Genomic DNA, 57,671 nt, shown 5'->3' on the forward strand with positions numbered 1-57,671 from the left:
AGGCTTTCCTTTAAGAAAATGATCGAAGAATTGTGCTTCACGGATTTGAATATCCTTTCTGTTCTGTCTTTGCATTAAATTATGGTCATCGCCATTATAATTTAACAGCCAAACCGGTTTATTCAATCTTCGAAGGGCAGTGAAGAATTCAATACCTTGGTACCACGGCACGGCACCATCTTGATCGTTGTGCATAATGGCAACAGGTGTATTTACCTTATCCATGAAAAAGAGTGGTGAATTTTCAATGTAGAGATCCCGTGCTTCCCACAAACTCTTACCGATACGACTTTGGGTATTCTCGTATTGAAATTGACGTGACATACCCGTTCCCCACCGGATACCGCCATAGGCGGAGGTCATATTGACCACTGGGGCACCTGACCAAGCCGCAGCATACATATCAGTACGCGTTATTAAATGTGCTACTTGATAACCTCCCCAGCTTTGACCCTGGATGCCCATTTTTGTAGAATCAACCCACGCATTGCTCCGGGCAAGGTGCAGCATCCCTGAATTGATATACTCTTCAGCAGAACGACCAGGGTAACCATCTTCGTAACGGATATCAGGTGTGAACACCAAATAACCATTGCTGACGAAATACGGGATATTTAAGCGTGATGGTGTTGGTGCCGGTGCTTGGTAAGTATACAGACCATCGCTTAATGTCTCATAGAAATAGGCGATGATCGGATATTTCTTGTTGGGGTCAAAATCTTCCGGTTTGTATAAAATTCCCTCAGCTTTGAAACCGCGAGGGGTAGTCCAGTTGATCAATTCAGCGGTTCCCCAATTGTAATTGTCTTGCTGCGGATTGATGTCCGTCAAACGTGTCTCTGTTTTAAAATCTTCCAAGACATAAAGATCCGGTGAATGCACGTAATCTTCTTTGGTATAGATTAAAGTATTCAACTTCTCATCCGCGGACAACATTCTGTAGGTAAATGGGCCGGACCAGAGGGGGCTAATATCGTTCTTACCTAATTTGTAAAGACCATTTTCCTTGGTGATCTTATTGAACCCCGTCAGATAGATACTTTTGCTCTCATCGATTTCATTGAAACCTATCCGTGGATCATCCTGTCTATATAAATTTTGGATGCGATAGACAATTTGATTCTTTCTACCCAATCCTTGGCTTAAGTTTATTTTATGTTTTCCATCGAGGCTTAATTTCCAGACATCATAACGGTCATTGATGAATACATGTTTGCCGTCGGTGGTCCAACCTGCTATACCATACGGGCCTGGTGCTGCTGGGACGTCATTCTCTTCATCAACAAAACTCACCGCTAGGCCATCATTCAATTGAACTGTTTTTTCAGATGGAATGTGGAAACTATTCCAACTGCCGTTATCACGGTTGAAGTAGATGATGTACTCACCTTTTGGGGATAACATCGCATAACCAGCATTGGATTTTGTGACCAATTTATTTTTTCCCGTTAAGGTCGATACCGCATAAATATCTGATCTGCTGCCCCCGGACCATTGCGTTTCGATTCTGTAATCTTTGTCCGAAGTGGCCAGCGCCCACTCATTGTCCGCTTCGGGCGTGAGGTTTATCCGATTAAACGTGTCATCAGATAGGGGTAGCACTTGCCTATTGCCCTGTGTATGCAGAACTGCTGTGTAGCTGCGGCTTTGATCACGCTTCAAATTAACCAATTGCATCGGCTGTAAATAATCATCTTGCCAGTGCCATATATCTACCTTGGCGTGTTCAAACTCCACCAAAGTCGTGTCCTTTACTCGGGGAATAGGTGCAAGTCCAAAATAAAGCCGCTTGCCCGATTTGCTGTAGGTTATTGAGCCATCACCGGAAACCGACCAATTTTTAGGGATTCCAGAACTTTGTTGATCAGCAAGAACAATGGCTGAATCCTGTTTGTTGGTGTAATAGTAAAGCTTGTAATCTTTCAATAGCGATTTTTCCGGTGTTTTATCAGCAAGAAAGGAGAGTTGTTGCTCCTGATCATCAAAGGTTAGCTGTTTATATGTTCCTTTTCCCGCACTTATCTTTTTTGGTTTCTTATCCTTCATGTCCATAATAAAAAGCCCAGATTCATTTAAGCTATCCTTTTCTGGACCTTTTATCGAGTAAACCAGATACTTGCCATTTTCACTCCAGGAATAGGTGTCCACTTTCGGGATATTGGTGGTATCCTTTGATGCTAGGTTTAGGATACTTAGCGTCTGCACCGGTTTTTCTTTTTTACTGTTTTTCGATTTGCTGCTATCCTGTTTGGCCATAGGTGTTATTTCCGAAAGGAAGGCTAAATAATCATTTCCTTTTTTCGGAAGCTTGTATGATTTTACCTGTGGATATTTAATGGATACTTCATTGGTCAGGTCAAAGATAAGTAGCGAATCCTTTGGCATTTCTTCGGGTTTCTTCTTTTTTATCTTTGCCTGCCTAGTTTCTTGGAAAAGCGGTTTTATGAGTGTGGCTAGGAATTTTTCATTTTCTGATAGTTGAAGGTCGCTGGCTCGAGGGACGCTCAGGATTTGATTTTTTTTGGCATCATTTAATATAGAAAGTGCATCACCTTCTTGCGGCATGATGGAGTAGTAAATATATTTCCCCGATTTGCTTATTTCTGGGCGACTAATGGATTTCCAGTTGTCATAGACGGAATGGTCTATTGGTTTCTTTTGCGCATGGGAAAGGGATATGCTTCCCAAGGCCAAAAGTAAAAGGCCTAATTTACGATTCATATATGTTGGTGTTTGGAATTCAATTATAGGTAAAATTTACTAACTTAGGTCTTACAAGAAGATAACAATCTTATTATAAATGCTTAATATATGAAAAATGCAGGTATAATTATAGCCATAATCGCCGGATTGGCGGTCATTATCTTTGCCCTAATTTTTGGCAATGCCTATAAATATAAATATCAGGTTTCCAATACGATTAATGTGACGGGGAATGCGAAGACTAATTTTGAAGCGGACATCGTCAAATGGTCTGCGTCTTTCAGTCGAAAATCCATGGATTTAAGTGAAGCATCTGAACAATTGAAACGTGATCGGGATTTGGTTCGCGATTTCTTGGTGCGTCAAGGTATCAATGAGAAGGAAATCCTGTTCAATGCGGTTAATATCACCAGAGATTTCGCTTACCATACGGATCAGAATGGGAATAGTACCAATACATTCACTGGTTATAGTCTTTCCCAGAACGTTTCTGTAGAATCCAAAGAATTGGGCAAAGTCGATAACGCTTCGCGTGAGATTTCCACGCTGATTTCACAAGGGGTGGAGCTGAGCTCCAATTCTCCGAACTATTATTTCTCGGGATTGGAGGATCTGAAGCTGAAATTGATTTCCGAGGCTTCCCAGAACGCGCGGGCAAGAGCTGAAAATATTGCCAAGGAAGCAGGAGGCGCATTAGGTGATTTGGTTAAAGCCGATTTGGGAATCTTTCAGATTACCGGGCAAAATGAGAATGAAGAGTATTCGTATGGAGGTGCCTTTAATACCACTTCCAGAAAGAAAACTGCAAATATCACGGTCAAGACAAGTTATAGAAGTAATTAATTTCGTCCAGAAAGAAAATAAAACAGCCCGTAGGTATTCCCACGGGCTGTTTTATTTTAAGCTATGAATTCATGCTCCTTATTATGTCAAGGAGTGCAAGAGTTCATTATGGATTGATACGGATGAATTTACCATCTTTATCGAATTCAAGATCCAATCCGTTTGTCAATTCAACATCGAATCCGTGTCTTTCCTTCTCTAAGCTGTTGATGCCTGCATTTTTGTAATTAGCTTTCACGTAGTCCAAGATTGCTTTTGGAACAACGTTGTCTGGTATAGCATTAGCATTATTCTGTGCTTCAATATCCAACCAATCACCATTTTTGTCGAATTTCACTTCAATACCGTTGTCTAATAATACATCGTATTCCTTGCCAGTTAGTCCTTCTTTTTCTTCAACTACCGAAAGGATTTTAACGCCGTTAAAATTCGCATTCAGGAAGGTTTTCGCTGTTTGAGGTAGTTCGCCCTCGGCAACTACTGTTTCTTTGTCGTCACAGGATACGAATAATGCTGTTACGGAAAATAATACAACTAGGGATAATAGTAATTTTTTCATGTTCTTATGTGTGTAAATTGTTTAAGTAATTTGTTATTAGTCTTCGATTTTAATGAATTCACCTTTCTTGTTGAATTTCAAGTCGATACCGCTGGTCAGTTCAACTTCGATTTCGCGAGATGATTTGGAAATCTGCTTGATTTCATTGTTCGGGAAACTCTTGTTTACGTAGTTTTTGATAGATGTAGGGACGATTGCTTGGGGTACAGATTTACCTTTGGCATCCACTTCTTTCCATTCTCCATTCTTGTCAAATTCGATTTCTGTACCGTCTGCAAAAACGACTTTGTATTCGATTGGGGAGAAGGTTTCTTTCTCCGATTTTACCAACGAAACTGATTCGTTACCGTAGTACGTTTTTACAAATTGTTGCGCTGTGTTTGGAAGGTTATTTAATTGAATGACCTTTTCCTGTCCGATAGCTTGAAATGATGATCCTGCGATCAAAACAACAAGTCCTGTTTTTATTAGATTGTTCATGTGTTTAAATTTTATATAACAAAGATGAACAGCAAATCTGGAAAGATTTGGGAATCACATTCCCAATTGTATTTTTTTTTATTTCTTTAACGTGAAATGTTGCATGCCAGCAGTATAGGCATAACTGATTTGTAAGTTTTTATGGTGTTCCAAAATGGACTGAACAATGGATAGCCCCAATCCATTGGATTGGTTATCTTGCATACCTTTATGAAAACGAGCAAAAATAAAGTCGGGATTTAGTGCAGTGCTTTTGCTATCGTTCGCGATATCTATTGCCGATTCATCCAAGGCTATTTCTATCTTTCCCCCATCCAGATTGTATTTAATTGCATTCCTCAACAGATTAGATAACAAGATTCTCGCCAATTCAGGATTAATATCTGTCTTAAACTTACCCATTTCCTGTACGTTAAGCTGAATGTTTCGAAATTCGATCAGATCATGGAAATCATCCAAAAGCTCGAGCGTTAATGCATTGAAATCTACTTCCTGGGTAACCGAATATTGGTTGTTCTCTATTCTTGACAGCATCAAAAGTGATTTATTCAACGCCACCATTCTGTGAAGGGATTGTTTCGCTTCGGCGATTTTGACCAGCTGTCCTTCTTCAAGATTTCCTTCCTGGAGAAGCAAATCAAGCTTTCCAATGGTGATGGCCAATGGGGTTTGCAATTCATGCGATGCATTTTCCAGAAATCGCTTCTGTTCGACAAATACATCTTCATTCCGTTTGATCATCTTTTCTATTTGTCCATTGAGTTCCTGAAATTCCTTTATTCCCGTTTGCACAGGGGAAAAGGAGGTTTTATTGCCAAAACGATAGTTGCTTAGGCTTCTGAGGATATGATGGAAGGGGCGCCAAGCTCTGCCCATGATAAAGTGATTGATCAGTAGAATGCTCAAGACAATAACAAGGTAAAGGACGGAAAGTGCAATGGCAAGATTGATCAGATAGTCATCTTCCTCAACGGTGGACGTCCGTATTTCCAGACTGTAGGCTTTACCATCTTTCGTATAGAAACCCGTTTTTAAAATTCGGTAGGGTTCATCTTCATCATCGTAAGGCATATACATCAGTTCTCTGGAGAAATGATTCTTGTCCAGGTTGTCGCTCGGTTGGGCAGGGAGGATACGAAACTGATTGATCCCATATTGTTGGTTATTCATAACGATACTGGGATCGTCGTATGCTTCGCGAATAATCTCAATTTTTTGATTCTTCAGCCCATCATCCACATTGTCATAAACCTCATCCATTAGGAATGCATAGAATAGGAGGGCCCAGATCGCCATGATGATCAAAATGGTAATCGCAACATACTTATTGGTGTAATATTTTACAGAAATCGCCATTATACTAATTTATAACCCACACCGTAAACCGCTTGGATGTCCATTTGTGCATCCGCTTCTTTCAGTTTTTTGCGGACATTTTTGATCTGTGAATAGAGGAAATCCAAGTTATCCGCTTGATCACTGTGATCGCCCCAAACGGATTCCACTAAGGTCGTTTTTTCCATGAGTTTATTGGGGCGGATCATGAAATAATAAAATAAATCAAATTCCTTCCGGTTAAGGACAATCTCCTGTCCATTGACATACACTTGCCGGCTATCGGGATTCAACGACACATTTTTGTAGGTAATGAGTTGCTCCCCATCTCTGGAATTGCGCCTAATGATGGACTTTATGCGCGCCAATAATTCGGAGAGGTGATAGGGTTTCGCCAGATAATCATCGGCGCCAATCTCCAGCCCCAATACCTTATCCTCGACAGAATCCTTTGCCGATAAGATCAATACCGGTTGTTTTTTATGTGCTTCCTTTAAGCTCCGCAAAAGGTCAAGTCCGTTCCCTCCAGGAAGCATGATGTCCAAGAGTATACAATCGTAGTCGTAGTTCATGACTTTATCCAATGCAGCGTCATAATCCGGAGCTGACTCAACAACAAATTGCTCTGCGGTCAGAAATTCCTCCAGATTTTGGCGTAAGGCTTCTTCGTCTTCAATAATCAATATCTTCATAAGGAAACGACAATGTAATTAAAACATTCTGGAAAAATTCTGGAATCTGCTGATTTTCAGTATGCATATGCGGAAATTCCTAAAACCCTAAACTTTACAGCATAAATTTAACCCCGGTATAGAAATTTCTTCCCGGAGCAACGTTAAAATACCGGTTGCCCATCGCATTAATATCATTCCCCAAGCTATATTTACTATCCAGTATATTGTCCACCCCGAAAAATAGTTGAAGGGCATGTCGATTGCTGATTTTTCCGGTCCAGGAGGCTTTAGCCTGCAATAGATGATATTTATCCGCGTATACGGTATTGACATCGTTTAAGGGAATGCTGGAGGTGAAATTGTGCAGCACATTTAGTTCAAACTGTTTGGCAAAGGCCAAGCTCAGCGTATTCACCCATATCCATTCCGGTACCGAGGTGATGCTATTGCCGGAAAGATCCACCTCATTCAGGACATAATCTTGAAATACATAATCCTGATAGGTGAGGTTGGTCGAGAAGATGAGCCCTTTGAGGATTTGCGCTTCCGGGTTACTGATGATTTGGCTCAATAGACTGGCTTCGATCCCTTTTTGATCCATCTCGCCAGCATTGACAAAATATTCGTTGCCTGCTTCATTTAAATGTCTGACAATACCGTTTTTCATCTGATAACTGTATCCGGAAAGGTCTGCGATAAAGCGTCGGTCATTGGTTTCAAAGCGCATTCCCATTTCATAATTTGTCCCGGATTCAGCCTGTAAGTCGCTATTGATCTCATTGTTGGAGGAACGTACCTCTGCAATCGTCGGTGTTGAAAAACCTTTCGAAACCGAACCGCGGACAGCCAAGTTTTTTGTGGCCATATAAGATAGCCCTAGGCGAGGGAGCCAACTTTTAGCAAAGTCGATGTGTCCGTCGCTAGCTGTTTCACCAGGTGTATTCCTTTCAAACTCAATACCGTTGAAATTCAGGCCGATGGATGCTTCAGCCGTAAGTTTATCGTATAGTCGCGCTTTGGCTCGGTAAAAATAGAAATGTTGACCATTCTCTAATTTGTCATCATCGGTTAAGGTGCCACGCTCCCCCAAGTTGTTTTCATGGTTTTTGATGTGGTACCATCCTTTCTGTCCCTCCACACCCAATTGCATCTCCCATTGCAACATGGAATTTTGTTGATCCTGGAAGGAGAGGTAAGTCCGGAAGCCTACATTCTTTTCATTGCGCAATTCATAATTGGTGATAAATGGATTTTCTAGATCGGTATGGGTACCAAATACGGTTATTACATGCTCCAATTGATCGGAAAACTTGTAGGCATGCGTAATACCTCCTAAGATGGTTTTATTATAGATGGCAGCCTTCTGATCCTGTGCACTTGGGAATGGCCCTCCCGCAGGTCTGGACTGCCGTGGATCTTCATCATATTGTTGCTGCGTCAAACCTCCGGGAGTTTCATAACCCAAGTCGCTATAAAGTGCAAGGAATTTTAAGGTCCCTTTTGGATTGTAATCCCATTGATGGGTGGTCTGCAAAAACAACTTATCCATTCCTGTATGTTGCCTATAGCCATCAGAACGCAAATACGCTTGGTCAAAGGAAAATTTATAGGCATCATTGACTTGATGTTGGAATTTAATCTGTTCATGGAACAGGCCATATGAACCTCCGGAAAGCATAATCGATTTCTCATTTTCGTTATTGCTAAATCCCGATGGCATGAAACGGATTATGCCTCCAGAATTTGGTCCGTATAGGGAGCCGTCCGGTCCTTTGATGATATGGATGCTATTTATCCCGACAGGGTCAAGCAAATTGAGGTACGTATTGCCGCTGGCGTCCGTCAAGGGGATTTCATCCAGGTATACTTTCGTATTGCGTACCCCGAAAGGTGAGCGGATCATGCTCCCCCGTAAGGCCAACCGATAGCTTCCCGGCGATCGTTCTTCCATGCGTAGACCAGGGGTACTATTGAAACTGCTTAAAAAGCTGCTAGGGGCTTGGGAGTTCATGAATTTATTGCTGATGACCTTTCCAGAGGTGGTCAGGTCCAACATAGCCTGTGCATTGAAATAGGCCTTGATTTCAACAGGTGCAATCGCATTGATACTGCTGTCTGCTGGTGTTGTTTGCGCTGATGTCGTAGAAATGGTTAGGGATAGTGCTAAGCCTACTAGGCATACGTTCTTTAAGTACATAGATAATAAAGGGTTAAAAGGCTTCGTTAAGACCAAGGAATAAGCCACGTTGGCCAAATCTTCCGAAGGCATAATCAATACATAAATTTGTGCGTGTTGCTTTATTGAACAGTAAGCGCAGACCAGCTCCTGCTGCTGGCTGCCAAATCTGAAAGAGTTTTGTTCCCATCTGATCGTTTGCCGTCTGCACGTTGGCAAATACTACGCCGCTCAGGAATTGATTCCTCAGGATAGGGTAGCGGTATTCCACTTCTGAATAGAAGAAGGATTTGCCTTTGAAATACCCCATGGTGTATCCTCGGCCACTGCGCGCATAGGTGTCTTTAGCGGTTCCTGGAAGGTCTGTATAGGGCAGGTGGCCCCCCAAATTATAGGAGCCAAAATTCCAGAAAGCCAACACATGGTTTGGACGGTCTGTCGATAATTGCCAATATTTGCGGAAATCGGTCTGCAATTGATAGGCATTGTGCGAGCTTCCCATCCACGTTTGGTTCATGCGCAGGACCATATCGAAATAGTAACCTTTATAGGCACTATTGGGGTTGTCACGTGTAAGGTATTGCATATTCAACATCAAACCATTGTTGTTGACGCGGGTCGGGTCGAAGTCGTTCCAGCGGCTATAGATTTCAATAGGTGCCATATTTTCCTCGCTTCCAACCGTGGAGAATTTCCGCTTTAATTCAAAATAGAAGCCGGCACCTACAAAGGCACCTGGGAAGAGTTGCTTATAAACACGCTCGTTGAAAGTGTAGGTCATGAACCTGTTGACAAATCGCTGCCGATCGGGGTTGTTCATGATGAGTTCCTCCGATGTAGGATTGTCCAATGCGCCACCGATGCCCATTCCATAATCCAAACCTACTGCTTTGGCAACCATAAATCCACCCTTAATGTTCCATCTGTTACCCGGCGTGTAGATGTCATGGAGTAGATATCCCACAATAATACCTCGGGTTGTTGCGCTCAAAGCTGTAGCGGCAATAGACATCGTGGTATTTGGCTCATTCCCCAAAACTTTACCGCCTACGGCTTTTATGCCTATTTGCGCACCAATGGAGGGATTGTAGTTCAAATTTGGAAGATAGGAGATCGCTGATCTTTTTCTTTCCGTTTTAACGGAATCCTTTTTCTTAAAAGGGTTGATATCCTGGAAGGCATCGACAATATCGTAAAGATGGGCTGTAGGTAGGATGCTGTCCCGCTGTTCCTTGGTACTTACGGTATCTTGAATCTGGATCTGTGCAAACCCTGACATAACCGTCAGAAAACCTATTAGAAAGAATATGAGCCGAATGTGCATCGCGATGGCAGTAATAGTTTAAGTGAAGAATCAAAAAGCGCAGGCGCTAATTTGTTGTAAAAGTAGGCAAATTTATTAAAATCGGTTAAATGGTTGCCAAGCGGTTAAATTGTTCAAGATAACCCAGGTAACCTGTTAATCCGCCTGTATGAATAACCAAGATTTTGCTGTTCGGTTTGAAGTAGTCTTTCATAATTAAGTCATAAACTCCAAAGACAAGTTTTCCGGTATAGGTCGGCTCAAGCATTATTCCTGTTTTACTCACAAATTCCTTGATGAATAGCAACAGGTCTGGTTTTGTTTTTGCATATCCACCAAAATGATAATCCAGATGTAATTTAATGTGAGCTGGATCAACGCCGAAAGACGTAAATTCATCCAATAAGAAGTCCGCAGATTTCAGTACGGGTATCGTTTCTACCTGCGTTTTGAGTCCGTACTGTGTGATTCCCGCAGCAATTCCGGCAACGGTTGTTCCCGTTCCTGAGGCAACGAAAATATGGTCATAGTCCTGCTCCAGCTCATCTAAGAGCTCCATGCAACCTTGCATGCCCAGCTTGGATTTACCGCCTTCGTCCAGGAATAAACTCTCACGATCATTGAAATGGGTTAAGAACAGATTACGTTTCTCCTTATAGGATTGCCGATCTACAAATTGAAGATCCATACCGAACAACCGGCACATGGATAATACAGCATTGTCGATGTCTTCTCCGCGAACAAAACCAGTTGATGTGAACCCAAAACTTGCTGCTGCCGCTGCGGTTGCTAGCAAGTGATTCGACCAAGCACCACCGAATGTAACCAAATGGTTTATGTTCCGTTGTTGTGCATCGATTAAGTTGTATTTAAGCTTACGCCATTTATTGCCTGATATGAAGGGATGTATCTTGTCATCCCGTTTGAAATAAACGCGCACATTTTTTTTGGAAAATAGTGGATCCTTGATTTCTTCTTCGGGACTATAGATCGGAAATGAAATTAGCATATGCGAATTTATGGAATTTTGGTTCAGGAAGCTGAATTTGTGTAAAAATGCTACTTTTGTGGGATGGTAGATCATTTGGAAAACGAACAGGAGGAGCAGGAGCTTTATGAGCACCTGCGAATTGTTGCAGATAAAGGGCAGGCGCTACTTCGTGTGGATAAATTCCTCATGAATAGGGTAGAGAACACCTCCAGGAACCGGATTCAAAATGCCATTGATGCTGGTACGGTTAAAGTTAATGATAAGGTTGTCAAGGCAAGTTACAAGGTGAAGCCCTTGGATGTCATTACCGTTGTGCTTCCCGACCCACCACGGGATACCGAAGTATATCCAGAAGACATTCCCTTGGATATTATTTATGAAGATGACGATGTATTATTGGTTAATAAAGAGGCTGGTATGGTCGTCCATCCCGGTTTCAACAATTATACAGGGACCTTGGTGAATGCATTGACATTCCATTTAAATCAGCTGCCGACCATGCCGGGCAATACGGGAAGACCGGGATTGGTACATCGGATCGACAAGGATACTTCAGGATTACTGATCATCGCGAAAAATGAATGGGCAATGACTTTTCTTGCCAAACAGTTTTTCGAACATAGCATTTCCCGGAAATATATCGCGTTGGTTTGGGGAGATATTGCGGAAGATGGCACCGTTACGGGATATATTGGCCGAAACCTCAAAGATCGTCGCATTATGGATATGTATGATGACGAGGAGAAAGGAAAATGGTCCGTTACGCACTATAAAGTATTGGAACGCTTAGGCTATGTCACCCTGATTGAATGCCAGTTGGAAACCGGCCGTACACACCAGATTCGTGCCCACATGAAATCCATTGGACATCCCTTATTTAACGATGAGTCTTATGGGGGAAGTAAGATCCTCAAGGGTACAAGTTTCACCAAATACAAACAATTTGTGGAAAATGCTTTCGCCCTATTGCCACGTCAAGCACTGCATGCCAGGAGTTTAGGATTTATCCATCCAAAAAGTAAAGAATATTTGCATTTTGAAGTACCATTACCCGAAGATTTCCGTTTAGGATTAGAGAAATGGAAAGATTATAGTACACACACCCAACACTAATTTCTAGAATATTTTATGCCACATTATATAAATTTTAATGGCACTTTGGTGCCAGAAGATGCTGCGATATTAACTGCTGACAGCCGAGCTTTCCGTTATGGAGATGGTCTTTTTGAAACCATGTTATGGCGCGATGGCGATGTTCGCTTCTTGGACCTGCATGTAGAGCGTCTTAAGGAGAGCATGGAGATGTTGCATTTCGATGATTTCGATAAATTCGATGCCTATTTTATCCGGACAAAAATTGAGGAATTGCTGCGTAAGAACAATATGGTTGGCCAGCAGGCGCGAATCCGACTGATTGTTTACCGCGATGGAGGAGGACTCTATGGTCCGGATAGCAATAAACCTGGCTATGTGCTGCAGGCAGACCGGAAACCGGAAACCCTAAGGGATAAGAAAACCGGACTTATCGTGGATGTCTACGAAGAATATAGAAAGCCTTTTAGTGCCTTGGCGAAGATCAAGTCCAACAATGCTTTAATTTATGTGATGGCAGGACTTTACCGGAAGAAGCATGCTTTTGATGAAGTCATGGTGCTGAATCAAGCAGGTAATTTATGTGAAGGCTTAACTTCCAATATTTTCGTCTTTTATGATAAGGTGCTCTATACGCCGGCATTATCGGAAGGGTGTGTAGCGGGGGTTATGCGCCGCGTCGTGATGGATATGGCTCAGGAACAGGGTATTGAGGTTGTCGAAGCGGAAATAAAGCCAGAAATCATGAAGGTTGCAGATGAAATCTTTTGTACAAATGCCGTGGAGGGGATCCAATGGGTCATGGGCTATAAGCACAAACGCTATTTTAATAAAATCTCGCGGATATTTCAGGAAAGACTGCAGTCATGGACCTATGAGATAGAAGAATAAACGATATACTTGGTTATCATTACCAGCTAGAAAACTCCATTATGGCTGGTAATGATCTTTTTTAACAGAACGATTTGGCCCAAATGGTAATAGGCATGTTCGATCTGACCATCAATATTCCTTTCAAAATCACCATACTCCTTCTTCACAAATGTACTCGTTAGGATATCCTGGTCCAATTGTTCTATACGGAGTGCGAATACCTCAATGGCAGCCAAAAAATTATGCTTTAGTTGTTCCCATTCGTCTTCGGAAGGTGTCAGGTTGGTCGGAAAACTGAATGTATCCGAAATCGTGAGCTCCCCATCTTTGAGGAAATGGTTAAGTCCCTGGATATAAATGTTAGATAATAAATTTTGATCATAATTGAAGTTAATTATCTACTTTATTGAAAAATAGAATGAAAAGAGACGGATATTTATCATGTTTTTGTAATAAAAAAATTCGAAATTCGTATAAAGTGTAAAAAAACATTTACGGAATTATTAATATGAATGGTTCTGTGAATTATTTTTAATTAAAACAGTTTAAGAATGCCGACAAAAGTATTGCATGTTGTTACTCGTATAGACACCGGTGGAATTAGTACCTTTCTGTCAAATTATTATAAATTTATTGATAAGAGTAAGGTTTTATTTGATATAGTTGCAATAGATACTGGTAATGAACAAGAGTATCATTCAATTTTTCAAAAGCAAGGTGTGGGAATTTTTTATATGCCGAATCCAATAAACCAGCGTGCGGTTTATTTGTATAATTTGATAAGGAAAAATAAATATGATGTTGTTCATTCCCATATTGAGTTACAATCAGCTATTTATCTAACGATAGCCAAGGTGGCAGGTGTGAAAAAACGAATTTCTCACGCTCATTTATCAAGAGCAAATTTAGGGATGAAAAATATGTTTTTCCGCAAATTATTGAATAACGTTTCTACTCATAAATTCGGAGCAAGTGATTTATCCATACGTGCTGTTTATGGGGATAAGGAAATAAAAAACAGCTTAGTTATTAATAATGCTGTAGATACAGATTATTTTACCTTCAATGAAGAAAAAAGAAATTCTTTAAGAAAAGATTTAGGATTGAAATCTGACGAGATCGTACTTGGATTCGTTGGAAGAATTAGTGCCCTTAAAAATATTTTCTACCTTAATAAAATCATTCATGAAGCATATACAGCAAACCTAAATATAAAATTACTTGTGATTGGAGTTGGAGAACTTCATGCAGAAATGGAGCAAGATTTGAAAGATAAAAATCTATTGCATCTTGTACATTTTCTAGGAAATAGAAAAGATGTAAATGAGCTTATGATGGCATTAGATATTTTACTTTTGCCATCTTTTTCTGAAGGTCTTCCCTTAGTTTTAGTCGAATCTCAGAGTACCTGTTTAAAAAGTTTAGTTTCAAATAAAGTGACTAGAATGATTAAAATAACTGATTATATCGAATATTTAGGTATTGATGATGATAATCTAAGAGATTGGACTGAACGCATTGCGGTATTAAATAACTCCTATTTTAGGGGAGAACCTGTTAAAAAACTTATTACTGAAAAAAAATTCAATATAGCTGTAGAAGTAAAAAAACTTGAAAATATTTATTTAGGTTAATGGATGAGCCTTATTTACAATATCTTACCTTTAGTTTGTAATTAACCTGATGACTTTTGGCATTTAATTTTTTGTAACATATCATGTAATTCTGTTTCAAAAATTGGGTTTCCGTTTGATGATTTAGTATCATTAAAATAGAATAAGGATTCAACATAATTGAATCCTTTATTTTCTATTTCTAGTTTTAACCTGAATGATTGAAAAACATGTGTTTCTTTAGTTTTTCACTAATTCCACATTCACTGTAATCGCAACTTCTGGGGCTACTGCATCAATACCGGCAGGTGTTTTGTCTGCATATTTGATATTGTAATCAAAGCGATTGATCGTAGTTTTAGCAGTGAAACCTGCACGTGTTTTACCCCAAGGATCAATGATAGTTCCATTGTTCTGTACCACATCAAAAGTAACATTCTTGGTTACATCTTTGATTGTTAGGTCACCTGTTAATTTAAATTTTCCTTTTCCAGCTTTTGTCAATGTTGCATTGCTCAGGGTCATTTTTGGGAATTTCTCAGCGCTGAAGAAATCATCACTTTTCAAGTGATTGTCACGCGCTTCAATTCGTGTATCGATGCTGTTCACATCAATGGAGAAACTAACGGTTCCTTTGTCAAAATTTACGGAATCCTTAGACTCAGCCTGACCTTCCAATTTGGTGAATTCACCATCAACAAAAGCGATACCCAAATGTTTGATTTCAAAACGAGCGTTTGTGTGGGCTGGATCTACTGACCATTTCACCTGTGAAAAGGCCATGTTGCTCATGAATAAGATACCTGCTAATAAACTAAATACTGCTTTCATAATGTATATATTTTAAATGTTTTCAATGATTTGGTACAAAGGTGAAGATTACTTTTTGCCACGGCATTGATCTATGTTAATAAATGAAATAAAATATAAAATTGTTTTAGGAAAGCCGGTTTGATTTTGAAAATAGAAGGTAAAGCCGTCTGTAAAATGCATTCTATTTATATATTGCTGTGCACCGAAAATGGATAGGTGATGCGTATCGAAGAGATAATTTTATAAAATAGTACTTTGATAGAAAAATTGAATTAATATCCTTAATAAGATAAGAACCTTTTATTGGGCATTGTTATATTTAGATGATTAGGTATTTATGATTGACGTAAGTATGAACTCAAAATAATTTCCACATATGAATTTCAAGGATATATTGCGTGAAATACGGTAAAAATTGGATATATTTACCTTATTGAAAAACATGGAAAGGGGTTTTCTGTTTTGAGTTTAGTGAGGCTATTTATTTTAAATTATTGGAGTTGGAAGGAGCTGCTCTGGAGATCGGTTTTATTGATCTTGGGGATCTTCTTTTTTGTAAGTTGTAAAGCACAAAGTAACAAACAAATGATAATGGATTCAGAAGTAGAAAATGCCGTTAAGCGAGGCGATACCGTTTATTTGGATAAGCACGTGAATGCCTCCAATATTGAAGCCGTAAATGCGCAATCCCAGAGTATGTTAATGATGGCAACCTATCAGGACAATTATGATTTAGCTTCATTTTTGGTGAAAAAGGGCGCCGATCCGAATCAACAGGATGAGCAATTGAACAGCCCTTTTCTCTATGCAGGAGCATCGGGTTATTTGGATATGGTGAAACTATATTTGGCATATGGAGCACGTTTCGATGTTTTTAACCGCTACCATGGTACGGCTTTAATTCCAGCAGCAGAGAAAGGACACATTGAGGTGGTTCGTTTATTGGCAAAGACGAAAAATTTCCCCATCAATCACGTTAATAAATTGGGGTGGACCGCACTAATGGAAGCTATCGTATTGGGGAATGGAGGGAAGGATCATGTCGAGATTGTCAGTATCCTCTTGAAGGCAGGTGCTGATCCGAATATTCCGGATAAAGATGGCGTTTTGCCCATCGAACATGCAAAACAAAAGGGATTTTCCGAAATCGTCGAAATCCTGCAATTACACTAATTAAAATTGGCTTCAAGCGATAATCAACAATCAACCTAGTTTTTTGATTACCCTTTCTAGCCTCTTTCTTTTACTTTCTTTATCAAATTCATCCAATCGCTGCACCAAAAGGGATCGTAGGGAAGGAGCTTCGTTTTTATCAATCTTTGGTAGGACTGCTTCTGCGTACATGGGAAGCTGGTTGGATGGACAGTGCTGAAGCTGTTCCAGAAGTAGAGGGAAGATAATGTCACGATGTTCCGGAAAGGTGAAAAGATTATTCAGTATACCGATGAAATTATCCCTTGTAATGACAGAGCCATCTGCTACAGCATGGGATAGTTCCGGTATGTAACAGAAAATTTCCTGGCCATATACCGCAGAAATCGTTCGCAAAGCAGTCATGGAGCCCCATTGCAGGCGGTTGTTTTTGCTCTTTAATCCCAATAGGAATTCAGCAATATACGGTTGTAATAATGCGGGTTGCAATTCGCCGATTTCATAGAGCACCTTAATACTGTCGTTCTGCAATTCTTTGTGTTTGCTCTGAATAAGCTGGATAAGGTCTGTTATAGATTGCTGATCGTTCGACTGAACAATTTCTCTTGCTAAAATAATATTAGGTTCTTCATCGCGCCTTCCTAAAGTAGACGCCAATCGGGTTTTTATCATTATATTAGATCAGTAGGTATAGCTCAAATGTACAAGATTTTCTCTAATTATTTGTTGAAAATCAGGAGAATCTAATGGAAGTGGCGAATTTAAATTCCATTTGAAAAATAATTTGCGAAAAATGAATTCCGGCTTGCTTTACTCCAAAGGATTATGCCTTGCTTGTAACAGATCTAAACCTAACATCTTAACGTAAAATTAGCAGTTGACTGCCTGACTCCGTTAAAATTATTGGTAGCTTTCGGAATGTCCTGCCCTTGGCGGCCAATAAAATGCAGCTGGAAAACATTGTGGTACAGTTTTCGTTTTTATAATGTTGGACTGAAATTCAGAATATAGATAAATATTAATAGTATATGTTGCACATCAATGGTTTTGAGAAAATAAAGCGTGTAGGTCAGATTCTTAAGATTCTATCCAAACATGGGTTTGATGAGATCGTTTCGCGCTCCAATCTTGATCGGATCTTACCGGATAGCTTTCTTTTCTGGAACAACCATGCCCGCCGTGTTTTTGAGGACAACTTCAATATCCGTGTCCGTATGGCAATCGAAGAACTCGGCCCGACCTTTATCAAACTGGGGCAGTTGTTGAGCAATCGACCGGATATTATTCCGCAGGATCTGCAGGAAGAGCTCGTAAAGTTACAGGACGATGTCGCGCAAGAGGATATTGATATTCGAAAAAGGTTGGCTTCGGAGTTGGACATCGATGTGGATGCTCATTTTATGCGCATTGACCCCAAACCCATCGCATCAGCATCGATTGCCCAGGTCTATCGTGGGCAATTAAAAGATGGAAAGGAAGTAGTTTTCAAGGTCAAACGGAGGGATATTGACGAGATGATCCGTGCAGATCTCGATTTTATCAAGGATTTGGTGAAGTTGCTGCAGCGGAAGTATGAAGTGGTCTATAAAATGAACCTGTACCAGATTGTGCTCTCCTTTGAAAGCTCCCTCTTAAATGAATTGTCCTTTACGAATGAAATAAATAATATCCAAAGGTTCCGTCGGAACTTTGCCGAAAATAAAGAGGTTTATGTTCCTACGGTGTACAGAAAGTACAGTACGGATACATTGATCTGTATGGAATTTATCGATGGGGTGAAGGTGAATGATATGGAAGGTTTCCAAGCGCTTGGTCTGTATCCGAAATCCATTCTCCAAAATGTGCTGGATCTCTATTTAGAACAGGTGTTGATGCATGGGTTCTTCCATGCGGACCCTCATCCGGGCAATGTCATGGTGAACAGAAGGGGGCAAATCGTCTTTATCGACTTTGGGGCGATGGGTTTTATGATTCCGGAAGATCGCAAGATCATTGAAGCTATGGTCATCGATTTCTTAGCAAATGATGCCAAGAGTTTGATCAAGAATATCAAACGGTTGGCGGTTGTACATCACATTGAGGATGAACGCCGGTTGGAAAGGGATGCCTATGAAATCTTCGAGATGATCAAGCAGAATGCATTGGATGATATCGATATCTCGGTAATGCTACAAAAATTGAATACCGTTCTTCAGAGCAATCATATCCTGCTGCCGGACTTTGTGTACATCCTGCTTCGTGGGGTGTCCATCCTTGAAGGGACCGGTCGTCAGTTGGATGCTGACCTGAATGTGCCTGAGAGTATTTCTCCCTTTGCCAAGAAGATCGCCGCCCAGAAACTATCCGCCGATCACCTGATTGCGGAATTGAAGGACAAGGCGAAGTTTGCGAAGGATGTCCTAACCGAGGTCCCTTCGGATCTGCTGACCATCCTGGAAAAAGTGAAGGATGATAAGGTGACCCTAAACCATAAAATGGAGGACTTTGACAACCTGCAGCTTATTCTTCACCGGATGGGAAATAAATTCTTATTATCGATATTAGCTATGACCTTTGGCGTCGGTGCCAGTATCTTGGCGCATGGTCGCGTGGGCTATCTGTTGTGGGGCATTCCAGTGCTATCTTGGTTTGGCTTCGCGATGAGTTTCTTTCTTTGTTTCGCGTTATTGAGCCATCTCTATAAGAGCAAATAATGCTGCAATTAATTTCCTGTAGACATACTGTCATATGAACAGGAATCTACCATACAACTAAGGCATCCCAATTTGGGATGCCTTTGTCATTTTAATTTTCTGCGCTATAAATGGGTATACACTGATCTTTTTAAATCAATTCTTTCAGATGTTTGTAGTTGGATTTTATGGTATCAAATACCTCATCCATTTTACCTCCCAAAATTAACTTTGCCATACTTTCCGTCATGCCCATGACCTGCTTTGCCGTGATATGGGAAGGCATCGCCAATGCACTTGGGTTGGTGAAGATGTTCAGTAGGAAAGGACCATCCACCTTTAAGGTTTCGGCTATGGCTGCATCGACTTCTTCAGGTTTGCGGATGTTCATTGCAGGGATGCCGAATGCTTCAGCTACTTTAGCAAAATCGGGATTTTCCATATCGGTTTGGTTGTCCATCAGTCCGGCAACCTGCATCTCCAATTTAACCATGCCGAGGGCCCTGTTATTAAAGATAATCAGCTTAATGGGTAAGTTGTATTGTCGGATCGTTGCCAGGTCACCCATGAGCATCGATATGCCGCCATCGCCGCACATGGCAATGACCTGTCTTTCTGGGTGAGCCAGGGAGGCCCCGATTGCCATAGGCATCGCATTGGCCATGCTACCATGATTGAAGGACCCCAGGAGTTTTCGGTCGCCGATTTGGTGAATATAGCGTGCGCCCCATACACAGGACATGCCGGTATCGACCGTAAATATGGCATTGCTTGTAGCATGTGTATTCAATACATCCGCAACATATTCCGGTTGTATGGCATTTTCCTTGCCTGAATCTTCGACATATTCGTGCAAACTTTCGGCTACTTTGGTGGCAAACTTGCCAAATGAATCCAAGAATGCGGGGTCAGTTTTTTCATGGAGAAGCGGAAGCAGCGCTAAGATGGTTTCTTTAATGTCGCCGACCAATCCCATAGCTAATTTGGCGCGCCTGCCCAATCGTTCTTCTGCCGTATCTATTTGAATGATTTTATTGTCGAGCGGCATAAATTCATCGTAGGGCATGTCTGTTCCCAGCAGGAGCAGTACATCGGCTTCTTTCATGGCCTGGTAACAACTAGGGATCCCCAACAGCCCGGTCATACCGACATCGTACGGTGCTTCCAGTTGGGCATTCATTTTTCCACGGAAGCTATAGCCGACTGGCGCTTTCAGGTATTGTGCTAAGGCACGGATTTCCTCCCGAGCACCATTGGCTCCAATACCGGCATATATGGTCACTGTTTTTCCGTTGTTGATTAGATCGGCCAATTGCTGAAGTTCCATATTGGAAGGCCTGATGACGGGGTTACAGCGGAATACCTGTGTACTGGTATGGGTTTCATGCGCTTTTAATTCGGAAATGTCTCCAGGTAGCCCAATCACACTGACTCCCTTTTTGGATATAGCGTGCTGAATAGCCGCCTGTATCATCCGAGGCGCCTGTTCAACGGTTGTGATCAATTGATTGTAACTGCTGCAATCGTCGAAAAGTTTATAGGTATTGGTTTCCTGGAAATAATCCATGCCCATCTGATGGGTCGGAATGGTCGAAGCAATCACGATCATAGGAACATGCGCACGATGTGCCTCATAAACGCCATTGATGAGGTGGACATGTCCCGGCCCGCAGCTCCCGGCACAACAGGCAATTCCGTCGAGCTCTGCTTCCGCAGCCGCCGCATAAGCACCGACCTCCTCATGTCGCACATGGATCCATTCAAGCCTTCCATCTTTCCGGACCGCTTCATTAAAATAATTTAAACTATCTCCGGTAACTGCATATATCCGTTTCACACCAGCTTCTACTAACATTTCTACCAATTGCTCTGCAACTATTTTTGCCATGTCTATTTGTTTTGGGGTTAATTTTCAATTCTTATACTTAAGAAACAGCGTGTTGTTAGATTGGTTTCAAAAAATAGTAAATAGGTAGAAATCCGGACAGAGGGAAGAAATGGGGTGATTTGACAACTTTTAAAAATTTTAGTCCTCTTCCCTAAATCGTATCCAAGGTTGCCCATATAAGCGTTTAATACCCCAAAAGCATTTGATTTTATTTGTATATAACTTGTTGTAATTCAGGTTTTTAAAATTTATTTTAAGTTTATTCCGAGTTATTCGCACCTGGACCTTGTTCGAGGTGAGAGCGTACTGAGAGCGTGGTGAGAGCGTGGTGAGAACGTGTCTATAGACACGCTCTCACCACGTCTTCAACTCGGACGCACCACGGACGCACCTCAGGCAAGGTCTGTCTTGTCCTTATATAGCTATACAAATTATTGGATTAATTCTGAATTGATTATACAGGCAAATTTGGTAATACTATATGTACTATACAAACTCTTTCTGCACTATTGGATATTTTTTCGGTCTCCATCTCTTTCTCAGCGCACCTGACCTCATATGTGCCTGTTCAGGTGTGAGGTAATCACAGCTCGCGTGGGGCCTTAGGTTGTTGTATACCCTGATGTTCTCCCTGATCTTTCTTGTGGTCTCCCTCAGGCCACTCTGTGATGCGTAGAGGTCAAACTCCGCCTTCAGTATGCCGTTCACCCGTTCGGCTATCGCATTCTCATAGGGATCCCCGTTCTCGGTCATGCTGACCCCGATCCCGTTGGTGCGTAGGATATCCACATAGCCTTTGCTACAGTACTGCGAACCCCGATCGGAGTGGTGTATGAGTCCCTTTCCCGGATACTGCCTCTGCTGCAGTGCCATCTGCAGGGCATCGATACATCCCTGTGCCGAGAGGTCGCCCCTGAACGCCCAGCCCACTATCTTTCTGGAATAGGCATCGGTGACCAGGCTCAGATATCCCCAGCGCCGGTTGAGCTGTACATAGGTGATGTCGCTTACCCAGACCTGCTCGGGGCGCTCGACCGCAAGTTCCTTTATCAGGTTTCTGTACTTCTTCATCCAGTGCCGCGAATCGGTGGTGACCGCCTTCCTCTTCCTGACCCTGATCTGTAGGGAATGCTCCCTCATCAGGGCGAAGAGATAGTCGCGGCCGATCCTGATCCCATGTTCCTGCAGGGGGCCGGCGAGCATATGGAGCAGCTTCCGGGTACCGATCCTCTTCTGTTCGCTGCGTATCCGCAGCACGTGCTGCAGGATGATCTCGTCCTTCAGTCCGACATCCTGCACCCGCCACTGGCGGTCATAGTACGCATGCCTTGTTCTGCCAAACAGTCCGCAGATCAAACGGATCCCCATTGCTGGGGATTCCTGTTTGATCTTTACGACCGCTTGGCACCAGACTTTTTTCTGATGTCGATCTTGAGCTGTTCCTCGGCAATATCGATCATGGTATCCAATGCCCTGATCTTCAGGTTTGCATATTCCAGGGCCTTCTTCAGGGCCAGGATCTCTGCCTCTTTGGGGTCTACGGGTTTCTTGTTGGCCATATCATCGGGTTCTGGGGAACTAAGTTCGGTATTTTTCCCCTTATATTCCCTGACCCATCTGGAGACCGTACCGCAGGAGATATCAAAGGTGTTCCCCGCCCGGTAGGCGCTCATCCCGTCCTGGACCGCCCTGATCACTGAACGCTTCAGCTCGGTGGTATACCGCTTTGCCCCAATGGGCTGTCGCCCGAACTTCTTCATCCAGCGGATCAGGCTCACTTCGGAGACACCGTACTGTTCCATCAGGTCCCGGCGGGGGACCCCAAGTTCGATCTGATCCAGCATGTGGAGGATCAAACGCTTGTCGAATGGCTGCTTCTTACTGGTCCGCTCAGCGAACTCAAACTCTCTTTCTATTGTTTCCATACACTTTGTTTTTGTGTATAGCTTTTTTAGGATTGGACAGTCCAATAGTGTTCAGACACAGTTATAAACAAGGGACTGCACCACGAGATTTTAAATAAAATCGGCCAAATGGTATAAAAATGAAAAGAGGAGAGCGTGGTAGGTCTAATGCTTTTTCAAAATAGAGCATTGTTATTTAGGGAATTGGTAAAACGAAATGATCTTTGAATGATTGGAGTTGATTTGCTTAAATATAACAATTACGGTTTCAAATCGCCTGCTAATAAACGATTAATTTTTCGATATCGCTTGTGTTCTCATGGCGCCCAGAAAATATCAAAGGCATGGAAAATGAAAACCGCCAGCACGGAGATTCCATGCTGACGGTTTTATGTTTTCCTCGAACCTAGTGGTTCTGCAATATTTTAGAATTTATAGGTAAATCCAGCGCCAAGTACTTGTCTTACCTGAAGACCTGGTCCTGTAGTTCCATTTTTCTTTGGAACGTTAACATTATCATCGTAAATCAACTGTACTGCTGCGTTTACGGAAATGTATTTGTTGACTTGCATTGCCAAATTTGCCAAATAATCCACATCTACATTTTGTGGATCTTGCAGGTAATTGGAGTACAATTTCAGGATATTCTCTAAAGAGATGTTCTCCATCAGGTTTACTTTATAATAGGCATCTAGGGAAGCACCAAATTCATTTCTTGAGAATTTATCAGGATCTACACCATAGGATTCACGGAGGCTTTCTGCGCCGACCATAATGAAGCGAGCAGCAGCAGGAGATAGGTTGATTTTAAAGTTATCGGATTCCTTGTAAGCGATACCGGGACCGAAACTTAAATATGCTGGTGCAAATGGAGCGGAGATTTTCTGGTCTCTGTATTTTCCATCGTAAGTATACCCGTTTGCGAACTGGGTGTTGAAGTTCATAAAGAAGGTATATAGCCATTTTTCAGCGGCTTGATAGCCCAATAAACTGTTAACCGCAAAACGGTCATCGTTTTTACGCCAGTTTGTTTCTTTCTGGAAGGTCTGGCCATACGCCGCGATAACCTTATTGTCCCAGTTCCATTTGTCCTTTTTGTAATTGAAGTCGTAGTTGAAGATCAGGTTTCCGGCCATGGAGTTCACACCACCTGCCGCCCAATTGCTAAACGAGCTTTGGTTGATTAGGAATGTGTTCTCACCTTTGATGGTCCAGGTTTTTGTGGTGTCAACTGCGGCAGCGTCAGTGGTTTCTTGAGCAACAGCTTGAAAAGTTAGAAGTGATAAAGCAGATAAAACTCCAATTTTTAATACATTCATCTTTTAAAATGTTTAATTATTTGAATAGTTTTTGAATTTTAAGGTGGCTAATTTATCAATTTCCATGTTTTTTTTAATTGCAAAATTTTATTCTGTGGAGGATTGCCGATGAAGGAGTTGAAGAAAATCGGAATTATCGACGTTTTATTTAAAATGGCCAAGATTTTTGCGGTAATTCAGCGAACTTGATTTAATGGGTGCCAAATTTTCTTTTGTAACTTTTTAAAAAAGAAAATCGGATTTTGACAGATATTGTTAATGATTTATTCACATTGGAGATATATTGTAAATATAGGTTGGTCAAATATTCAAATTGTTAAACTTTTTTGAGGTGAACAATTTAACAAGAAACCAAATAGTTTTGAAATGTTCGATTCCGTGAAGATATTTTCTGGGGTAATATTTAATAATTTTTTCTAGAGATTTTAAATTTCTACCCCAATAGTGGACTATGTATTTTGAAAACCTTCTGAAAAGTTCCTTTTCAACGTATTTATCTTTAGGGTGATCAAATTTCCATGTTATACTTTCATGGACCTGAATTGTTGAGTTAAACCATTCTAAGGTTCTATTGCCTATTGAAATATGGTGTACGTTAATAGAGTTAATAACATAATTTGTATATTTCTTAGCAGTTCTTAGTGAAATTGATAAATCATATGCATGATATCCGCTTATATTTTGATCGAATCCTATTTCTAAGAATATGCTTTTTTTTCCAAATATAAATACTCCGTCCAAACCCAACACCTGATGAAAATTCTCTTCAAAATTTCTCAAGTTTTCTTCAGAATCCCCAAGGCCATGAATTAAATTTATATAATTATACTCATTCGTTATAAACCAATCATTAGGAACATCAGGAAAATAATTACCACCTGCCAATCCTATCAAACCAACATTAGGTAGCTCTAAAAATTTAAGTAAATATTTTCCCCAACCATTATTTAAAAAAATTAAATCTTCATGGATAAATAATATGTATTCATATTTTGCCTGATTTAGTCCTTTTTCGTAGGCCTCGTTGATACTAAAAATTCCTGGGTTCCATATTTGAATCAATTCATATTCTATCCCTATGGTCTGATGAATATTGTTTTGTATGTTTTGGAAGTATGAGGAATTATAGGAGGATATAACTATTGAAATCATTGGGTTATTAGAATTAGCATATTGAGGAAACGTTGAGAAATTAAAATATATTTTAATATAAAGCTGTTTTTTGTGAGGTTACGAAATTACGAAATTACAAATTGATGTAAGATTTTTTGTAAATCTATTCCGAATTGTAGCCATTAATTTACCTACTTGTTAGCTTACGATATGATTCATTAGGCAAAATGAAATTTACTTATATTATAGTTCTTCGTCAAAAATTATTATATTTTTGGAAATACTATAAAATATGATTATTGCAGTTGATTTTGATGGAACCATCGTTGAGCATAAGTATCCAGAGATTGGAAAACCTATTCCTTTTGCTATTGATACCCTAAAAATGCTAGCAAATGAACGTCATACCTTATTGCTTTGGACAGTCCGGGAAGGTCGGTTATTACAGGAGGCGATTGATTATTGTGCAGCCCAGGGGTTGACCTTCTACGCGCATAATGCGAATTTCCCAGAAGAGAATCGGAACTCGGGAGCTCGAAAATTAACTGCCGATCTATTTATAGATGATCGAAATTTCGGTGGGCTCCCGGATTGGGGGATCATCTACCAGGCCATTAAAAAAAGAAGGATGTTAAACCTGCGCTTCAATGAAGAGAATCTTATGGGGGAAGGGCAGCAAACTCCTAAAAAAGCTTCTTGGAAAAACCTTTTCAGGTAAGAGTTAACAACATAGATCTCATCCTTTCCTCCATTTCCTTTTGGATTGCTAAATAGCAATTTCATTTTTTCACCTGTTATTAATTTTCCTTATATTTAAATAGTTTTCTGTATTTGATATGTTTTGAGCCTGTTTTACAAGGTTAATGGAAGTGCTTTCTGATGCTTTTCACATGAAATAGTTTTATTTTTTAGACTTTAACTATGGAGATTTTGGTTCAGAATTTACCTATATTGATATAAGGTAATTTGGCTATAAAAAGTGTGTAAAAAGTAGTTTTAACGCATAAAATCAATTGTCATTGTTGCGCTACAAATAAAGAAATACACCTCCAAACCATGTGTTAACCTTCGATTAACCTTTGATTATATCTTACTTTTGTGGAGTATTAAAAGTATTCGAAACAACATCATAATTTATTTGTTAGTGCAATGATGTCGTTCTGCATCTTGACTATTAATTATTTAGGATTATCATTATGGAGTTTGTTATTCTGCTCGTACCGTTCTTACTTGCGATTTTCTTGGGAAAGATCATCATACCCTATATTATGTTGATTACCTACAAGAAACGCCTGTTTGATCCTGTTGATGCCAGAAAATTACATCAAAGTATAATCCCTAGACTTGGCGGTGTTGCTTTCGTGCCTATACAGTGTTGTCTTTTGGCCATAACCATGGTCATCGTTTATAAAACAAACTTCGTCAACTTAGGAATTGTTACATGGGAGATTTTTCCCATGTTCATTATGTTGGTCTGCGGGATGGTGATCCTGTATATCATTGGTATTGCAGATGATTTGATAGGTGTCAGTTACAAATGGAAATTTGTCGCTCAAATTTTGGTGGCTAGTTTATTTCCGCTATCTGGCTTATGGATCAATGACTTATATGGTTTGTTGTTCATCACTTATTTACCTGCATGGGTAGGAATTCCTTTCACCATTTTTGTCGTTGTCCTGATCATCAATGCGATAAACCTCATCGATGGTCTGGATGGTTTATGTTCCGGATTGGTAGGGGTAGGGTGCTTGGTACTCGGGTCTTTATTTGCGTATTACCAAGCGTGGATTCATGCCTTATTGGCCTTTATTACCACCGGGATCTTAATTTCCTTTTTCTATTACAACGTTTTTGGTGCTTCCAAGCGCAGACGCCGGATTTTTATGGGCGATACGGGAAGTATGACATTGGGGTATACGATGGCTTTCTTGGCGATCAGCTTTGCCATGAATAACTTTGCCATTAAGCCTTTTTCCGAAGGTGCGATTGTCGTAGCATTCTCGATACTTATTGTACCGGTATTTGATGTTGCCCGCGTGATCTTTATCCGTTGGTATAAAGGCTTGCCCCTGTTCAAGGCGGATCGCAGTCACCTCCACCATAAGTTGTTGCGTTCCGGCATGTCTCATAAAAATGCGATGATGTCCATCCTCGCACTTTCACTTTTCTTTTGTATTTTTAATATTGTCACGGTACAATATATCAGCAATAATATTGTCGTTTTGTTGGATTTGATCCTATGGGGTTCTTTTACATTGATATTTAATTATATCGTGAATAAAAAAAAAGGACAATTGGAATTGAATGACAAAAAGGAGGACAATGTGAATGTGTCTGTTATAAATTAACTTAACCCTAATCGAAAGATGAAAATAGCAATCATTGGTGGTTCTGGATTCGTTGGTACACAATTGATCCAGAAGCTTTCAGAATCACCAAACCTAAGCCTTCTAAATATCGATAAACAACAGAGTGCAAAATTTCCTGAACTTACGCAAATCGGCAATGTGCTCGATAAGGATGGGCTGACTTCCTCCCTGAAGGGAGCAGATGTGGTTGTGCTGCTGGCAGCGGAACACCGCGATGATGTCACGCCGACGACTCTATATTATGACGTTAATGTCCAAGGTATGCGCAATACGTTGGAAGCGATGGAAGCAAACGGAATTCATCGCATTATATTTACAAGCTCTGTTGCTATATACGGTCTGGATAAGGATAATCCTGATGAATCATTTCCTGCTGACCCATTTAACCATTATGGCAAAAGTAAATGGGAAGCTGAACAGGTATTGCAAACCTGGTATACAACCCATGGCGATTGGAATATCAATGTGGTCCGACCGACCGTTATTTTTGGTGAAGGAAATCGTGGGAATGTATTTAATCTTTTGGCACAGATCGCGTCGGGAAAATTCATGATGATCGGCAACGGAAAGAATGAAAAATCAATGTCCTACGTAGGAAATATTGTGGCTTTCTTAAAATATATGATTATGGATAAGACCACAGGATACAATGTTTACAATTATGTGGATAAACCTGACTTCACAACAAATGATTTGGTGTACCACACTGGCAAAATATTGGGCAAAAACATTCCAACGACGCATATTCCTTATTTTTTGGGAATGTTAGGCGGTTATGGATTTGATCTGCTTTCCTTTATTACCCGGAAGAAGATGACCATCAGTTCCGTACGTGTGAAGAAATTCTGTGCGGTGACGAAATATGATTCTACGAAGGCGATGTCCTCTGGTTTTTTTCCCCCATTTGCGATGGAAGAAGGTTTGCGACGCATGTTAAAGGCTGAATTTGGCAAATAGGTGCTAGTTAAAGAATATACATGGAGTTAAAGAAACAAGCCGTTCATGGTGCCATTTGGGTATTTGCGGAGCAATTTGGCTCCCAATTGATCGGTTTTGTATTGAATCTGATCCTAGCACGCATCCTATTGCCTTCGGATTTTGGTACCATTGCGCTATTTAGTATTGTGATGAGTATTGGTAATGTCCTGGTGCAAGGCGGAATGAGCAGCAGCTTGATCCGAAATGCACAGAATGATGAGCGGGATTACTCGACTGTGTTCTGGTTTAATATCGCTTCAGCCGTACTCATATATCTGGTGGTCTACTTTATTGCACCACTTTTTGCACAATTTTTCGAGGTGGAGATTCTAACATCATTAATCCGTGTTTTCAGCCTTATTCTGATCATTGATTCCTTTGCGATGGTGCAGGGGGTAAAATTCGTCAAGGAACTGGATTTCAAGAAGAATTTCAAGATACAGTTGCCTTCTTTGCTCATTGGTGGAGGTTGTGGGGTCTACTTTGCGATGAATGGGTATGGTGTCTGGTCCTTGGTCTATTATTCTTTAATCCAAAATTCCATATTTATGATCCAGCACTGGTTGTACAGCAGCTGGAGACCTTCATTTTCATTCGATATGCAGAAGTTCAAGTACCATTTTGGCTTTGGTGTCAACATGACGCTATCTGCATTATTAAATGTTGTTGTTGCAAATATTTACACGATAATCCTTGGGAAGAAATTTTCACCTTCGATTTTAGGATATTACAATAGAGCGGATGGTTTAAAACAGCTTCCAATTAACAATATATCGAATACTCTGAATAAAGTTACTTTTCCATTATTTGCTGAAATTGGTGATGACAACATCAGGTTTCGTAATTCCTTTCGGGAATTACAAATGTTGGTCATGTTTATTGTTTCTCCTTTAGTAGGTATATTAATTGTAAGTGCTGAACCAATAATTCGTGTTTTGTATACCGAAAAATGGTTGCCAGCTGTTCCCTATTTACAAATACTAAGTTTAGCGGGGGTTTTTCAGCCCGTACAATCCTATAATCTAAATGTTCTTCAAATTAAAGGTCGTTCAGACTTGTTTTTAAAGCTTGAAGTTGTTAAAAAAATTATTATCGTTTTGGTGGTTGTTGTTAGTCTGCCATTTGGTCTATTTGCACTCGTTTGGGGACAGGTTTTAATTTCGATTTTAAGCTTATTTGTCAATTCTTTTTACACTGGTAAGTTTATAAAGTATTCAATATTCGATCAAATAGTAGATTTATTGTTTAGTCTATTTCTTTCTTCTATAATCGGATTAATAATTTGGATTATTGATTTATACTATTTTCAATATTTATTAGATCTTGTAAGAATTGGCCTAATATCCTTAACCTTTTTAATTGTTTATTTTATTGTTTCTGTACTTCTTAAAAGGAATGAAATAAAATTGATTTATTCTCTAATAAAAAGAAAATGATTCCAATCACCAAACCATTTTTACCTCCAATTAGTGAGTTTGAAGAATATCTTTCTGGAATTTGGACCAGAGGATGGCTTACGAATATAGGTCCATTGGCAAGTAAATTAGAAATGGATTTGAAAAATTATTTAGGAGTAAAGCATCTTTTATATGTTACAAATGGCACTGTTGCCTTACAGATGGCTATTAAAGCACTGGATTTATCCGGAGAAATTATTACCACTCCATTTTCATTTGTAGCCACTACATCTTCAATTGTTTGGGAGGGATGTAAACCTGTTTTTGTAGATATTGATAAAGAAACTTTAAATATTGATCCGACTAAAATTGAGTGTGCAATTACACCACAAACTTCAGCAATCTTAGCAACCCATGTTTATGGCAACCCGTGTAACATTGAAGCTATTGAGGTAATTGCAAAGAAACATAATTTAAAGGTTATCTATGACGGAGCACATGCATTTGGAGTTTCTCTCAATGGCAAATCAATATTTGAGTATGGAGATATTACTACGTGTAGTCTGCATGCCACCAAGTTGTATCACACTGTGGAGGGTGGATTAATAATCACACAGAATCAGGATTTGTATAACAAAATGGCATCCATTCGTAATTTTGGTATTTCAGGTTTCGACTCCTTTCAAGAATTGGGAATTAATGGTAAAAATTCGGAGTTTCATGCTGCAATGGGTCTTGCTAATTTAAAATGGATAAACCGAATTATTGATAAAAGAAAAACAATTATCGAGTTATATGAAAAAAATTTGGTTGGATTAGACGCTAAGAGTCAATTGTGGATGGAGGGAGTTATTAGTAATGGTGCTTATTTTCCGATTATTTTAGATTCTGAAAATCAGTTGCTGAAAATAAAAAAAGCGCTTGAAGATAGAGAAATATTTACAAGAAGATATTTTTATCCAAGTTTAGCAAAAAGCTTGCCCTACTTGGATTCTGTTAAAATGCCTGTTACCGAGGATATTGCTCAAAGGATATTATGTTTACCTATATTTTTTGAATTGACAGAGGAAGATATCGATATGGTATGTAGAATTATTTTACAAACCTAAAATACTTAAGTACCAATTTTAATTTAAAAACAATACTGGACGAGCGACTTTTAATTTTTTGTTAAAATGAATGTTTTTTATGAAAAGTACATTTATTGGCATAATGCAGCCTTATTTTTTTCCTTATTTAGGTTATTTTAGTTTAATAAAGCATACAGACATATTTATTTTGTTGGATGAGGTTCAGTTTATTAGGCATGGATGGATTGAAAGAAATAGAATACTTAAAGAGAAAGAAGGTTGGGTTTATATCAAAGCACCTTTAAAGAAGGAGGGTCGATCTACATTGATTAAGGATTGCGTGTTGGATAATACAATTCCATGGCGCGAAAAGATATTAAGCCAATGTCGTTTCTATAAAAAGATTGCTCCGAATTATAAAGAAGTTATGGATCTGATGAATGGCATTTTTTCACAGGACTTTAATTGCATTACTAGTTTGAACAAGCATGTCTTGACTGAAATTTGCCGTTATATTGGGATAGAATGTGAGTTTCACGTTTTTTCGGAGATGAACTTGAACATTCAGCAACCCGCGGCTGCAGATGAATGGGCATTGAATATTTGCCAGGTCATGGGAAGCAACATCACTTATGTCAATCCAATTGGAGGTATGGCATTTATGGATAGAAAGAAATATGCAGAACAAGGTGTGGATCTCTATTTTCATCAGGTGCACTTAGAAAGTTATAAACAAGGATATCGAGATTTTGAACCTGGGTTGTCAATTTTGGATGTACTGATGTTCAATTCGACAGATTCCATACATTCGATGTTAGATCATTATGAATTAGTTTAAAACATGACGCAAAGAGTAATTAATCTGCTTAATCAGTACAATTCACCTTTAAAGGGGATTTATATTTCACAAAGAGTCATTCCTTATGTGCAAAAATTAGAATCCTTCGCGAGTTTTATCTATAAGATGCAGGGGCAGGATTTGTTAGGATTCATTGCCTATTATCATAATGATCCTTCGAAAAATCTTGCTTTTTTATCGATGTTATTGGTTGATGAGCACTATCAATCCAATGGTATTGGCTCATGGTTAATGAGTCGCTGTATTACGCATTTGGATGAGGATGGTTTTCAAAGGATTCAACTGGAGGTGTTAAAAGATAACGATAGAGCCTTACATCTCTATCAAAAATTTGGATTTAAGATATTAGAAGATAGGGAGCGCTTATTTTTAATGGAGAGATGCAGAAATTAAAGAACAGGCCGGATGTCTCCGTAGTGATGATTACTTGGGGACATGAAAAATTTATAGAGCAAGCTATCGAAGGTGTGCTCAATCAATCTTTCGATGGACGTATTGAGCTATTGATTTCCAATGATTGTTCGCCTGATAATACCAATCAGGTGATTACTTCTTATTTAGCGAATCGTCCTGTTCCACCCCATATTGAAATCAGGTATTTCAATCATAATAAAAACAGAGGCTCCATGAAAAATTTTATTTGGACAATTTGTAAGTCAGAAGGAAGTTACATTGCTATGTGTGAAGGTGATGACTATTGGACCGACCCTGAAAAAATTCAAAAACAGGTGAATTTTTTGAGAGAAAATCAAGATTGTAATTTGGTGTACCACCGCGTGATGCTTTGTCATGAGGATGGTAGTCTGAAGGAAGAAGATTTAAATACGGCAAATGAAAGTTACAAGCGTTCGGTTGAGGAACTCGCTGAGAAGGGCAATTTCATGCATACCGCATCTGTCATGTTTCGAAATAATATTGAATTTCCTGAAAATCTTGAATTCAGTCATATAGGCGATTATCCTATATGGTTTTTAAATGGTGAAGTTGGTAAATTTGGTTATCTTCCTGAATTTATGGGAGTTTATCGTCTGTGGGGTGGGTCTATATGGGGAACTAAGGGGCTATCCTATAAAGGATTAAATTGGTTAGGTGTATTGAGTGGCCTTGTGAAGTATACTCGAGATAAAAATCTCAAAAAACTATTGAAGTTACAGGCTACCAATGTGTTTACCTGGATTAGTTTCCGGGAATTAGACCGGAAGCAGAAGTTCCGTTTGCTTCGCTATATCTTTCAATTAAAACCTTCTTTACTCGCACAAATGGTAGGAAAAGCAATGGGTAAATATAATAAGTAAATAATGACCATGGAGAATACAGATCCTTTTGTTTCATTCGTATTACCTGCGTATAAGCAACAATTCTTGGCAGCGGCCATTCAGAGCATATTGGATCAGCGGTATGCAAATTTTGAATTGATTATCGTTGATGATGCCTCTCCAGAAAATCTTGCTGCTGTGGTTGCAGAATTTACAGATCCAAGGATTCGTTTTTACAGCAATGAGCAAAATATTGGAGGCAAGGATTTGGTGCGCAATTGGAATCAATGTCTAACGCATGCAACAGGTGAATGGGTCGTATTGGCTTCTGATGATGATATCTATTCGCCATTTTTCTTAGAAAAGCTTCTGGCTTTAAACAAACGGTTTCCCAACTTAGATCTCTTTTATTGTCGATTTCATACAATAGATAGTTTTGGTGAAACTGTTTCCTATTCGGAACCATGCTTAACGTATGAAACAGCAGAGGAATTTATTTTCTTTAATTTGATTCAGCGGAGGCAACAGGTGGCCCCCAATTTTATGTTTCGTCGAACTGCGATTGAACAAATTGGAGGTTTTGTAAATTTACCATTGGCATGGGGGGCTGATGATGCCACATGGTGCACATTAACCTTAGGTAAGGGAGCTGCTTATTGTGAAGATGTCCTCTTTCAATGGCGCTTTTCAGGGGCAAATATCAGCTCTCAGAAAAGTAATCTGATCGAAAAATCAAGATCCAGGCTGTTGTTCCTGGATTACTGCAGGGATAAAATTATACCATCATTAAGAGAGGATAATGCGGTGTCTGCGTATTACGCTAAGTTGATCCGCTTTCATTACGAAAATTCGTTCAAAGGCGAAATTATACATGCCCTTTCGCATGCAAAAAGCTTCAAAATTGCCTATAAATCCTTTCAGTCTAAACCTATCCGGTCTTTTATCGGGTTAATTGGCTATGTAAAGATGATGGTCAACATTGTATACTTTAAACTTAGTGGCAAATAAATGCCGAGAAAGGAATAGGGTTATGGGAAATAAAAATCAGTATATAAAAGGCGACCGAATCGCATATTATCCAATTCTATCGAAAAAAAATCTATTGGATTGGCTGTTCAGTACGGAACAATATTGGATTCGGAAATTTTTAATTGCCCTTCGCTCCGAGGAATATTATACATTCAAGGAGCCAAATAAATTATTGAAGTTTTATTATTTCCGACGGAAGAATATCATCGGTCGTAAATTGGGTTTTTTTATTCCCGCAGGATGTTTTGATTTGGGATTACATATTTCGCATTATGGATCGATTATTATCAATCCGAAGGCTCGCATCGGTAAGAATTGCACTATCCATGGCAATTGCTGTATCGGGAATCGGGGGGATGACGCTTCTACCTCGCCTATTTTAGGTGAAAATATTGATTTAGGCCAGGGAGCACAAGTTCTGGGTGCAATACGTATCGCCAATGGAGCTAAAATTGGAGCCGGGTCTATTGTATTGCATAGCATTGAAAAGGAAAATGCTGTAGTTGTTGGGATCCCCGGAAAAATTATGGGGTTATAATTTTTGCTACCTATGTTAATATCTTTCATATTACCCGCTTATAAAATGCAATTTTTAGCATCAGCGATCCAAAGTATTTTGGATCAGGAATATGGGGATTTTGAATTGATTGTCATTGATGATCATTCGCCTGAAGACCTGAGGAGTGTGGTGGAAGCATTTGATGATTCTCGCATTCAATATCGAAATGAAAGGAATTTTGGAGGAACGGACTTGGTGGGACAATGGAGTAAGTGCATTCAATTTGCAAAAGGAAAATATTTGATTCTAGCTGATGATGATGATCTATATACACCAACTTTTCTTACAGAAATTATTCGCCTGATCAAAAAATATCCAGGAGTAGATCTATTGCGATCTAGAGTCGAATTAATCAATGATCGGGGTGACATGATTGGTATCGATAATGTGATGTCTGAATACATAAGCCAAGTTGAATTTACGTATAATTGGCTTCGGGGCATTCCCTTCATATGTATCGGTAATTATGTGTTCAGGACGAAAGTTATTCAGGAAAAGCTCTTTGATCAATTGCCATTTGCATTTGGTTCTGATATTACCTCAGTATTGAAAATGGCAGCAAAAGGAATGGTGAATACTTGCGAAATGCTTTTTAAATTTCGTATTTCATCCTTTCAGTTATCAAGCGATACGAGCAAATATTCGCACAAGATCGACGCAATTTCTAAGCTTTATAAAATGGTGGATCAAATCGATTACCCTAATCCCCAAAATGCTGTTCAGGAATATTGTTATCATGAAATTCAGTGGGAGCATTTGTATCGAAAATGTATTTATGACTATTATAATGTTGCCGTTAAGTATTTGCCTTTTAAGAAGATGGGCTTAATCAATTCATGTGTTTTATTAAAACCTAAAGATAAGTACTTGATGTACGCACGATTTATTATTGATAAAGTGTTCAAGCGATAAATATTTACCGAATTATGAAAGAAAGAATACACTTAGTCGTCGCTTTTACAGAGAACTATTTTGTTCCAGCAGCCACCTGTATTACATCGATCTTAAGAAATGCAGAAAATAGCCATCTCTTTGAGGTAATCTGTTTGTTGACAAAAGATTTGCCTGTTCATATGAAACAATTGCTTGAGCAAATTGACCCGACAAGGCTTTCTTTCCGTTATATCAATCTCGATGGACAGTTGGCTGGGGTATACGTAGATGAGCGCTACACGATAGCAGCTTCTTTTCGTCTATTGTTGCCGGAACTGCTTAAAGAATACGACAAGGTGATTTATTTGGACTGTGATATTATTGTCCGTCAGGATTTGGGCCAATTATACCAGCAAGTTGATCTTGGGGATAATTATTTGGCAGCTGTATTTGAAGCAGCCTTGCCGCATCAAATTGAATACCTTGAACGGATCGGTTGTCAACCGGGTTACTATTTCAATTCCGGGTTTTTGCTCATGAATTTGGCCTTGATGCGGAAAGATGGTCTGACGCAGAAATTGATCGATGCCCTAAAGGTTCCTTATTTACAGTTTCCAGATCAAGATGTATTGAATATCCTCTGTCAGGGGCGTGTACATGGACTGTCGCCGGTATACAACAGCATTCGAACTTTCTTTTTGCCACAATTTAAAAAGGAATTCGTAAATCGATACAGCGAAAAAGAATGGGATCTGGTGCAATATAGTGGTACCATTCATTATACCGGAGGAAAACCTTGGAACGAATTTACCATCAAATTTGGCGAATGGTGGGCCTGTTATTTCAAACTTCCAAAAGCTTTAAGAGCACAATGGACACCATCACCTACCGTTTTAAGAATGGGAAGGATACATTCGATTCCTATCCTTAATTCATTCTTCTTGAGTGTTATTAATACCTATAGATCAATTAAAAACTTTATAGCTACACGAAATGAATAAAAAGATTGATTCACTACAATTTATACGGGCATTTGCAGCTATTATTGTTGCCAATAGTCATATTTGGAATGATGGTTTGCTTTGGGGGATTTTTAATGAATTTGGCGGATTTGGGGTAGATTTGTTTTTTGTATTAAGCGGCTTTATAATGTGTTTAACTGTTAAGTTAGACCTTGGGTCAAATTTCAAAAATTCTGCTTATTTTTTAAATCGAAGGATTACTAGAATATTTCCAATCTATTTAATTTGTGCTATTCCTCTTTTGATTTTTGTAACTAAAGCTGAGGGTGTCCAAAGTGTTTATTATTATTTAGGAAATATTTTGCTTTTGCCCAGCTTTACTAATGATCCAGATTACAGGCTGGTTTTACCTCCAGGTTGGACTTTAATTTATGAAATGTTCTTTTATTATATTTTTAGTCTAATCTTACTTTTTAGCCATAATAGATTCCAGATCTTAAATATCATCGGTGGAATTTTGGTTAGTATGGTAATTATTGTCCAAGCTTTGGGTATTCAAGGACCTCAATTATCTTGGGCAAATTTTTCATATATAATTGGTGATAGTTTGTTAGTAAATTTCGCTTTAGGCATTATAGTGTATTATATTTATGAAAGGTACAATGGAAAAATTAATATAAATATATTCTGGGCCTTATTGTTTTTTACAATTATTTGTGGGGTGAGTATAACAATGATTTATTTTAAAATCCCAAGATTTTTGGCTAATGGTATACCTGCATTTCTGGCAATAATCGTATTTGTTTTTGTTAAAAATTCCTGGTTTCAAGGGCGCTTGGGTAGGAAATTGGTTTTTATTGGTGACGCTTCTTATAGCATCTATTTAACGCATTTTTACTTTTCATTTTTTAAGCCAGATTTCCTTTCCTTGGGAAAAATTTATATTAAAAATGAATCGTTCTTAATTAATTTCGTGGGTATTTCGTGTATGATTGGAGCCATTTTGGGAGGATGTTTGTTTTTTACTTTTGTCGAAAAGCCATTGATTAAGGTTTTTTCGCCTAAAAAAATGGGTGCACTAGAAAAAAGGACACAATAATCAGATTTTGGATGAAACACGCGTATTTGATCATAGCTCACCATGAATTTGCCATTCTTCAGGAATTGGTTTCCGCATTGGATGATAATAGAAATGCTATTTTTATCCATATCGACCGGAAGGTTCGCGTGATTCCTGAGCTAAAGACAGAAAAAGCCGAACTACACTTTGTCCCTGATGCGGACAGGATCGATATCCGATGGGGTCATTTTTCGCAGATTGAGACAGAATTTGTTTTATTTACTTTGGCGCATAAGTATGGACCTTACAGCTATTACCATGTGATATCTGGAGTTACCCTGCCTTTGAAAGGTCAGGATGAGATCCATGGTTTATTTGCTGTCGGTTCCGATATTCAATATTTTGTGCCTATCGGGCACGCGGATTCGGAATTGGAGGAGAAAGGAAATATGATCAATTTAGGCATGCGGAATTTTTCCAAAAGTCGAAGCGCTCAAATTTGGAGACAGCAGCTAATCCGTATTCAGCGTATGCTCGGTATACGTGTTAATTCCGATCGGAGATTTGTTAAAGCTGCAAATTGGGTGAGCATTACCCAAGAAGCGGTTGACTATTTACTAGAGGCGAAGCAGAAAATTTTCAAAAAATATAGATTTACGATGTGTGGTGATGAATTGTTTATCCCGACCGAATTGAACCATTCCAATCGGAATTGGACGTGCATGTATTCGGATGAACTTTTGTATCAAGAAATGAATGGATCAAATGCTCGAGAGCTGACCTTGCAAGATTTTGAAGCGATGGTGGCTAGTCAGGCGATCTTTGCACGGAAATTCAGTGTAAAGGAAGATGAATTGGTTAAAATGGTGTTGAAAAAGATAAAAGGAAGTACATGAAACATGCCTATTTAATAATCGCTCATAATGAATTTCCTGTTCTCGAGCGGCTTTTACAAGCTTTAGACGACCAAAGGAATGATATCTATATTCATTTTGACGCTAAAGTGAAAGAACTTCCTGCATTATCGGTCCAACATGCGAATTTATTTATCCTGCAGGACCAGGAAAGAGTAGATGTTGCATGGGGGGATGTATCTGTTGTAGAAGCTGAATATGCGCTTTTTGAAGCAGCAAACAGCCGTGGACCGTACGCTTACTACCATTTACTTTCAGGAGTTGATATGCCGTTAAAAAGCCAGAACGAGATCCATGACTTCTTTAATCAACACCAAGGCAAAGAATTTATTGGCTATTTTACTGGTAACATGGATTATGAACTGGACCGAAAGGTGAATCGATACCACCTATTTCCTAAAGATTTTCGAGCCAACGGGACGCTGGGCAACAAGATAAGGCGATTAATCCGCTATGCATACATGAAGTTGCAGTATGTTTTTAATATTCGCCGAAATACGGATATTGAATTTAAAAAAGGAACACAATGGGTCAGCATCACTCAACGATTCGTTGATGATGTGCTTAAAAAGAAAGAGGAAGTGTTCAAGATATATGGTCATACTTTCTGTTCGGATGAGATTTTCCTGCAGACCATTTGTTGGCATTCCCCATATAAAGATCAAGTCTTTGATTTTGATAATGAAGGACGAAGCAGCATGCGATCTATAGGCTGGAAAGATGGTGTACTGTATGATTATGAAAATCAGGATTATGGACACTTAATCCAGTCTGGGTCATTATTCGCACGTAAGTTTAACTCCAGAAATCTGGAAGTTGTCGATAAGATTCTGGCCAATATAACACAGAAAAATGAAGGATAATCCGATAGTTTCTATAATTGTTCCCGTTTATAATGCGGAGTCAACTTTACATATATGCCTGGAATCTCTTGATAAACAGGTGTATAAATATATGGATGTAATCTTTATTAATGACTGCAGTACGGATGGAAGTTTAGCCAAAATAGAAGAATTTGCTGCTGCAATGGGAGCTTATCCTTCGATGCAGGTGACGGTGCTTTCTCATGAAATTAATCGTGGGGTTGCCGCGGCAAGAAATTCAGGGTTAGCCGTTGCTCAGGGCAAATATATATACTTTATAGATGCAGATGATTCATTGGAACCACAGGCATTGGAGGTACTTGTTGCAAGAGCTGAAGAAAAGGATTTGGAACTTTTGGGTTTTAACTGGTTCCTGACGTTCGCCAATGGGGAGCGCAAGATGACCCAACCTATGTATGCCACTACGATGGAGGCCATGATCAAGATGTTTGAAGGGACAATGAAATGGAACCTGTGGATTTTCTTAATAAAACGAAGCCTTATTGAAAATCATTGCATTCGTTTTATTGAAGGCAAAAATATGGGAGAAGACCTCCTTTTTATGGTCAAGTTATTGGCACAAGTGCAGCGTATTGATCGCATAGATGATTACTTTTACCATTACGGACAGCTGAATGAAGGGTCGCTGACCAAGCAATATTCAGATAGGCACATTGAAGAAGTTACATATAATGTCTCGGAAGTAGCGAAGTTTCTACAGGAAAACAATGTCCTTCCTAATGTTAATGTTTATCTTAATTTTTTGAAATTGAATATTAAACTACCGATGCTTATCAGTAAAGATGTAAAACAGTATAAGAAATGGTTTGTTTGGTTCGAAGAAGCGAATGCATTTGTGGACACGGACCGGAATGTTTCGAAACGAATTCAACTGTTAGAACGTATGGCGGTGAAGAAGCAATACTGGTTTATCAAACTGCATTACTTTCTGATCGTAAAATTATATTATGGAGTTTTTTATAAATAAGAAGTAGACCAATGGGGAACTTATTAAAATTTTTATTCTTAGGGACAGTGGTTAGTTTTTTCCTATTTCCCATTAGTTTCGTTGGTTTACCAGTGGGGCTGAACACGAAGGTGATGCTTGCCGGATTCGGGGGGATTATGACGGTCTATCGCTTTTTTGAATTATGGAAAGTGCGGATGACGTATGGTCTATTAGCCTCTACACTTATCGCATTGGTATTTTCTTTTATCTGTTTTATTTCCACCGATATAAATCATACAGATGATTATTCGTATGCTACCTATATTGGTAGTTTTGCCATTTGGCTCTTAGCTGCTTATGCAGTTACCGAATTTATCCGGTTCTTTTACGGTGAGGTCTCCTTTAAAATATTGACTTTTTATATCGCCGGGGTATGTTTTGCGCAATGTGTGCTGGCCATGATTATCGATAATGTTCCTGCATTTAGGTCGTTAGTGGATGCTGTAGTTTTCCAAGGTCAAGATTTTTTGAAACGCGTAGATCGCTTATATGGTATTGGTGCATTTTTAGATCCTGCAGGAGTTCGATTTTCCATCTGCTTGATTATGATTGCCGGGTTATTGAGTGAAAATGAGGAAGTGCGAAAAAGCAATAAAAATATCACCTTCTTATTGATTGCCTATTTTACGATTGTGGTTATCGGAAACTCCATTTCTCGGACAACCATTATTGGTTTTGGCGGCTCGTTAATACTCTTCTTTTTAAGTTCTGGTTTGTTTTCATTCATTATCAAATTGGATTCCATTAAATTGGGCGTGCTTTCCTTTGTCATCATTGCCATAGGGGTTGTGGCTACAGTTTATTTTTATCAAACAAGTGATAGCTTTTATGATCAAATGCGCTTTGCATTTGAAGGGTTTTTCAGTTGGGTGGAAACTGGAGAATGGCGTACGGACTCTACCGATAAATTGAACAACGAAATGTGGATCTGGCCTACCGATACGAAAACCTGGATAATTGGTAGTGGTGTTTTCGATAATTATATCTATAGTACGGATATTGGCTATTGTCGGTTCATCTTATACTGTGGCCTAACTGGTTTTTCTGTATTTGCCGTCCTATTTGTATTTAATGCACTTTATTTTATGTCGAAGCACAAGGGATATAGATTGATGTTCTTCGTGTTTTTAGCCATCACCTTTGTGATTTGGCTTAAGGTTGCTACGGATATCTTTTTCATCTATGCGCTGTTTTATTGCGTAGATTATTTTACTGCAGAAGAAGAGGTTAAGGATACAGAATTAATTGAGAAAAATGAAGGTAACCTATTGTATCCTAGGTACGTTTAATTCCGGCGGAATGGAACGTGTGTTGACCAATAAGGCTAATTATTTGGTGAACAAGGGCTATGAGGTCAATGTGGTTACCACAGATCAAAAAGGACGGAAACCGTTTTATGCATTGGATCCGAGAATTAAAACCTATGATCTCGGCATCAACTATACGGATGACCTCGATCGAGGTATTTTGAAGCGTGGTGCGATTTACCTGAAAAAGCAACACTTACATCAGAAAAAATTAGCTGAACTTTTGCATACGCTGAAATCGGATATAACTATTTCTATGTTCGATAACGATGCTTCCTTTATAACCAAGATTAATGATGGCAGCAAAAAGGTCCTGGAGATTCATTTTTCCAGGTTTAAGCGTTTACAATATGGCCGAAGTGGACTGCTTGGTTTTATTGACAAATTTAGAAATAAACAGGATTTACGGACAGTTGCTCGTTTTGCAAAATTTGTTGTTTTGACCCATGAAGATAAGGGGTATTGGGGCGATTTGCCGAATATTCAGGTGATACCGAATGCAAATTCCTTTAAGCGAATGGGGCGTGCACCCTTGGAAAATAAACGCGTGATTGCCATCGGCCGATTGGATTACCAGAAGCGATTTGAGGATCTTATCGAGGCGTGGGTAAAGGTAAAGGAAACGGCACCAGAATGGGTGTTGGATATCTTTGGAAAGGGACCCCTGAAAACGACCCTTGAGGAGCAGATTGCACAACTAAATCTAACTGATGTGGTTCGGATCAATGAACCCGTTAATAACATTCAAGAGGAATATTTAGGCAGTGCCATGCTTGCCTTGACTTCACGATATGAAGGATTGCCTATGGCATTATTGGAAGCACAAAGTTGTGGCCTGCCTATGGTGACATATGCTTGTAAATGTGGGCCAAAAGATATTATCAAAAACGGTGAAAATGGTTTTTTGGTTCCTGAAGGTGATATTGGCCGAATTGCTGATAATCTATTGACATTGATTGCGGATCCAGAATTACGGTCAGAAATGGGCGGCAATGCGTATTTATCCTCTGCAAGGTATGATGAAGAAGCAATCATGGAGCAATGGGAATCCATGTTTTCCGATATAACAAAGATATAATATGAAGACAATTGTCATATCCGCTGTAAACTTAGTGGAAGCAGGGACCTTAGAAATTTTAAGGGCATGCTTAGGCTATTTATCTTCCGTTGCGGCCACCAAGCAATATCGAGTAGTTGCTTTGGTCTATGATCGTAATTTAATCAACCTTCCAAATATAGAATACGTTGAGACAAAGTGGCCTAAAAAACGTTGGACCAATCGCTTATGGTATGAATATGTGGAGATGAACAAGATTTCTAAAACTTTAGCACCTGTAGACCTTTGGTTCTCATTGCATGACACGACGCCAACTGTTGAAGCAAAAATACGGGCAGTCTATTGCCACAATTCTTTTTCATTTTATAAATGGAAAATGCATGATTTGTTATTTGCGCCTAAAATTGCCATGTTCGCTATTTTCACCAAATCGATCTACCGCACAAATATACAAGCGAATAATTACCTGGTCGTGCAACAGAACTGGTTTAGGGAAGCTATGGCAAAAATGTTTGATTTTCCGAAAAACAAGATTATAGTTGCACCTCCAAAACATGATAAAATAGAGATCATGCACCTAAGCCATGAAAGGAAAGACGATAATTTATCATTCGTGTTTGCTGGATCGCCAAATTCGCATAAGAATTTTGAGGTCATTGCTAAAGCATGTGCCATTTTGGAAGAGGAGCAAGACATTTCTAACTTTAAAGTATCCATTACCGTCAAAGGAACTGAAAATAAATATGCAGCATGGCTGTATAAAAATTGGGGTCATTTAAAGACGCTTCAATTCGCAGGCTTCCAACCAAAAAAGGATATGGGTAAATTCTATGCCGAAGCGGATTGCTTAATATTTCCGTCCAAGGTGGAATCTTGGGGCTTACCTATTTCTGAGTTTTCCAATTATGGCAAACCAATGATTTTAGCAGATTTGCCTTATGCTCATGAAACAGCAAGTGGAAGTGCACAGGTGGCCTATTTCAATCCGGATAATTCCAGAGAATTGGCTTCTTTAATGCATAAATTAATTCAAGGAAATGTACAATCATTTCAGCGAGAGCCTGATCTGAAAATCGCTGAACCCTTAGCCCATAGCTGGGAGGATGTGTTTACAGAACTGCTTAAATCATCTGCATAAAATGTTTAGTGTTTTTGTTTTAAGTGTTTAGTATATAGTTTATTATTTTTTATTTTTAAATATGAGGATTTTACAGGTTGGTAAGTTTTATCCAATTCGTGGAGGCGTTGAGAAAGTAATGTACGACTTGATGGAGGGGTTGTCTTCGAAAGGGATAGCATGTGATATGCTATGTGCATCTACAGAGGATTATCCCGCTGGAATCTATCCTTTAAATCCTTACGCCAACCTCATTGTTGTAGCGACCAAGATCAAGGCTGCTGCGACAATGCTTGCTCCAGATATGATTGGGAAATTGAGGAAAATAGCAAAAGATTACGATATCATCCACATTCATCATCCCGATCCAATGGCAACCTTAGCTTTGTTCCTTTCAGGCTATAAAGGAAAACTGGTACTCCATTGGCATAGTGATATTCTCAAGCAGAAAACATTATTAAAGCTGTACAAACCTTTGCAGAATTGGTTAATCAAACGAGCTGATATTATCGTAGGTACTACACCTATATATGTGGCGCAATCTAAGTTCCTGCAGAAATTCCAGGATAAAGTGGATTATATCCCGATTGGTATAAACCCAATTTCAGCCGATAAGCTGCCCATTGAATCCCTTAGAAATAAATACAAGGATAAAACCATTGTTTTTTCTTTGGGCAGATTGGTAGAATACAAGGGTTATGAGTATTTAATTAAGGCCATGGAGTTCTTAGATGATTCGTATCATTTAATTATCGGTGGGACAGGTCCTTTGGATAGTGAACTTAAAGAATTGATTGCTAATAAAAATCTCGGTCATAAGGTCGAATTGCTAGGATTTGTACAGGACGAGGACGTACCGACTTATTTTGCTGCATGCGATATCTTTTGTTTAAGTTCTATACTGAAAACAGAAGCTTTTGCCATCGTGCAGATTGAGGCTATGTCCTGTGGCAAACCTGTGGTTTCCACTAACATTCCTGAATCAGGCGTAGCTTGGGTGAACAAGAATAATGTTTCGGGTTTGGTGGTTGATATTGAAAATGGAGCGGAAATAGCGCAAGCTGTTCAAGCCATTATGTTGGATAGGGAGACCTACGATAGGTTTTCCGAAGGAAGTTATCAACGTTTTCAGGAAAATTTTACCCTTGAAAAGATGGTAGATAAATCCCTACAAATATATAATAAGATTTTAGGCATCTAAGCCCATTATTTACTTTTGTAAGCTGGTTAAAAGGATATTTTTGGCGTTTGTTGGTTGGAAAAGACGGTTCATTTATGATCTGTTTACTAGCATCTCATACATTATCCGGAATAATGAATAAAACGAATGGTTGATAAACCAGAAAATAGGATTAAAACAATGAATAATACGCATTTTTTTGATGCATTATTCATTAGTTTAAATGAAGGTAAAACTGTTAAGTTCCGTGTAGTTGGAAAGAGTATGGTTCCCTTTCTCCTTGAAGGTGATATTGTCGTTGTAAAAGCCAGTACAGCTGATGATGTGTCCATAGGTAGAATTGTGTTGGCACGCTATAAAGGGAATTATATTTTACATCGTGTGGTAGGAACAAGTCGGGAAGGAGTGCGTTTAGCGGGCGATGGGAATCTCTCATTGGTTGAAGAGCTGGATTGGGAGGATGTTGGGGCTGTCGTTATTCAGGCGTTCCGAGGAAATAATGAAATACCATGTGACACCACCTGGATTCGGGCAAAGGGAATGATGTGGTACTATGCTAGGCCATTTCGAGCACTGCTAGCCAAAATTAAAAAATTAAGTAAATGAAAATTAGAAGCGAATTACAAATAAGAAAAGTGGGTGAGGATTTTATCATTGTGGATCCCGGTCAAGATATGGTGGATATGTCAAAGGTTTTCACATTAAATGACACTGCTGCTTTTGTTTGGAATGAGTTGAAGGATATAGATTTCACAGAGCAGACAATTATTGAACTTCTCTTGGCAAATTATGATGTGGATTCGGAAACTGCCGCTGGGGATGCAAAAAGATTGATCGATGAGCTCCGTTCAGGAGGATTGCTAATTGAATAGATATTGATGCTAAAAACAAGGATTTCAGAGATATTTTTTGAGTTGTTAAAATCTGGGTTATGGGGAAAGCCAATTTTGAAGGAATCCCTTTTTCCGCTCTCAAAAGAAGAATGGAATCATATGTATAAAATCAGCATCAATCAAACCGTCGAATGTGTCATTTATGATGCCATTCAGCTGTTGCCAAGCATATTCCAACCCGATAAGAGTCTATTCATTCAATGGATGGTGCGCGTGGAAAAACATGCGCAGCGTAATGAACAGATGAATATCAATATCCTTAGGGTAGTGGGGAAGATGAAAGCTAATGGGATTGATCCCATGCTTTTAAAGGGGCAAGGCATCGCCAATTGTTATACCAACCCGCTTCGCCGAGTTTGTGGAGATGTAGATCTCTGTTTTCGAACTCCAGATGTGTTTGAAAAGGCAGATGCCCTGATGTTAGCAAATGGGTTGAACGTTAAGAAATCTGCAGGATTTAGCTCCTCCTATGTGTTCAATGGTTTTGAAATTGAACATCATGGACGCACGTTTGACCTCCATAATCCCTTTATTCAAAGGTATTTAAGGAGTGTCCAAGAAGAAGAGTTTCGTTCCAATCATTATTTGGAAATGAATGGACGTAAAGTGCGTGTGCTGTCAGGAATGCAGATGGCGATTCAAGCTAACGCGCATATTCTCAAGCATCTCCTGTCCTTTGGGATAGGTATTCGACAGTTATGTGATTCGGCTCGGATTTATTATCATTATTTCGAGCAGATTGACCCTGCCGAGTTGAAGAAGGCTTATAAGCGATTAGGCATTTCAAAATGGATTGACGTGCTGCATGTGATACTGGTGAAATACTTGGGATTATCCCCAGATAAACTGCCCAGTGAATTGGATTCTTCTGTACATGCTGATTGGATGATGGAAGAAATTATGGTCGCTGGGAATTTTGGATTTTATAATAGTAAATACGAAGAAATTGAAAAGGACCAAGGAGGAAGAAGGGTGGATTCGGGAAAAAGGATTTGGAACAATATTGTCCAATACATTCCCTATGCACCAGGTGAAGCGATATGGTTCCCGATAATACAATTCTATTCAAGATTTAAACGATAGGATACTTGTTGAACAAATTTAAATATCAATTTAAATGGGCATGGGGTCAGGCAAAACCCTTTAAGTGGTCCTTGCTGATCTATTTTCTATTGGAATTGGTAGCTATAGGTTGTTCATTACTTTTTGTTATCTGGTCCAAACACGCTATTGATTATGCCATTTCCCCTGAAAAGGGAAATTTTAACCAGGCCTTGTTCTTTACTGTATTTTATATCGTGCTTGGGTTGATTTTACGGACACTTGCATCATGGATTAATGATCGGACAAAGTCTAAAATGTTGATTCATCTTCAAAATGTGCTGATAAAAAATCAAATGCTATCGACTTGGAAGGTTGTGAAACAATGGCATACCGGTGATGTATTGATTCGGGTAAACAATGATGCCTCAGATATCGTACAAATGATATCCAGTACCTTCATTGGTTTATTGCTTACTATCATCCGTTTGGTGGCTTCTTTTATATTGCTTTGGAGTATGGATCCCATGTTGGCATTTTTGATCTTGGCGATTTCACCATTATTCCTGTTTTCAAAGCTTTATTATAAGCAGCTACGGAAAATCAATCGAAGCCTGAAAAATGCGGAATCTAATCTTGGAAAAACCGTTCAAGAAAATTTAAGGTTCCGTGTTTCCCTACGTGCATTGGGGCTTCAGGGTTTCCGTTGGCAGAAAATAGAAAACAACCAAACTGAAATTTATAACTTGAAAATGAATCTGTTGAATTTTTCAACTGTTTCTCAAGGTACGTTGAAGTTATTGGTCAATGCTGGATTTCTATTAACCTTCGTGTGGAGTGTGTACAAATTGCAGTCAAATGAGATTAGCTTTGGTATGATGACAGCATTCCTGCAGTTGGTTGGACGGATTCAAACCCCATTATTGGCTATGTTGGGTTTTGTGCCCGTTTTTATTCGCTATAGAACTTCGGTAGAGCGCCTGCAGGAACTTATAGACACCGAAATTGAACAAGAGGAAGAACCAGAGGTTATTCCTGCACCGCAAGAGTTGGTCATCCGAGATCTATCTTTTAAATACGAAGATTCGGATGTAATTGAGGATTTTAATTTAAAGGTTCGAGTCGGTGAACCTACAGCGATTATAGGATCAAGCGGCAAAGGTAAAACAACGTTGATACGGCTGCTTTTAGCGTTGATTAAACCGGACAAAGGGACCATACACATTAAAAATTCACAAGGTACCATAGCCATTAATCCAAAGCATCGGGTGAATATCGCTTATGTGCCGCAAGGTGATAAACTATTCTCGGGAACAGTTCGGGAGAATATCATTACCGATAGTAAGGAATTAACAGATAAAAAGCTTACAGAAGTGTTATATTTAAGTTGTGCGGAATTCGTTCATGACCTCCCTCAAGGGTTGGATACCGTCATAGGCGAATCTGGATTTGGATTGTCCGAAGGGCAAGCACAGCGTATTGCACTGGCACGTGCTTTAATGAAAGATAGCAGTATTTGGTTGTTTGATGAGGTAACATCCGCATTGGACCAGCAAACATCTGAAAAACTTATCACTAGATTGCTTTCAAAAGCCAATGATAAACTTGTTATTTTTGTCACACACGACCTGAAATTAGCAGATAGATGTAGTCAATCTGTTTATATGCAATAAATTATAGAATTAGAAATATGCCAATTGTTCACTATATCGTTGCCGAAAATTTATTAAGCATTGACCTGCCGGAAGGGGTTGACGTGGATCAATGTTTGCCATCGTTTGTGGACTTTAAAGTGTCGGAAGTACCATCTGGTATTTTTCAAATTAACCTAAAGGTTGTGTTTGAAACTACAGATTATACGTCCAATAACCCCAAATTATTAAGTGATATTTCCATAGTCTGGGGAGATCGTTTCAAGTTTGAGGAAGATGAGTCCTATTACATCACCAGTGTGGAAAATATGGATAAATCTGACAAGCGTATTTGGCAGATGTTGAGCAGTAAGAATTTTCACAATTCAACGATCTATGCACGGGAAGAGGATATATATCAAACCAATATTTTAAGTTGGTTAGTAATGGTTGCATTCGGTCAGTCTGTGCTAGCAAACGATACGGCGTTGATTCATGCTTCCGTTGTAAGCAATGCTGCATATGGGGTGGCTTTTTTGGGTAAGAGCGGAACAGGTAAGAGTACGCACAGTCGGTTGTGGATAAAACATAATGCTGGGTTTAGGTTGTTGAACGATGATAATCCCGCAATACGGATTCAAAAGGATGGTTCAGCACGGATTTATGGTACACCGTGGAGTGGAAAAACCCCTTGCTATATCAATAAATCTTTGCCTTTGAAAGCCATTGTCCGTTTGGATCAAGCCCCAAATAATCAATTCGTTTGGAAGAATAAAGGTGCGCAAGGTCTGTTGACTTTGCTACCGAGTTTCACTGCCCTGCGCTGGAACAAAACTATTTTTTCATCGATGATCAATATTTTAGAAAACATTATGCATACTGTTGCTGTTGGACATTTATATTGTCTCCCAGATGAGGGAGCTGCCACACTATGCTATCAAGAAATTAACAACATAAATAATCTTAACAATGAATAAATTTACAATCTACCTGCTTTTCTTAAGTGTACTTTCTTTAAGTTCCTGTTTGGTGCCAAGAAAGGTTACTTATGTGAACAATATGTCTGTTGATTCTTTTTATAGGATCCAGCGTATTCCTGAATTGAAAGTTCAAAAAAATGACCGTATAAGTATTGTCGTAAGTTCCAAGACACCTGAATTAGCTGCTCCTTTTAATCAAGAGGGCGGACTTTATGATGTTTCGGAAAGAGGCGAGGTTTCTTCACGTGTGACCGGGCCTTCATCAAAAGGATATTTGGTGAATAAAAACGGGAATATTGATTTTCCGATTTTGGGCAGTATCCATGTGGAAGGTTTGACCATCGATGAAATCAAATCGATGCTGCAGAACCGTTTGATCAGTGAGAAATACATCAATGAACCAGTTGTCAGTGTGGAAATGATTAACCTACGCGTAATGATGATGGGAGAAGTGAATGGTGTGGGCATGCTGAATATTGAGGATGGAGAACTAAATTTGTTAGAAGCAATTACCCAAAGTGGTGGTTTGACTAATAATGCGGAGTCCCAAGAAATTACTGTTATTCGCGAAGAAGATGGAAATCGGAAAATGTATACAACAAATATTGAAAATACAGAGCTTTTTAATTCGCCGGTTTTTAATTTGAAGCAAAATGATATAGTTTATGTCAAGCCTAAATCTGCAGTGATGACTCCAAGACAAGACCTTTCTTGGAGGTATATTGGTATGTTTACTAGTATATTAGCTCTGAGTGCATCGATAATTGCAATTGGTAAATAAAAATTTTAAAAAATGAACAAAGACTTCCTAATAAAGGATAAACAAACACAGAGTATCAATGTGTTGGATGTTTTGAAATATTTACTATCCAATTGGCGTTGGTATCTATTATCCATTTTAATTTTTGGTGGTTACTTTTATTACCAATACAATAAAACCCCATTTCTCTATAAGAGCTCCCAGACCGTTATGATTAAAACGGCGAGTAATACGATTTCATCATCGCGTATCACCCGTCCAAATAATATCTATAACTCTGTGAATGTCAATAGTGAGATTCTTCAGTTACGATCGAAAGAATTGATGCGAAATACCATAGGCGCTTTGGACGCTAACATTAGTTATAAACGTCAAAATGGGTTGCGGACATTGGAACTCTACAAAACATCGCCGTTCTTGGTGAAATTTGTGGATGCAAATCCGAACATGCCTCAGGAATTCACCTTGAAATCCTTAGGTAAGAATCAACTGGAGCTATCTGAATTTTCAAATCAGGAAGAGGCTGGAAAACCATTAGTAGTTGCATTGAATCAAACAGTCAACACGCCAATTGGTAAAGTGATCATTACGCCGAATCCTGAAAGTAAATACCGGGTGAATGTTTCAGAACCCATTCAGGTTTCCAAAACACCTATCGATGCGATGGTTGGTTATTTCTTGAGTAATCTAGAGATCGTTCAGATGGAGGATGTGGCTATCTTGCAGATGACCATGGAAGATACATCGCCAATGCGCGCTGCGGAAATGATCACGAATCTGATTACGGTATATAACAACATGACCATTAACGATAAAAAGGCTTTAGGTGATACTACAGCCAACTTTATCCGTGATCGTATTGCTATTATCGAAACGGAATTGAGTGGTGTAGAATCGCAGATCGAAGGCATGAAAACGTCCAATCAGGGGCTTGATGTTAAATCTGCTGGTGAGCAATATTGGTCTGACTCTCGTGGGTACGATGCATCCAGTAAAGAAATTGAAACGCAGATGAAACTGGTTGAAATTATGCGTCAGCGCTTGGATGATCCTTCGAAAAGAGATGAATTGATTCCTAGCAATACGGGCCTGGTGGATCAGTCGATTGAGAGTATCATTACTGAATACAATACACTTTTGTTGAGACGCAATCGCTTAACGGCGGGCAACAGTTCTGAAAACCCTATTGTTCAGGATTTGAATACGGCATTGAATGCCCTTCGGGATAATATTTCCCGTGCGGTGGACAATGTCCTTACGGGGTACCGCATTAAGGTGAGAAACCTTCGCCAAGAAGAAAATGCAGCGATCGGTCGTGCGCGCTCCATGCCTGCAAAACAACGTATGATGCTTTCTGTAGAAAGACAGCAAAAAGTAAAAGAAGAATTGTATATCTTCCTATTGAATAAGCGGGAAGAGAATGCCATCAACCAAGCGATGACTGATGATAACATCAAAGTTATCGACTCTGCGAATACCAGCAATTACCCATTCTATCCAAGTCTATTGAAAAAGTTAGCGCTGGGTATCGGTATTGGCTTGGCAATTCCAACGGCTATTCTCTTGCTGATCTTAATGTTGAATACTAAGATTCGCTATAGAAAAGATATTGAGGATAACATCAGTGTGCCTTTGGTTGGAGAAATCCCTTTCTCTACCGACTTAAAGACAGCGAAGAGTGATATCGTTATCAAGGAACAAGGTACAGATGAAGTGACTGAAGCATTCCGTATATTCAGGACCAATCTGGGCTTTATGTCAGCTGGCGATAAATCGCAAAAAGTAATCACTTTTACTTCCTTTAATGTTGGTGCGGGGAAGACCTTCTCGGTAATCAACTTAGGGGTAAGTTTAACATACCTGAAGAAAAGGGTGGTATTGGTCGATTTGGATTTAAGAAAAGGAACGTTGAGTAACATCACGAAATTTCCAATGCCAATTGGTGCGACCCATTACTTATCTGATAGCGCGATTACTGTGGATGAGATTATCTATAAAGATCGGGTAGATGCCAATATTGATATTGTTCCAATCGGTGTTATTGCACCTAATCCTGTGGAGCTACTGCTTAGTGAGCGTTTGGATAGGCTTTTTGTCGAATTGAAGGAACGTTACGATTATATCATTGTGGATAATGTTCCACTTGGTATCGTTGCTGATGCTGATATTGTAAATCGCATTACCGATGTAACCATATTTGTTGTCCGTGCTGGTAAGATGGACCGTCGTCAATTGCCGGATATCCAGAAGTTATACAGTTCTGGAAGTCTAACCAACCTGGCCATTTTATTAAACGGCGTGAAATTCACGAATACCGGCTATGGTGGCTATGGCTACGGTTATGGTGGCTATGGTTATGGCTACGGTTATGGGTATGGAAACCGGAAAAAGAAAAGTTTCTTCCAAAAGTTACTCGGAAGATAGAAGTATAAGGGGCGCTATAATAATAGCGCCCCTTTTTAATTAAGACAGGTCACTTTTTTGCTTCGTTTCTTCTATAAGCAGGGCTATTTCTTTATTTTGTTTCTTACTGATTTTTGGCTTCAAGTATAACCAAACAAAAGCGATCCAGCCGAAGGTTAATCCATAGGCTAAGATAAGGTGTTGAAAATCCATGCGTGAAGTAAACTCCAGAAAGTAGATTCCCAAACCACAGGCCAGCAGCGCGAAATAAATGTTCATGAACACTTTTTGCGTTTTCTGTTGTGCTAGCTGCAAAGCAAGTAAATTATCCAAAAACCTGGTGTTATCATTGTCCACATCAAGCTTTTGATAGCTTCGCTGAATATTATGGTTTTTTAACACGGCCATCGCGATGGCAAAGACCACCAAAGTTAATCCTGCCGGTGCAAATAGGGTCGTGAAATCGATACATAGCCAAAGGATGATGAGGAACACCATTGTGGCGATTAAGGTAAGATTCCCAAGAATCCCCTTTTTAATGTGTTTACGTTTATATTTTTCGATTTTGCTTTTTAAAGCATTAAAATCTGGAGCAGGTACAGTTTGGCCTTGCCAAAGCTTATTTAAATCTAATTTATTGGCGTCCATTTTTCTTGAATTTTTCATTTAACTTTTCCTTAATTCGATGAATCCTTACACGAATATTGCCTTCATGTAATCCGACAACCTTGGAAATCTCGGCTTGGTTCATGCCCTCTAATTCCAATGAAATGATTATTCGATCAATTTCTTTCAATTCGGCGATGAATCGATACAGCATGGCAATATCGCCAGCCATTGTTTCAGTACTTTCCATTTCTTGTGGAAGGTCATCGGTAAGTTCTGTGAAATGATTTTTACGCTCTGCCCGAATTTGCTGAAGACAGGTATTTGTCGCAATCCTAAATATCCAAGTACTTAGTGCTGCTTCTTGCCGAAAGGAGGGGAGCTTTTCCCAAACGGTCAAAAAAGTTTCCTGGGCCAAATCTTTGGCTCGATCAGGATCATTGACATAACCCAAACAGAGCCTGAAGATCTTATCCCAATACAAAGTGTAAATGCTCTTGAAATCCATGGTTACAAGAAACTTTTCAATTGTTCCAGATACCAATCTTCTGCATCATACATGATAAAATGAAGACTGTGGTCCGCATAGCGAATCGATTTATTGGTCAAGCCTCTGTATTGTTCATCAATCGAGGATCCAATTGTTTTAAAACCAGAATTCATCAGAATTAATGCAGGAGCGCTTATGGTTGTTAAACTGTCTCTTAAATCAATCTGGGAAAAGTTACAGTACATTTTGCCAAATGTATTGCGGTCCGATTTTAAAGTCCAATCTAGAACTAAATTCTGATGAACAGTGTCGCGCACCAATGTTTTCACAGCTTGCGTTTGCATATTCTTGAATTGATCGGCCGACATTGCATTTATCTGTGCAACCATAGCAGAGCAATCGGTGTTTGGATCAGCTTTGAATGCAGGATTTGATAAGGCAATGAGGCATGGGACAGCATCTACGACAACAATCTTTTGTATCAACTTAGGTTCCTCAGCAGCAATGGTTAGTGCCATCAATCCTCCCATACTATGCCCGATAAGTGTTGGGTTTTCAATTTTAGACTTTTTAATCAGTCCGATTACGGCCTTTGTCCATGCATTGTAATTTGGGTCTCCTTCAGCTGGAACACCTGCAAAACCGGGGAATGTTAATTTGAAAAAGGTATAATCTTTTCCCAAGTCATCGATTGTTTTGTTCCAGACATCACCTGAACTGCCAAATCCAGGTAGTAAGATTATATTTTTGTTACCATTCCCAATTTTTTCCACTTTGATTCCGTCGTGTAGCTCTTGTGCAGACAAAAGTTGGATAAAGCCTAAAAACAAGAAGATGAAGCTTGCATACACGCTAATTTTTCCTATTAATTTTTCTAAATATTTCATTTTTTGCGTTTGTTGATTTGTCATTTAGATGAATAATAGGGACGAATGTTACACTTTATTTATAAATTAAAGCTGAATTTACATAATTAACCCCTAAAATTATGGAAAGGATAATAGCTTTCATTTATCTTATACTCCTCCTACCTGTGGCGTTAAATGCGCAACAAAAGCCTAGATTGATTGTCAGGGCAGATGATTTGGGATCTTTTGCTTCCGCAAATCAAGCTATTCTTTTGACCGTAGATCAAGGAATTACGACATCGGTAGAATTGATGATGAATTGCCCCTGGACGCCTGAGGCGCTCAACCTATTGAAAGATTATCCAAATCTTGACGTTGGTGTCCACCTTATGATCACCAGTGAGTGGGACAATTACAAATGGAGGCCACTGACGCAGGCTCCTAGTATTACGGATTCCTTAGGGTTTTTTTATTCCTTTATAAATCCCAACCCTTTAGCACCTGGACGTGCAATTCAGGAACATGTATGGAATTTAGCTGACATTGAACGGGAATTTAGAGCACAGATTGAAATGGCGAAAGCGACAGTGCCTCAGGTTTCTCACATCTCCACACATATATTATGTGGTATATGGGATGAGGATGTGAAGACCATGTTGGATCGATTGGCTAAGGAATACAAGCTTCCTCAAGATTTTGATTATAACATTGAACTCTTTCCGATGGATCCATTTGATAAATCAGCTGATTTACAGACAAAAATTTCTAGGTTTATAGACGCTTTGGAGCTTCTTGAACCTACAAAGACGTACTTGTTTGTGGAACATCCGGGGCTGGATGTCGATGAAATGGAGACAGTTGGCCATGAAGGGTACAGAAATGTCCGTAAAGATCGAAGCGACATCACGAAAATATTAACCCATCCTGAGGTCCGGCAGAAAATAAAGGATTTAGGCATTGAACTTGTCGATTTTAAACAAGCGGGTTTAAAATAGAAAAATCAACCTATCTATAAATGTTTAGAATAGGCGACGCTGAAATTCAAAAGTTTGGATTTGTCAGCACTACCATGAATAATAAAATCACAAATGAAATGGAAATAATTATTGCATGCCTTAGATATAACGAATCTTCCGAAACTATCCATTGATAAAATAAAAGAACTAAAAATGGCAGAATAATGCTAAGAGAAAGTAGAACAAGTATCATGGCTAAAAGAATTACAAAACTTATTGATATGACAAATATAAAGCAAAATGTAATTGTAGGAAATAAATTATCGTAATATTTATAAAATTAATATATGGTTTACAATTATAGTTTGACTCACATTTAATTTTATTGCCTAAGACTGTGATATTAATAGTTGTACATTTAAAAATATATTCTGGTGACGAAGCTATTTTAAAATCTGGTCAATAGAAGTGGGTTAACGACTGTAGAGGTTAAAATTTGCAAACATCTAACCTTACTGATTATTTTTATTGGTATAATGTTGATTATCAGTTGATTTTATCTATTATTAATGTGAATTTAAAACTTACTTAATTTACAGTAAATTTTGTTTTGGAAGAATGTTGTGTATGGCATGCAATTGTCGAAAAATGTAATTGAGAATGTGTTAAAATTGACGTAATCAATGGGAGAATAGGGATTCTTAATTCAATTTTAATATCTTTGCTCGCGATGATCAATCAGTTGGATTGGTGGTTTTTATTAAATAATAGATCAATAACATTACTTTTCATCAGGCAATGGAAAAGGTTCGATTTAAGTCCGTTTCGACACTGGATATTTTATTTTTCTTAGCGCTATTATTAAATGTTTTCAATCATTTACTTTTTGAAAAAACAATTGTACCGGTATACATCATCGGACTACTATATGTGTGCGGTTTGTTGTTTTATTTTGCAATAAAGAAGAAGGAGTTCTTTAGTCGAATCAATGTTTTTGAAAGACTCCTTTATACCATGGTCATTTTCGGCTCTATGCTATCTTTTTGCTTTTTGACACTGAACTACATCTTTTCTAAAAAGGAGACCCATTTTACGACCTGCAAGGTGAAATGCCATAGTAAACGGTTATGGGCTGTTGTTAAAAAAGTAAAGGAGCCATCAGTGGTGTATGCAGAACTTCCTGAGGGACTAAATAAGCGTATTCCAGTTTCCAAAGAAGAGCGTATGGGGCTCCATCATATCGATTCGTTGGAGGTGCAACTGTCTCCAGGGGCTTTTGGTTTTTCTATAATACGTCGGATTATTCCCAGAAATGAAAATACATAGCTGAAGACCTGTATATAACCCATCTTAATTCGATTCTCTCTTTACTATTTCCTCAATCCAAATAGGTGCAAAAGGGGAAGTACATCCCTTTGAAACGGGATAATCTTTCAATACACCTAATTTGTGCCCTATAGTTAATGCTCGTTCCCGAAATTCCGGATGTTTGATGCCGATTTGCGCCAATGCAGTATTCATGGTCCATTGCAAGTCATAAGGTGCTTGCCCCATCTCATTCTCTATGGTATTCAAAAGTTCAGGGATGTTCTCTAGATCAGGGTTTCTTGTTACATTGCCACTGATGAGACTCCATGCAAGGCGTTGAAGCATTAGATTATCGGCGGTAAACCACTCGGTCCGTAAGGTTTGTTTATCTGC

At 39.2% G+C, this 57,671-nt stretch carries 55 protein-coding genes (2 of these 55 running past the window's edge); 35 read left to right on the plus strand and 20 right to left on the minus strand.

All coding sequences use genetic code 11. The features are described from left to right. A protein-coding gene (locus G6N79_RS10375) for a S9 family peptidase (protein WP_103907255.1) crosses the window boundary here: on the minus strand, positions 1-2,721 show its 5' portion. 72 nt of this gene lie to the left of the window's left edge; the window shows 2,721 of its 2,793 coding nt (coding positions 1-2,721); the start codon lies at positions 2,719-2,721; its stop codon lies beyond the left edge, outside the window. Between the two features lie 90 nt (positions 2,722-2,811). On the opposite strand from G6N79_RS10375, the gene G6N79_RS10380 reads away from it, so the two are divergent. After that, complete coding sequence (locus G6N79_RS10380; protein ID WP_103907256.1) at positions 2,812-3,546, plus strand: SIMPL domain-containing protein; 735 nt, start codon at positions 2,812-2,814, stop codon at positions 3,544-3,546. A gap of 106 nt (positions 3,547-3,652) precedes the next feature. Here the strand turns inward: G6N79_RS10380 and G6N79_RS10385 are convergent, their stop codons facing one another. From G6N79_RS10385 to G6N79_RS10415, 7 genes are all read right to left on the minus strand, one after another. Then, the gene (locus G6N79_RS10385; RefSeq protein WP_103907257.1) at positions 3,653-4,105 is read right to left on the minus strand and encodes a PepSY-like domain-containing protein; all 453 of its coding nucleotides are present in this window, start codon (positions 4,103-4,105) and stop codon (positions 3,653-3,655) included. A gap of 36 nt (positions 4,106-4,141) precedes the next feature. Next, entirely contained in the window at positions 4,142-4,585 is a 444-nt protein-coding gene (locus G6N79_RS10390) for a PepSY-like domain-containing protein (protein WP_103907258.1), read from the minus strand. Positions 4,586-4,663: 78 nt separating this feature from the next. Further along, positions 4,664-5,941 (minus strand): sensor histidine kinase, encoded by a 1,278-nt coding sequence (locus G6N79_RS10395; protein WP_103907259.1) that lies wholly within the window; start codon positions 5,939-5,941, stop codon positions 4,664-4,666. Further along, positions 5,941-6,612 (minus strand): response regulator transcription factor, encoded by a 672-nt coding sequence (locus G6N79_RS10400; protein ID WP_103907260.1) that lies wholly within the window; start codon positions 6,610-6,612, stop codon positions 5,941-5,943. The genes G6N79_RS10395 and G6N79_RS10400 overlap by 1 nt, the downstream gene beginning before the upstream one ends. A 94-nt stretch (positions 6,613-6,706) precedes the next feature. Then, a complete protein-coding gene (locus G6N79_RS10405) occupies positions 6,707-8,791 on the minus strand; it encodes a TonB-dependent receptor (protein WP_160003787.1) in 2,085 nt (694 codons plus the stop codon). A 13-nt stretch (positions 8,792-8,804) separates the two neighbouring features. Continuing rightward, on the minus strand, positions 8,805-10,049 hold the full coding sequence (locus G6N79_RS10410) for a BamA/TamA family outer membrane protein (RefSeq protein ID WP_103907261.1): 1,245 nt from the start codon (positions 10,047-10,049) through the stop codon (positions 8,805-8,807). 130 nt (positions 10,050-10,179) lie between these two features. Beyond that, positions 10,180-11,082, minus strand: a complete 903-nt coding sequence (locus G6N79_RS10415) for a 1-aminocyclopropane-1-carboxylate deaminase/D-cysteine desulfhydrase (protein WP_103907284.1) — start codon at positions 11,080-11,082, stop codon at positions 10,180-10,182. A 63-nt stretch (positions 11,083-11,145) separates the two neighbouring features. On the opposite strand from G6N79_RS10415, the gene G6N79_RS10420 reads away from it, so the two are divergent. Further along, positions 11,146-12,177, plus strand: coding sequence for an RluA family pseudouridine synthase (locus tag G6N79_RS10420; RefSeq protein WP_103907262.1), 1,032 nt, complete (start codon positions 11,146-11,148; stop codon positions 12,175-12,177). Positions 12,178-12,192: 15 nt separating this feature from the next. Continuing rightward, complete coding sequence (locus tag G6N79_RS10425) at positions 12,193-13,047, plus strand: aminotransferase class IV (RefSeq protein ID WP_103907263.1); 855 nt, start codon at positions 12,193-12,195, stop codon at positions 13,045-13,047. Positions 13,048-13,073: 26 nt separating this feature from the next. On the opposite strand, the gene G6N79_RS17545 is transcribed toward G6N79_RS10425, so the two are convergent. Beyond that, entirely contained in the window at positions 13,074-13,265 is a 192-nt protein-coding gene (locus tag G6N79_RS17545; protein WP_103907264.1) for a DUF1572 family protein, read from the minus strand. Positions 13,266-13,580: 315 nt separating this feature from the next. On the opposite strand from G6N79_RS17545, the gene G6N79_RS10435 reads away from it, so the two are divergent. Further along, on the plus strand, positions 13,581-14,663 hold the full coding sequence (locus G6N79_RS10435; RefSeq protein ID WP_103907265.1) for a glycosyltransferase: 1,083 nt from the start codon (positions 13,581-13,583) through the stop codon (positions 14,661-14,663). A gap of 219 nt (positions 14,664-14,882) precedes the next feature. Here the strand turns inward: G6N79_RS10435 and G6N79_RS10440 are convergent, their stop codons facing one another. Continuing rightward, positions 14,883-15,473: a YceI family protein gene (locus tag G6N79_RS10440; protein WP_103907266.1), complete on the minus strand. Its 591-nt coding sequence runs from the start codon at positions 15,471-15,473 to the stop codon at positions 14,883-14,885. A gap of 573 nt (positions 15,474-16,046) precedes the next feature. Here G6N79_RS10440 and G6N79_RS10445 point away from each other — a divergent pair. Continuing rightward, on the plus strand, positions 16,047-16,628 hold the full coding sequence (locus G6N79_RS10445; RefSeq protein WP_103907267.1) for an ankyrin repeat domain-containing protein: 582 nt from the start codon (positions 16,047-16,049) through the stop codon (positions 16,626-16,628). A gap of 30 nt (positions 16,629-16,658) precedes the next feature. On the opposite strand, the gene G6N79_RS10450 is transcribed toward G6N79_RS10445, so the two are convergent. Next, the gene (locus tag G6N79_RS10450) at positions 16,659-17,279 is read right to left on the minus strand and encodes a hypothetical protein (RefSeq protein ID WP_103907268.1); all 621 of its coding nucleotides are present in this window, start codon (positions 17,277-17,279) and stop codon (positions 16,659-16,661) included. A 356-nt stretch (positions 17,280-17,635) separates the two neighbouring features. Here G6N79_RS10450 and G6N79_RS10455 point away from each other — a divergent pair, with 356 nt between their 5' ends. Then, complete coding sequence (locus G6N79_RS10455; RefSeq protein ID WP_103907269.1) at positions 17,636-19,300, plus strand: ABC1 kinase family protein; 1,665 nt, start codon at positions 17,636-17,638, stop codon at positions 19,298-19,300. A 130-nt stretch (positions 19,301-19,430) separates the two neighbouring features. Here the strand turns inward: G6N79_RS10455 and G6N79_RS10460 are convergent, their stop codons facing one another. The 5 genes from G6N79_RS10460 to G6N79_RS10480 all read right to left on the minus strand — a co-directional run bounded on the left by G6N79_RS10460 (position 19,431) and on the right by G6N79_RS10480 (position 25,542). Continuing rightward, positions 19,431-21,167: a thiamine pyrophosphate-dependent enzyme gene (locus G6N79_RS10460; protein ID WP_103907270.1), complete on the minus strand. Its 1,737-nt coding sequence runs from the start codon at positions 21,165-21,167 to the stop codon at positions 19,431-19,433. Between the two features lie 486 nt (positions 21,168-21,653). Beyond that, positions 21,654-22,535 (minus strand): IS3 family transposase, encoded by an 882-nt coding sequence (locus G6N79_RS10465; RefSeq protein ID WP_164527198.1) that lies wholly within the window; start codon positions 22,533-22,535, stop codon positions 21,654-21,656. Between the two features lie 23 nt (positions 22,536-22,558). Beyond that, a complete protein-coding gene (locus G6N79_RS17550; RefSeq protein WP_146060690.1) occupies positions 22,559-23,092 on the minus strand; it encodes a transposase in 534 nt (177 codons plus the stop codon). A gap of 404 nt (positions 23,093-23,496) precedes the next feature. Next, the gene (locus tag G6N79_RS10475; protein WP_103907856.1) at positions 23,497-24,390 is read right to left on the minus strand and encodes a DUF3078 domain-containing protein; all 894 of its coding nucleotides are present in this window, start codon (positions 24,388-24,390) and stop codon (positions 23,497-23,499) included. A gap of 300 nt (positions 24,391-24,690) precedes the next feature. Next, positions 24,691-25,542, minus strand: coding sequence for a glycosyltransferase (locus G6N79_RS10480; protein WP_103907855.1), 852 nt, complete (start codon positions 25,540-25,542; stop codon positions 24,691-24,693). Between the two features lie 253 nt (positions 25,543-25,795). On the opposite strand from G6N79_RS10480, the gene G6N79_RS10485 reads away from it, so the two are divergent. The 27 genes from G6N79_RS10485 (at position 25,796) to G6N79_RS10615 (ending at position 53,091) form a co-directional block, all read left to right on the plus strand. Further along, positions 25,796-26,221: a BT0820 family HAD-type phosphatase gene (locus G6N79_RS10485; protein ID WP_103907854.1), complete on the plus strand. Its 426-nt coding sequence runs from the start codon at positions 25,796-25,798 to the stop codon at positions 26,219-26,221. A gap of 478 nt (positions 26,222-26,699) precedes the next feature. Beyond that, a complete protein-coding gene (locus tag G6N79_RS10490) occupies positions 26,700-27,851 on the plus strand; it encodes an MraY family glycosyltransferase (RefSeq protein ID WP_103907853.1) in 1,152 nt (383 codons plus the stop codon). An 18-nt stretch (positions 27,852-27,869) separates the two neighbouring features. Next, positions 27,870-28,829 (plus strand): NAD-dependent epimerase/dehydratase family protein, encoded by a 960-nt coding sequence (locus G6N79_RS10495; RefSeq protein WP_103907852.1) that lies wholly within the window; start codon positions 27,870-27,872, stop codon positions 28,827-28,829. A gap of 20 nt (positions 28,830-28,849) precedes the next feature. After that, a complete protein-coding gene (locus tag G6N79_RS10500; protein ID WP_103907851.1) occupies positions 28,850-30,286 on the plus strand; it encodes a lipopolysaccharide biosynthesis protein in 1,437 nt (478 codons plus the stop codon). Then, the gene (locus tag G6N79_RS10505) at positions 30,283-31,356 is read left to right on the plus strand and encodes a DegT/DnrJ/EryC1/StrS family aminotransferase (RefSeq protein ID WP_103907850.1); all 1,074 of its coding nucleotides are present in this window, start codon (positions 30,283-30,285) and stop codon (positions 31,354-31,356) included. Before G6N79_RS10500 ends, G6N79_RS10505 begins: the two co-directional genes overlap by 4 nt. Positions 31,357-31,435: 79 nt before the next feature. Continuing rightward, the gene (locus G6N79_RS10510; protein WP_103907862.1) at positions 31,436-32,155 is read left to right on the plus strand and encodes a WbqC family protein; all 720 of its coding nucleotides are present in this window, start codon (positions 31,436-31,438) and stop codon (positions 32,153-32,155) included. 3 nt (positions 32,156-32,158) lie between these two features. Continuing rightward, entirely contained in the window at positions 32,159-32,569 is a 411-nt protein-coding gene (locus G6N79_RS10515) for a GNAT family N-acetyltransferase (RefSeq protein ID WP_103907849.1), read from the plus strand. Then, positions 32,557-33,471 (plus strand): glycosyltransferase family 2 protein, encoded by a 915-nt coding sequence (locus tag G6N79_RS10520; RefSeq protein WP_103907848.1) that lies wholly within the window; start codon positions 32,557-32,559, stop codon positions 33,469-33,471. Before G6N79_RS10515 ends, G6N79_RS10520 begins: the two co-directional genes overlap by 13 nt. 9 nt (positions 33,472-33,480) lie before the next feature. Continuing rightward, positions 33,481-34,440, plus strand: coding sequence for a glycosyltransferase family 2 protein (locus G6N79_RS10525; RefSeq protein ID WP_103907861.1), 960 nt, complete (start codon positions 33,481-33,483; stop codon positions 34,438-34,440). Positions 34,441-34,462: 22 nt separating this feature from the next. After that, positions 34,463-34,999, plus strand: a complete 537-nt coding sequence (locus tag G6N79_RS10530) for a serine acetyltransferase (protein WP_103907847.1) — start codon at positions 34,463-34,465, stop codon at positions 34,997-34,999. A gap of 12 nt (positions 35,000-35,011) precedes the next feature. Then, a complete protein-coding gene (locus tag G6N79_RS10535; RefSeq protein WP_103907846.1) occupies positions 35,012-35,932 on the plus strand; it encodes a glycosyltransferase family 2 protein in 921 nt (306 codons plus the stop codon). Between the two features lie 14 nt (positions 35,933-35,946). Continuing rightward, positions 35,947-36,894, plus strand: coding sequence for a glycosyltransferase family 8 protein (locus tag G6N79_RS10540; protein ID WP_103907845.1), 948 nt, complete (start codon positions 35,947-35,949; stop codon positions 36,892-36,894). Next, positions 36,887-37,954, plus strand: coding sequence for an acyltransferase family protein (locus G6N79_RS10545; RefSeq protein ID WP_103907844.1), 1,068 nt, complete (start codon positions 36,887-36,889; stop codon positions 37,952-37,954). Before G6N79_RS10540 ends, G6N79_RS10545 begins: the two co-directional genes overlap by 8 nt. Positions 37,955-37,965: 11 nt before the next feature. Continuing rightward, positions 37,966-38,811, plus strand: a complete 846-nt coding sequence (locus G6N79_RS10550) for a core-2/I-branching beta-1,6-N-acetylglucosaminyltransferase family protein (protein ID WP_103907843.1) — start codon at positions 37,966-37,968, stop codon at positions 38,809-38,811. Then, positions 38,808-39,692 carry a beta-1,6-N-acetylglucosaminyltransferase gene (locus tag G6N79_RS10555; protein WP_103907842.1) on the plus strand — a complete coding sequence of 295 codons (885 nt, stop codon included), beginning with the start codon at positions 38,808-38,810 and terminating at the stop codon, positions 39,690-39,692. Before G6N79_RS10550 ends, G6N79_RS10555 begins: the two co-directional genes overlap by 4 nt. Next, complete coding sequence (locus G6N79_RS10560) at positions 39,682-40,680, plus strand: glycosyltransferase family 2 protein (RefSeq protein WP_103907841.1); 999 nt, start codon at positions 39,682-39,684, stop codon at positions 40,678-40,680. Before G6N79_RS10555 ends, G6N79_RS10560 begins: the two co-directional genes overlap by 11 nt. 11 nt (positions 40,681-40,691) lie before the next feature. Then, complete coding sequence (locus tag G6N79_RS10565) at positions 40,692-41,990, plus strand: hypothetical protein (RefSeq protein ID WP_200818852.1); 1,299 nt, start codon at positions 40,692-40,694, stop codon at positions 41,988-41,990. Next, the gene (locus tag G6N79_RS10570; protein ID WP_103907840.1) at positions 41,956-43,086 is read left to right on the plus strand and encodes a glycosyltransferase family 4 protein; all 1,131 of its coding nucleotides are present in this window, start codon (positions 41,956-41,958) and stop codon (positions 43,084-43,086) included. The genes G6N79_RS10565 and G6N79_RS10570 overlap by 35 nt, the downstream gene beginning before the upstream one ends. Before the next feature lies 1 nt (position 43,087). After that, complete coding sequence (locus G6N79_RS10575; RefSeq protein ID WP_103907839.1) at positions 43,088-44,203, plus strand: glycosyltransferase family 4 protein; 1,116 nt, start codon at positions 43,088-43,090, stop codon at positions 44,201-44,203. Positions 44,204-44,264: 61 nt separating this feature from the next. Next, positions 44,265-45,383 (plus strand): glycosyltransferase, encoded by a 1,119-nt coding sequence (locus G6N79_RS10580; RefSeq protein ID WP_103907838.1) that lies wholly within the window; start codon positions 44,265-44,267, stop codon positions 45,381-45,383. Positions 45,384-45,509: 126 nt separating this feature from the next. Further along, a complete protein-coding gene (locus G6N79_RS10585) occupies positions 45,510-45,968 on the plus strand; it encodes a S24/S26 family peptidase (protein WP_103907837.1) in 459 nt (152 codons plus the stop codon). After that, entirely contained in the window at positions 45,965-46,234 is a 270-nt protein-coding gene (locus tag G6N79_RS10590; RefSeq protein ID WP_103907836.1) for a PqqD family protein, read from the plus strand. Before G6N79_RS10585 ends, G6N79_RS10590 begins: the two co-directional genes overlap by 4 nt. Positions 46,235-46,240: 6 nt before the next feature. Next, on the plus strand, positions 46,241-47,338 hold the full coding sequence (locus G6N79_RS10595) for a nucleotidyltransferase family protein (RefSeq protein WP_103907835.1): 1,098 nt from the start codon (positions 46,241-46,243) through the stop codon (positions 47,336-47,338). Positions 47,339-47,346: 8 nt separating this feature from the next. Beyond that, entirely contained in the window at positions 47,347-48,969 is a 1,623-nt protein-coding gene (locus tag G6N79_RS10600) for an ATP-binding cassette domain-containing protein (RefSeq protein WP_262508107.1), read from the plus strand. A 17-nt stretch (positions 48,970-48,986) separates the two neighbouring features. Next, a complete protein-coding gene (locus G6N79_RS10605) occupies positions 48,987-49,904 on the plus strand; it encodes a hypothetical protein (RefSeq protein WP_103907833.1) in 918 nt (305 codons plus the stop codon). Further along, positions 49,897-50,688, plus strand: coding sequence for a polysaccharide biosynthesis/export family protein (locus G6N79_RS10610; RefSeq protein ID WP_103907832.1), 792 nt, complete (start codon positions 49,897-49,899; stop codon positions 50,686-50,688). Before G6N79_RS10605 ends, G6N79_RS10610 begins: the two co-directional genes overlap by 8 nt. A 12-nt stretch (positions 50,689-50,700) precedes the next feature. Continuing rightward, positions 50,701-53,091, plus strand: coding sequence for a GumC family protein (locus G6N79_RS10615; protein ID WP_103907831.1), 2,391 nt, complete (start codon positions 50,701-50,703; stop codon positions 53,089-53,091). 39 nt (positions 53,092-53,130) lie between these two features. Here G6N79_RS10615 and G6N79_RS10620 read toward each other — a convergent pair whose 3' ends face one another. Genes G6N79_RS10620 through G6N79_RS10630 form a run of 3 tightly spaced genes read right to left on the minus strand, consistent with a single transcriptional unit; the run spans position 53,131 to position 55,077 of the window. Beyond that, positions 53,131-53,736, minus strand: a complete 606-nt coding sequence (locus G6N79_RS10620; RefSeq protein ID WP_146060679.1) for a hypothetical protein — start codon at positions 53,734-53,736, stop codon at positions 53,131-53,133. Beyond that, a complete protein-coding gene (locus tag G6N79_RS10625) occupies positions 53,705-54,184 on the minus strand; it encodes an RNA polymerase sigma factor (protein WP_103907829.1) in 480 nt (159 codons plus the stop codon). The genes G6N79_RS10620 and G6N79_RS10625 overlap by 32 nt, the downstream gene beginning before the upstream one ends. A 2-nt stretch (positions 54,185-54,186) precedes the next feature. Continuing rightward, positions 54,187-55,077, minus strand: a complete 891-nt coding sequence (locus G6N79_RS10630; RefSeq protein ID WP_103907828.1) for an alpha/beta fold hydrolase — start codon at positions 55,075-55,077, stop codon at positions 54,187-54,189. 77 nt (positions 55,078-55,154) lie between these two features. Between G6N79_RS10630 and G6N79_RS10635 the strand changes: the two genes are divergently transcribed. Beyond that, a complete protein-coding gene (locus G6N79_RS10635) occupies positions 55,155-56,009 on the plus strand; it encodes a ChbG/HpnK family deacetylase (protein ID WP_103907827.1) in 855 nt (284 codons plus the stop codon). Between the two features lie 759 nt (positions 56,010-56,768). Continuing rightward, on the plus strand, positions 56,769-57,296 hold the full coding sequence (locus G6N79_RS10640; RefSeq protein ID WP_103907826.1) for a hypothetical protein: 528 nt from the start codon (positions 56,769-56,771) through the stop codon (positions 57,294-57,296). 24 nt (positions 57,297-57,320) lie between these two features. Here G6N79_RS10640 and G6N79_RS10645 read toward each other — a convergent pair whose 3' ends face one another. Next, positions 57,321-57,671, minus strand: the 3' portion of a protein-coding gene (locus G6N79_RS10645; RefSeq protein ID WP_103907825.1) for a DNA alkylation repair protein. Its footprint extends 327 nt past the window's final position; only the last 351 of its 678 coding nucleotides appear in the window; the start codon falls outside the window, past its right edge; it ends in the stop codon at positions 57,321-57,323.

It is taken from the genome of Sphingobacterium lactis, assembly GCF_011046555.1.
GTDB lineage: Bacteria > Bacteroidota > Bacteroidia > Sphingobacteriales > Sphingobacteriaceae > Sphingobacterium > Sphingobacterium lactis.

What these genes read in the sequence shown, in the direction of transcription:
- G6N79_RS10380 (WP_103907256.1), top strand. Translation starts at nt 2,812, where the DNA reads ATGAAAAATGCAGGTATAATTATAGCCATAATCGCCGGATTGGCGGTC.
- G6N79_RS10385 (WP_103907257.1), bottom strand. Translation starts at nt 4,105, where the DNA reads ATGAAAAAATTACTATTATCCCTAGTTGTATTATTTTCCGTAACAGCA.
- G6N79_RS10390 (WP_103907258.1), bottom strand. Translation starts at nt 4,585, where the DNA reads ATGAACAATCTAATAAAAACAGGACTTGTTGTTTTGATCGCAGGATCA.
- G6N79_RS10395 (WP_103907259.1), bottom strand. Translation starts at nt 5,941, where the DNA reads ATGGCGATTTCTGTAAAATATTACACCAATAAGTATGTTGCGATTACC.
- G6N79_RS10400 (WP_103907260.1), bottom strand. Translation starts at nt 6,612, where the DNA reads ATGAAGATATTGATTATTGAAGACGAAGAAGCCTTACGCCAAAATCTG.
- G6N79_RS10405 (WP_160003787.1), bottom strand. Translation starts at nt 8,791, where the DNA reads ATGTACTTAAAGAACGTATGCCTAGTAGGCTTAGCACTATCCCTAACC.
- G6N79_RS10410 (WP_103907261.1), bottom strand. Translation starts at nt 10,049, where the DNA reads ATGTCAGGGTTTGCACAGATCCAGATTCAAGATACCGTAAGTACCAAG.
- G6N79_RS10415 (WP_103907284.1), bottom strand. Translation starts at nt 11,082, where the DNA reads ATGCTAATTTCATTTCCGATCTATAGTCCCGAAGAAGAAATCAAGGAT.
- G6N79_RS10420 (WP_103907262.1), top strand. Translation starts at nt 11,146, where the DNA reads ATGGTAGATCATTTGGAAAACGAACAGGAGGAGCAGGAGCTTTATGAG.
- G6N79_RS10425 (WP_103907263.1), top strand. Translation starts at nt 12,193, where the DNA reads ATGCCACATTATATAAATTTTAATGGCACTTTGGTGCCAGAAGATGCT.
- G6N79_RS10435 (WP_103907265.1), top strand. Translation starts at nt 13,581, where the DNA reads ATGCCGACAAAAGTATTGCATGTTGTTACTCGTATAGACACCGGTGGA.
- G6N79_RS10440 (WP_103907266.1), bottom strand. Translation starts at nt 15,473, where the DNA reads ATGAAAGCAGTATTTAGTTTATTAGCAGGTATCTTATTCATGAGCAAC.
- G6N79_RS10445 (WP_103907267.1), top strand. Translation starts at nt 16,047, where the DNA reads ATGGATTCAGAAGTAGAAAATGCCGTTAAGCGAGGCGATACCGTTTAT.
- G6N79_RS10450 (WP_103907268.1), bottom strand. Translation starts at nt 17,279, where the DNA reads ATGATAAAAACCCGATTGGCGTCTACTTTAGGAAGGCGCGATGAAGAA.
- G6N79_RS10455 (WP_103907269.1), top strand. Translation starts at nt 17,636, where the DNA reads ATGTTGCACATCAATGGTTTTGAGAAAATAAAGCGTGTAGGTCAGATT.
- G6N79_RS10460 (WP_103907270.1), bottom strand. Translation starts at nt 21,167, where the DNA reads ATGGCAAAAATAGTTGCAGAGCAATTGGTAGAAATGTTAGTAGAAGCT.
- G6N79_RS10465 (WP_164527198.1), bottom strand. Translation starts at nt 22,535, where the DNA reads ATGGGGATCCGTTTGATCTGCGGACTGTTTGGCAGAACAAGGCATGCG.
- G6N79_RS17550 (WP_146060690.1), bottom strand. Translation starts at nt 23,092, where the DNA reads ATGGAAACAATAGAAAGAGAGTTTGAGTTCGCTGAGCGGACCAGTAAG.
- G6N79_RS10475 (WP_103907856.1), bottom strand. Translation starts at nt 24,390, where the DNA reads ATGAATGTATTAAAAATTGGAGTTTTATCTGCTTTATCACTTCTAACT.
- G6N79_RS10480 (WP_103907855.1), bottom strand. Translation starts at nt 25,542, where the DNA reads ATGATTTCAATAGTTATATCCTCCTATAATTCCTCATACTTCCAAAAC.
- G6N79_RS10485 (WP_103907854.1), top strand. Translation starts at nt 25,796, where the DNA reads ATGATTATTGCAGTTGATTTTGATGGAACCATCGTTGAGCATAAGTAT.
- G6N79_RS10490 (WP_103907853.1), top strand. Translation starts at nt 26,700, where the DNA reads ATGGAGTTTGTTATTCTGCTCGTACCGTTCTTACTTGCGATTTTCTTG.
- G6N79_RS10495 (WP_103907852.1), top strand. Translation starts at nt 27,870, where the DNA reads ATGAAAATAGCAATCATTGGTGGTTCTGGATTCGTTGGTACACAATTG.
- G6N79_RS10500 (WP_103907851.1), top strand. Translation starts at nt 28,850, where the DNA reads ATGGAGTTAAAGAAACAAGCCGTTCATGGTGCCATTTGGGTATTTGCG.
- G6N79_RS10505 (WP_103907850.1), top strand. Translation starts at nt 30,283, where the DNA reads ATGATTCCAATCACCAAACCATTTTTACCTCCAATTAGTGAGTTTGAA.
- G6N79_RS10510 (WP_103907862.1), top strand. Translation starts at nt 31,436, where the DNA reads ATGAAAAGTACATTTATTGGCATAATGCAGCCTTATTTTTTTCCTTAT.
- G6N79_RS10515 (WP_103907849.1), top strand. Translation starts at nt 32,159, where the DNA reads ATGACGCAAAGAGTAATTAATCTGCTTAATCAGTACAATTCACCTTTA.
- G6N79_RS10520 (WP_103907848.1), top strand. Translation starts at nt 32,557, where the DNA reads ATGCAGAAATTAAAGAACAGGCCGGATGTCTCCGTAGTGATGATTACT.
- G6N79_RS10525 (WP_103907861.1), top strand. Translation starts at nt 33,481, where the DNA reads ATGGAGAATACAGATCCTTTTGTTTCATTCGTATTACCTGCGTATAAG.
- G6N79_RS10530 (WP_103907847.1), top strand. Translation starts at nt 34,463, where the DNA reads ATGGGAAATAAAAATCAGTATATAAAAGGCGACCGAATCGCATATTAT.
- G6N79_RS10535 (WP_103907846.1), top strand. Translation starts at nt 35,012, where the DNA reads ATGTTAATATCTTTCATATTACCCGCTTATAAAATGCAATTTTTAGCA.
- G6N79_RS10540 (WP_103907845.1), top strand. Translation starts at nt 35,947, where the DNA reads ATGAAAGAAAGAATACACTTAGTCGTCGCTTTTACAGAGAACTATTTT.
- G6N79_RS10545 (WP_103907844.1), top strand. Translation starts at nt 36,887, where the DNA reads ATGAATAAAAAGATTGATTCACTACAATTTATACGGGCATTTGCAGCT.
- G6N79_RS10550 (WP_103907843.1), top strand. Translation starts at nt 37,966, where the DNA reads ATGAAACACGCGTATTTGATCATAGCTCACCATGAATTTGCCATTCTT.
- G6N79_RS10555 (WP_103907842.1), top strand. Translation starts at nt 38,808, where the DNA reads ATGAAACATGCCTATTTAATAATCGCTCATAATGAATTTCCTGTTCTC.
- G6N79_RS10560 (WP_103907841.1), top strand. Translation starts at nt 39,682, where the DNA reads ATGAAGGATAATCCGATAGTTTCTATAATTGTTCCCGTTTATAATGCG.
- G6N79_RS10565 (WP_200818852.1), top strand. Translation starts at nt 40,692, where the DNA reads ATGGGGAACTTATTAAAATTTTTATTCTTAGGGACAGTGGTTAGTTTT.
- G6N79_RS10570 (WP_103907840.1), top strand. Translation starts at nt 41,956, where the DNA reads ATGAAGGTAACCTATTGTATCCTAGGTACGTTTAATTCCGGCGGAATG.
- G6N79_RS10575 (WP_103907839.1), top strand. Translation starts at nt 43,088, where the DNA reads ATGAAGACAATTGTCATATCCGCTGTAAACTTAGTGGAAGCAGGGACC.
- G6N79_RS10580 (WP_103907838.1), top strand. Translation starts at nt 44,265, where the DNA reads ATGAGGATTTTACAGGTTGGTAAGTTTTATCCAATTCGTGGAGGCGTT.
- G6N79_RS10585 (WP_103907837.1), top strand. Translation starts at nt 45,510, where the DNA reads ATGGTTGATAAACCAGAAAATAGGATTAAAACAATGAATAATACGCAT.
- G6N79_RS10590 (WP_103907836.1), top strand. Translation starts at nt 45,965, where the DNA reads ATGAAAATTAGAAGCGAATTACAAATAAGAAAAGTGGGTGAGGATTTT.
- G6N79_RS10595 (WP_103907835.1), top strand. Translation starts at nt 46,241, where the DNA reads ATGCTAAAAACAAGGATTTCAGAGATATTTTTTGAGTTGTTAAAATCT.
- G6N79_RS10605 (WP_103907833.1), top strand. Translation starts at nt 48,987, where the DNA reads ATGCCAATTGTTCACTATATCGTTGCCGAAAATTTATTAAGCATTGAC.
- G6N79_RS10610 (WP_103907832.1), top strand. Translation starts at nt 49,897, where the DNA reads ATGAATAAATTTACAATCTACCTGCTTTTCTTAAGTGTACTTTCTTTA.
- G6N79_RS10615 (WP_103907831.1), top strand. Translation starts at nt 50,701, where the DNA reads ATGAACAAAGACTTCCTAATAAAGGATAAACAAACACAGAGTATCAAT.
- G6N79_RS10620 (WP_146060679.1), bottom strand. Translation starts at nt 53,736, where the DNA reads ATGAAAAATTCAAGAAAAATGGACGCCAATAAATTAGATTTAAATAAG.
- G6N79_RS10625 (WP_103907829.1), bottom strand. Translation starts at nt 54,184, where the DNA reads ATGGATTTCAAGAGCATTTACACTTTGTATTGGGATAAGATCTTCAGG.
- G6N79_RS10630 (WP_103907828.1), bottom strand. Translation starts at nt 55,077, where the DNA reads ATGACAAATCAACAAACGCAAAAAATGAAATATTTAGAAAAATTAATA.
- G6N79_RS10635 (WP_103907827.1), top strand. Translation starts at nt 55,155, where the DNA reads ATGGAAAGGATAATAGCTTTCATTTATCTTATACTCCTCCTACCTGTG.
- G6N79_RS10640 (WP_103907826.1), top strand. Translation starts at nt 56,769, where the DNA reads ATGGAAAAGGTTCGATTTAAGTCCGTTTCGACACTGGATATTTTATTT.